Here is a 57,671-nt window from a genome sequence, read left to right on the forward strand (position 1 = left end):
ACCTTGTGGAAGAGTAGGTCGTCGCCAGGTTACATGGCTAAATAGCTCAGTCGGTAGAGCAGAGGACTGAAAATCCTCGTGTCCCTGGTTCGATTCCGGGTTTAGCCACCAGTTATGGCGCTATAGCCAAGCGGTAAGGTCAAGGTCTGCAAAACCTTTATTCCCCGGTTCAAATCCGGGTGGCGCCTCCAAAGTACTTTGTATAATATATACAAAGTACTTTTTTTGTTGTGCGTCCAGTATGGGTGCAATTCACTATCACGCATTGATAGTTCCAAGTGTTGTAAGAGCGTGGAAGTTAAAGTATTTAGGATTTACATTTTATCAAAAAAGGTTAAATAGGAATAAGAGTACATCAAAACTCTGTTAAGAAACTAAAATTAAGCTTAAAGAAATAATGCTATGAGTATGAAGCTTTGTACAATGAAAATAAGACAAGTAATAGTTGGATGGATAAATTATAAAATTCAATTATTCGAACTATACTTAGTTCATGTTCTTACAAATACAAATAACGAATAAATATACACAACATTTAATTAAAATCAGTATTGTAGAGATAAACTTAGAAATACATATGTTGATGCATATAGATTGATATAAACATGGTATATGGACCTATATTACGACATACAGAGGATAGTGACCTTAGTACAAGTAGATTAATATATGAAATGCTAGTATAATCACATATGTTGGGTACAAAACTATTTATGTTTAGCGCTTTAAATTATTTTAGGGGGGGTCTGGCTTTCATGTATAAAGAGATGGTTCAAAGAAAAAAGTTTCCAGCTATAGTATTGTTGTTTATTACATTAATTACATTCATATGCCTATCAGACTTATTGCCTAAGTTAAGTATAGGTAGCATAAACATTAAAACGTTTGTAACTATGTTCTTTAATACACTAATGATCGCTCTTTGTTATGTAGAGTTTTCAAAATGTAAGGTTAAGTATAAGTATTCAATTGTTGTTGATCAATTTATTATTCATAAAATAAAAGGTGAAGAAGTTACAATACTGGAAGACATTAAATTAAAAGATATACAATATATTGGGAAATATTGCAACTATAATTCAGACAGTCATATTACTAGTAGTAAAAAATATATATGTTCTACATTTGTTGCAAGTAAATTCTGTTGTGTATATAAAGTAGGAGATAAATTGAAAAAGTTTTATTTTGAACCTAGTGATGGCCTTATGAAGAAAATTAAGTTATTAAAAGAAAAATCAATATTTTTATAATAAATAAATAAATAAATAAATATAAAAGAAGTATAATTGAATTTTAATTATACTTCTTTTTTTTATGGTGAGATAATATTTAATGTTATTTTAATTCAAGTGTTATTTCTTTTAATAGATCTTTTCTCTCAATAATATCAAGGCCTGTTATGGCGAGAGCTTCCGTCGCTTTCATCATATTTATTCTGCAGAACTCTGTTTGAGTCTCTAAAGCAAATGCAAGGGAGGGGCAACTTATTAAAGGATTTTCTGTAATAGCAATAGAAGGATATATACATGGTGTAGTATGACTTATAGAACCTATTCCCAAACCGTATATAGTATTTTTACAAGAATCTATATCAATAATGCCGCATTCTTTTAAGTTGTGTGTAAATATTCTTGATAAACATTTGTTAGATAAAAGTTCTTGTGAAGGTAATTCAAATAATGTTATTTCTTGAGTTATATTCATTGTTTGGGACATTGACTTAATAAAATCTACAATTGTTTTTTGGAGCATTCTAGCATAAGTTAGGCTGGTAGCTCTTAAATAAAATTTAACATCTGAATTAGAAAATGAATTAATTTTAGTGGATGCATTATTTATAGAAATATTGTCAATAGAGCAGTTGTTGTTTAGTCCTTTCAGTAACTGACTTATTGTATTAAGAATAAATAAATAGGCGTCCAAAGATGTAAAATTATTTAAATATAAGTTATTATTACTATCATTTTCGTGAAATTTAATTTTGATTGGGATTGAAGCCATTGAGGTACCACTTTCTGAATTTTTAACATCACAATGAGGTGCAATGATAACATCCATATCTTCAAAACACTTTTCTTTTGTCAGAGTTAACTCCGATCCATTAGAGTACTCTCCTGGGCATCCTAGCACTATCACGCTTCCACCGCTTTTGGATATTATTTTTGATAAGCCGAGTGCTGCACCAATAGAAATACTAGCATTTATATTATTGCCGAATATATGACCTATATTTTCTGTAGATGTGTATTTGCATACATAACATACCTTAGGATGTCCATTTCCATATTGTGCATAAAAAGAAGTAGGAATATCACAATAGTTTTCTTCTACTTCGAAGTCATGAGCTTTTAACATATTTACTATGTAAGAACAAGCCTTATATTCATTATAATTAGTTTCTGGATTAATATAAAGATAGTTTGATAAATTATATATATCTTCTTTTATACTACTTATATAACTTATAATTTCTTGTTTCATAGACTGTTCTCCTCTCAGCATTAACATAATTATTAATATAATTAGTATAACCAAAGTTACATAAATATATTGATAAAAAAATAAAATTGTATAAGGTCAAATAATAATTTTATATAGCTAGTTTTGGCATAAAATGTAGATAAATATATTTCAAATAATTATGTGGACAAAATAAGAAACCATAGTAAGTTGAATAAGATATATTATAAGAGGCTATACTTTAGTTAGTTTTAAATTATCAAGTTTGAGGGGGAAATTATGAAAAAAGAAAAGTGTATTATATGTAGAAAGCCTCTAAATGATGGTATAATAATAAATGGAATGGGAATTTGCAATAATTGTGAAGGAAGAATAATAGCATCAAAAGCTAATACGGATTTCTATGAATATTACAAGAACTGTATAAGAAAGACATTAGTACGGTTTATACCAAGAGGAGTGACTAAAGATTGTCAAGATTACCACTTGTAGATGGAGTGTTAACATATATAAAAGAAAAAAATGTTTCCTTTTGTACACCAGGGCATAAAGGTGGGCTTGGTTTTTTAAAAACAAGACAAGGTAGAGAGCTTTATGAAAATTTTATTAAAGGAGATATTACAGAGGTCGATGGATTAGATAATCTTCATAATGCAGAAGGAATAATAAAAGAATCTCAAAAATTATTGAGTAATTACTATGGAAGTATAAAATCTTATTTTTTAGTGAATGGTAGCACTAGTGGGAATTTAGCTATGATTTTTTCATCTTTTAATGAAGGTGATAAAATTATTGTAGAGAGAAATTGTCATCGTTCAATATTTAATGCCATTATTATGAGAAAGCTAAGGCCAGTGTATATTAAAAATAAAATTCATTCAAAGTATGATGCTCCATTTCCTTTAGATAAGGAGCATTTTCTTTATTTAATGAATGAAAATAAAGATGTTAAAGGAATTGTTGTTACTTATCCTAGTTATTATGGTATATGTTTTGATTTACCATATGTTATTAAAGTAGCTAAAAAATATAATATCAAGGTACTAGTAGATGCTGCTCATGGTGCTCATTTTGGTGCTTGTAAGTTATTACCTAAAAATCCTTTGACGATGGGTGCGAATATGGTGGTTATGAGTTCTCATAAAACGCTACCTAGCCTAACACAAACAGCTTTTTTACATGTAGGACAAGGGATAGATATTAGTAAGGTAGATTTCTATGTAAGTGCTTTTTTAAGTACTAGTCCATCTTATATGCTTTTGTGCTCTATGGATTATGCAAGGTATTATATTCAAGAGTATGGTGAAGTTGACTATGGGGAGTTAATTAAATTATGTTTATTATATAGAGACAAAATTAATGGATTAGGGAAGTTTTATATTTTAGGTCAGCAAGATTTATGTGATGCAACATCAAATTATCCTGAAGAGGATATTAGCTATACTATGGATCTAACAAGATATATATTAAATGTACCTAAAGGTTATAGTGGACATAAGTTATTAGAGTACCTAAGAGAAAACAAAATTCAAGCTGAAATGAGTGACAGCAGAAATGTAATTTTAATATTTTCACCTTTTAATGAACGGGAAGATTTTCATAAATTATATATAGCTCTAAAAAACTGTGATATGAGCGTTTTAAAGGATGTATACGTGAATTTGATAGATTATGGTATGCCAATATCAGTTATGTTTCCATATGAAGTAATGGGTAGAGAAAAGACTATCTTAGAACTGAAAAATGCAAAGAATAAAATAAGTGCAGTAGCAATAGTCCCATATCCGCCAGGTATACCTATTGTAATGCCTGGAGAAAGACTAAGCAAGGAAACCATAGATGTAATAGAATATTACTTAGAGTGCGATGTAACAGTGCTTGGAATTAATGGTGGAAAAGTAGCAACGGTAGAAAAATAGATAGTATTAATGCTTTATACTAATATATACATATTGTGGAGGGGATTACATGGAAAGAGGTCGGCTAATAGCATTAGAAGGCCCAGATGGTTCAGGAAAAACTACTCAAATACAATTATTAGAAAATCATCTAAAAGAATTAGGCTATGAGGTAGTAAGAACGAGAGAACCTGGGGGTACAGAAATCAGTGAAAAAATCAGAGAAATAATTTTAGACAATGAGAACTGTAGTATGAGTTATATGTGTGAGGCATTACTTTATGCTGCTTCTCGGGCACAACTAGTTAATGAAGTTATAAAGCCAGCATTAAACCTTGGTAAAATAGTTATATGTGATCGTTTCGTTTATTCGTCAATGGTGTACCAAGGAATTGGTCGCGGTCTGGGGATGGAAAGAGTAAAGAAAATTAATGAAGCAGCACTCGATGGACTTGAAGCTGATTTAGTATTTATGATTACCATTCCATATGAGGAAGGATTAAAAAGAAAGAAAATGCAAAAGACTTTAGATCGGTTAGAAAACAGTGGTAATGAGTTTCATAAAAAAGTTTTTGAAGGTTACTTAGATATTTGTAGAAAATATGATAAAATAGAAGTAATAGATGGTAATAGAAACATTGATGAAGTTCATAAAGATATAATTAACACCATAAAAAAAATAAAGTTATAGAAAGGATGGGATTATATGAAATTAGTTATTGCAATAGTTCAAGATGATGATGCAAATGATTTAATTGAGGTAATAACAGATAGAGGTTTTAGAGTTACGAAACTAGCTACTACAGGAGGATTTCTAAAATCAGGAAACACAACATTATTAATAGGTGTAGATAAAGAAAAGGTAGATGAAGTACTAGCCATAATTGAAGAAGTATGTAAAGAGAGAAAGCAGATAATATCATCACCATCACCTGTAGCTGGATCTACTGGCGTATATATGCCATTTCCTATTGAAGTAGATGTAGGTGGGGCAAATGTATTTGTAGTTGATGTAGATAAGTATATAAAGGTATAACTAAGTAGAAGCAAGTATATATAAACCTATACTTGCTTCTATTCATGGAGGACTAAAATGAGTTTTGAGAGCATTATAGGTCACAATAGTATAAAGAATCAAATAAGTAAATCTATAAATTTAGATAAGTTATCACATGCCCATCTATTAGTTGGAGAAGATGGTATAGGAAAAAGCATATTAGCTAGGGAAATAGGATTAAAGATTTTGGGGGAAACTCAAGACAGGCAATATGTTGATTTAGTGGAATGGCGAATAGAGAAGAATAAAAGCACAATAGGTGTAAATTCTATAAGAGCTTTAATTGAAGAAATTAATAAAAAACCCTTTGAGGGGGATAAAAAGGTTGTCATTATTTACAATGCCCATAAAATGACGGTTCAGGCTCAAAATGCTTTTTTAAAAACAATAGAGGAGCCACCTAAAAATGTTACGATACTTTTATTATGTGAAAATATTGAAGTTATATTAGATACAATAAAATCAAGATGTCAAATACATAAACTGAAGAGTTTAAATGTAGATGAAATGGAAGAATACTTAAAAATAAATTATCATGATTTACCTAAAGATGAAATAAAAGTTATTATAGCTTTTAGTAATGGGATCCCGGGAAAAGCTGAAAAATTTATTCTCGATAGTAATTTCAAGGAAATTCGCGATATTACATTGGAAATATTATTAAAGCTTAATAAAGAAAAAACTGAAGAAATAATTAAATATGAAAAAAAATTATCTAATCAAAAAGAAAAATTTGAAGAAATATTAACTGCATTTCTTTCATACATTAGGGATACTATAATATATAAAGAAATTGAAGAAGAAAATTTAATTATTAATATAGATAAATTGATATATATAAAAGAACTAGCTAATATATTTTCATTTAACAAATTAAATGGTATTATAAATATAATAAACGATACAAGAGAAAATTTAGATAGGAACGTTAACCCAGGGTTAGTGTTTGAAGTTATGCTATTTAAAATGCAGGAGGTTTAATATGGTTACAGTAATAGGAGTACGCTTTAAAAAAGCTGGTAAAATATATTATTTCAGTCCTAATGATATAGACATCCAAAAGGAAGATAAAGTTATCGTTGAGACAGTAAGAGGTATAGAATTTGGAGAATGTGTTATTGGTAGAAAAGAAATAAAAGAAGAGGATATAGTATCTCCACTTAAATGTGTTATTAGGAAAGCTACAGATGGAGATGCAGAAAAAGACTCAGAAAATAAAAGAAAAGAAAAAGAAGCATACGAGGTATGCTTAGACAAGATACATAAACATGAACTTGATATGAAACTCATAGATGTAGAATATACTTTTGATAATAATAAAGTTATATTTTACTTTACAGCAGATGGACGTGTGGATTTTCGTGAACTTGTAAAAGATTTAGCAGCAGTATTTAGAACTAGAATAGAGCTTAGACAAATAGGTGTTAGGGATGAAGCGAAGATGGTAGGCGGGCTTGGACCATGTGGCAGACCTATGTGTTGCTCAACTTTTTTGGGGGAATTTGCACCAGTCTCTATAAAAATGGCAAAAGAGCAAAATTTATCACTGAATCCTACAAAAATATCAGGTATTTGTGGAAGACTTATGTGTTGTTTAAATTATGAACAAGATACTTATGAAAAAATAAGAAAAACTTTACCGACTGTAGGGTCAATAGTTGAAACACCTTATGGAAGAGCAGAAGTTATTGGCAATAGTGTTGTAAAAGAAGCTGTTAAAATTAAGATGAAACTTAATGGCAGTGATGAAGAAATAGTAGAGATTAAAATAGAAGACTTAACATTAATTACTGGAAGATATGAAGATGCTGTTAGTGTAGAAGATGTTAAGTTAGAATTAGCTGAGAATGCCGAAGAATCATATATAATTAAAGAGCTATTAAAGGATAACTAGGGGGATAAAGATGAAATCAGTAATAAAAGTATGCAATATGAATACTTCGGAGGACATCGGTAATATTAATTTAGCAATATCAAATAACCAAGGAGTTATTGCTTGCAAGATAAATATTGAAAGCAAAGAAATAGAAATTATATATGATGATTATTTCATTCTATTGGATAATTTAATTGAATCTTTAGAAGAGGCCGGCTACGCAGTCATATAAAAAAGGCAGAGAAAATTTCTCTGCCTTTTTTATTTTATATTAACAAATAAGGTATAAATAGTTTCAGTTGAATACGCATTTTAAAATAGGAGATAATAATTACGAAGGGAGGAGTTAAATATGAAGAAAATTGCAGTGCAAATGGGATTAAAACCAATTAAAGATTACTTATCCGAAGAGGGATATACAGTAAAAGAGTTTGACAATAGAAAAAAGAATGCTGGTAATTTTTTAAATAAGTACGATGCAGTTGTAGTTACAGGTGAAAATCAAAACATTATGGGAGCAACTGAAACTATATCATGTGTTCCAATTATTGATGCAACTGGTATGACAGGTGAAGAAGTTAAAATACAAATAGAAAAAAAGTAAAAGATTACAAAGATTAAATATTTATATGAAGAGGTTGTTAGCTTATATGCAAAAGCTAACAACCTCATTTTTATTAGAAAAATTCATAGAAGTTTTAAATAAGCTAAAAAGTTCTAGAAAAATATCCTAAAATAATAGAACTTCGCATTGTGTGTATGAGATTTCTTTTTTATGTCGATAATTCAAATATAAATCATTCATAAAAAAATACGAAAGGGGTTTTAAATATGAATATGAAAAAAGGAATAATTAGCATATCTACGATTGTTGTAGTGATTTTAGGTGTGTTTTTTGCAGTAAGGTATATTGGAGGACGAGAAAATGTTTCAAATAATAAATTTCCGAGTGATAGTATAGCACAAAGTAATAATACGATACTTGAGAATAATAATGAAACATCAACAAATACTCAAGCTAAAAGTGCTAATGAAATGGATGCCACTTATACAAATGACAAAACCAACGTTGGGATATATACTGTTAAAGTAGATGATACTGTGTTTAGTATAGTAAAAAAACATATGCCTAGTCACGATGAAGGCCAAGTTGTAGAATATATTAAAAACAGAAATAATATGAATAATTCTTATAAGATTGCAGTAGGTCAGAAAATAGTAATTCCTTATGAGACATCAATTAAAACATCAACGACAGTATCTACCAGAGTTAGTACTAATAGTTATAGTGTTAAAAAACAAGATACATTGTATTCTATTGCTAAAAACAAGATGCCTTCATACAATGTAAAACAAGCAATAAAGATGCTAAAAGAATCAAATAAAATTACAAATGAAAATTCAATAAAAGATGGAACAGTTCTAAATATTCCCAAATAATAGGCATAGAAAAAAGTGTACTTTTGAGAAAATCAAAATTACACTTTTTTTATAATAAAGGTAAAAAGAATCGTTAAGGTTGACTAATTAATAATATAATAAACGTTATTAAATTTTAAGTATTTTCATTGCGCTACTTTCAGCATATATAAAATCACCATCCAAAGTAAGTAGAAAATCTATATTATTGTGTTGAGCTGTAGCTATGTGGAAAGCATCATTCACGGATAATAAGCTATCGCACATAAAATTTTTAACTAATAGTATACATTCTTCAGAAATATTAAGATATTTTATATTTATAATTTTTTCTAGCTCTGAGATAATTTCTACGGATTTAATGTAATAGATACTTAATAAATTTCTTTTCATAGAATTCTTAGAAATATTATCAAAATATCTTTTATAAGGAATGTGAATAAGTCTGTCTTTTTTCTTTTCCTTTAATATCTTTGTATCATGGCGGCTAAAACTATTTGTTATAGACCTAATGTTATCTAATGAGTTATAGGGACTCTCATTGCTTATTTTACATTGAATGTCACTAATGAATAGTTTGTAAAGTATTTTATTTAAAACTTCTGCTGATATAATACTTGTCGTGTAAAACTCACAACTTCCTTCAGATAGTTGCTTTAAACAGGATAAACAATCGCTATGCTTAATGTCGTCATCGTATATTAAGCTGAGCAAGAAAGATGCATCTAATAACACAGAGTTTTTATTGAAAACTATATTTTTAAACGGATATAATATTAATTGCATTTTTAACCTCATTAAAATCGATTATTATATAATATAATGTATATTCAACAATGGTTACTAATAGTAGTTTTATAATAAATTACATTTACTCTTGATTTAGCAATAATAATTGAGGTATACTTCTTTTATTGTACATATACAGTAAATAAAATTTTATAGAAAGGAGATGCATAATGGATTTTTTAAGAAAAGATGAAACTTTAGATGACCTTCAACTAAAGGGAATTCATGTTATTCAAAAAAAACATGCTTTCCGATTTGGTGTAGATGCAGTACTGCTTGCTAATTTTGCTAAAGTAAGAAAAAATGCTAAAGTCGTTGATTTATGCACTGGTACAGGCATAATTCCTTTTGTCTTAGCAGGTAAAACATATGCGAGTAATTTAATTGGTATAGAAATTCAAGAAGAATTTGTTGAGATGGCAAATCGCTCCGCACAGTATAATGAGTTAGAACATAAAATTAAATTTATAAGTGGAGACTTAAAGGATATAGAACTTATTAAAAGTATTCCCAAAGTAGATGTTGTTACGGTTAATCCACCATATAAACTTTATAATTCAGGATTAGTAAATTTAAATAATATGAATGCTATAGCAAGGCATGAAATATGTTGTACATTAGAAGATGTAATAATTGCATCTAGAATTCTGCTTCGTGATAGTGGAAGGATGTACATGGTACATAGACCTGATAGGTTAGTTGATATTTTATACACCATGAGAAAGCATAGAATTGAGCCTAAACGCATAAGGATGGTGCATCCTAGCGTAAATAAGGCACCTAACATTGTACTTATTGAAGGACAAAGAGATGGAGGGACCGATTTAAAATGGGAGCCTCCTCTTTATATTCATACAGATGATGGGGGTTATACTAAAGAAATTATTAATATGTATAATTCAGATACAATAGTAGAATAAGATAATTAACTAAACTTTACAGTAAAGGATGATAACAATGGCAGGTAAATTATATTTAGTTCCAACTCCTATAGGTAATTTAAAGGATATTACACTCAGGGCATTAGAAGTGCTTCATAATGTAGATATTATAGCAGCTGAAGATACAAGGCAAAGCTTAAAACTCTTAAATCATTTTAATATAAAAAAACCACTTATAAGTTACCATCAACATAATGAACAAGGAAGAAGCGAAAACATTATTGAACAGGTAAAGGAAGGTAAAAACATTGCTATAATTAGTGATGCAGGTTCACCAGGAATATCAGACCCGGGAAGTGTAATAGTCTTAAAGTGCATTGAACAGATGATAGAATTTGAGGTGTTACCTGGAGCTACTGCAGTTATTACAGCTCTTGTATATTCAGGCCTTGACACTACCAAATTTATTTTTAGAGGTTTTCTACCTAGGGAGAATAAAGATAGAAAGCCTATTATTGATGATTTAATGAATAGGAGTGAAACTCTAATTTTCTATGAGGCTCCTCATAGACTTTTAAGTACTTTAGAATTTTTATATGAAAACTTAGGGAATAGAAAAATTTCAATGTGTAGAGAACTTACAAAACTTTATGAGGAAATAATTAGGCTAAATTTAGAAGAAGCTATAGAGTATTATAAAAGTAATTCACCAAGAGGGGAATACGTGTTAGTAGTTGAAGGAAAGAGCAAGGAAGCTATAGAGAATGAAGAAAGAGCTAAATGGGATTCGCTAACTATAGAAGAGCATATACAAAAGTTTATGAATGAAGGATTAAGTAAAAAAGATGCAATGAAAAAAGTCGCAAAGGATAGAGATATGCCTAAATCAGAAGTATATAAGCACTCATTAAAACTTTAACCTATGTTTTTATCTAGCTTTTATATAAAATAGTGGTATAATACAATGGTTGATTTAAAAATGTTCATTAAAAACGATTAAATTGTATAAATACATATATTTTTATTATAGGGGGAATTAGTTTGCGAAAAAGCATAATATCATTAATAGTAACAATTGGACTGGCGGCTACTATAAGTATGCCAGTATTAGCAGAGCCATTATCGGACAAGCTTAGTAGTCAAAAGAGTCAGCTTGAACAGCAAAAGAGTTCATACAATAAGGCACAAAGCAATATTGAGACCATAGAAAGTTCTATTGAACAATTAGATTCGGATATAGAAAAAATGTATGCAGAAGTGGATAAAACGAAAACTGATATAGCTTCAAAAGAGAAACAGATATTGAAAACAACCAAAAGTGTACAAGTTGCAGAAGAAAATGTTAAAAAAGAAGAAGACTTATTTAATAAGAGAATGCGAAGCATGTATATGAATGGTGTAGACAGCTATGTCGAGGTTTTATTGGATTCTAAGGGTATAGAAGACCTTATTTCAAGAGTTGAGAACGTTAAAGAAATTGTTGAATATGATAACAAAATGATTAAGGAATTAAATAATAAAAAAAGTGTAATTCAAAAACAGAAGGTTGCGCTTGAAGCTGAAAGAGCTAAGTTGGTTTTATTGAAAACAAATAATGAAAGAAAATTAAACAAACTTAAAGAAAAGAAGCAAGAACAAAACATATTAATATCGAAAGCCAAAAAAGAAGAAGAATCATATTCTGGTAAGATAAATGATGGGCAAGCTACAGTTGATGCTACTATGAAGCAAATACAGAAAATAAGAGATAGTGTACCTAAGTATACTCCATCTAGAGGAGAGACATCAGCAGCATCATCACTTAGCTCTAATGCAATTGTTGCTTATGCTAGTAATTTTTTAGGAACACCATATGTTTGGGGTGCCGCTGGTCCTCAATTTTTTGACTGTTCTGGATTTATGCAATATATATATGCTCATTTCGGAGTTTCATTGAGTAGAACGACATTTACACAGATAAATGAAGGATCATATGTATCTAGAGATAAGTTACAAGCAGGGGACTTAATATTCTTTGGTACACAATCAAACCCTCATCATGTGGGAATGTATATAGGTAATAACTCATATATTCACGCTCCTCGTACTGGAGATGTAATTAAGATATCAGCATTGACAAGACCAGATTACCTTACTGCAAGAAGAATTAAGTAATATAGAATTTAAACAGGCTATCTTAATAGTCTGTTTTTTTTTATAATTTATGGTGCAGTTATTTTGATAAAGGGTTATAGTTAGGTAGTAGTTATTTTAAAAATCGAACAAAAAATTCTTTAATACGCGAAATGTAAACGAATCCACAAGCCGGGTTTAATATAACACTAGCATGTCAATAAAAGATACAAACTAAAAATTACTTATTGACTATAATAATTAGTCTAAATACTAAATAGCAGAAAAAAATAAAAATTGAAAGTAGTTTATTAATTTAATACTGTTTATTCCACACAAAATTAACATGTTATACACAGGTCATAGGAGTGTGTGTGGATAAAAAGAATGTCAAAATTACTTTTAATATGTAAATCCCATTAAACAAGGCTTTCAATATAAACTATGTTGTCCACAGCTTCTGTTGATTAAATGTCAAAAACTGTGGATAACTTAATTATTTTGTTTATAATTTACCTAATTGCAATATTAACTGTGAATTAAATCAAATTGTAAAAGAGAAATTTGTAATAAAGTAAGGTATATTGCTTTCTTAAATATTTATATATACGTTAATAATTTTAAAAATCTAAAAAAATTAAAATGTTTAAGAAATATGTAAAATAACTTGTAATAGGTTATACATACCTTATAATAGAAGTACATACCTTATAATAGAAGTACATACCTTATAATAGAAGTACACACCTTATAATAGAAGTACACATAATTTTTATATAAAAGACTAGAAAAACGCTTTAAGGAAGACATTAAATTTTTGGAAGGTGATAAATGATGCATAAGTCTAAATTTACTCTAGAAGATATAAATTCATTATCAAAAGCAGTATCAGAAAACAGCATAGTTACATATGAAGAATTACCTCAGTATGATTTATTTTTATCTCAAGTTATAGATTATTTAAATGATAAATTTGATGCTGATAATTACACTAATAATATAGTACAGAATTACATAAAAAGTGGAGTTATATCAAAACCAGAAGATAGGAAAAAAAGGGGATATACAAAACTACATCTTGTCCAATTAGTATTACTTAGTTATATGAGACCGATACTTACAGCTGAAGAAATAAGAAAAGTATTTACACTAGCATTTAATGATATGAATGATAGAAGTGATGACATTATTTCCTGGGAAAGCGCATATGAAATATTTTCTGATATGCAAAAGGAAAGCCTTAATCAAGTTGGAAAAAATCAGTTTTGCGATAAAGCAAGATTGCAAAAGATAATTGATACTTTAGATTTAAAGGCGAGTGATGAGGAAAGAATATCAGTATTTCTGGTTGTAATGACATTAGTATCACAAGCTAGCGCTATAAAAAAATTAGTGCAAAAAATTGTAGCGGATTATAATCATTAAAGATTATAGTGAAAAAAGATCCCTTAAAATGAGGTCTTTTATTTTTTTATAAAATTTATTTATTCGTTAAATACATATATTTTATACAATCAAAACTCAGTTTTTTTTAATAGTTTATTAAGTTTACAAAGAATTTTAATAAATTAGTACAAAATGGGAAGAATATATATGCAAATATTATGAAATTGCAATGGTTGACAAGAATTGTATAAGAGGATAATATAAAAATATTGATGATTTTATATTATCGTGAAAATTGGAAGATAATGCGCTGGAGGGTTTATTGATGAAAATAGTATTAGCATTAGGTGGGAATGCACTTCAATCAGATCCTAAAGACAAAAGTTGTGAGTCACAACTTAAGACTTGTAAGGAAACAGCTAAATCTATAGTTGATCTTATAGAAGAGGGGCATACAATATCTGTAGTTCATGGGAATGGACCTCAAGTGGGTCAGATTGTTGCAGCAGTGGAAGCGGCTCAAAAATTCGATAAGGTGAATGTATTGTTCCCTTTTGATGTATGTGGAGCTTTTTCACAAGGATACATTGGATATCATCTTCAGAATGCCATAGGAGAGGAATTAAGAAATAGAAATATAGATAAGACTGTAGTAACCATAGTGACTCAAGTAGTAGTTGATAAAGATGATGAAGGTTTTAAAAATCCGACCAAACCAATAGGATCTTTCTATTTAAAAGAGGAAGCTGAAAAGTTAGAAAAAGAACATGGTTATATAATGAAAGAAGATTCTGGTAGAGGATATAGAAGAGTTGTTGCATCTCCGAAGCCTATTGATGTTATTGAAAGGGATATAATAAAACAACTAGTGAATACAGGTAACCTCGTTATATCATGTGGAGGTGGAGGCATACCTGTTATTCGAGAAGGCACAATGGTTAAGGGTGTTTCCGCAGTTATAGATAAAGATTTTGCTGCAGAGATTCTCGCAGAAATATTAGATGCTGACGTTCTTCTAATACTAACGGGAGTGGATAGAGTATGTGTAAACTTTAATAAGCAAAATCAAAAAGAACTTGTGCAAATTACTATTGATGAAGCCAATAAATATATTGATGAAGGTCAATTTGCTCCAGGCAGTATGCTGCCAAAGATTGAGGCTTGTAAAAAATTTATAATAAACAATAAAGATAAAACAGCTATCATAGTATCGTTGTCAAAAGTTAGAGAAGCATTAATGGGTACATCGGGCACAAAAATTGTATACTAAGTTGGAGGGTAAGAGGAAATGGATAAGAAAAAAATTAATATTTATTCGGAAATCGGCAATTTAAAGACTGTTCTTATACATAGGCCTGGAGAAGAGATTGAAAACCTTATACCTGAATATCTTGAAAGACTTTTATTTGATGACATTCCGTTTCTAAAGGTTGCAAGACAAGAACATGATAATTTCGCTAAAATATTGCAGGAAAATGGTGTTGAAACGTTGTACCTTGAAGATTTAGCTGTAGAGGCAGTAAAGGAGCCTAATGTTAAGGAGTTATTTCTAAATGAAGTTATAGAGGAATGCGGAATAAACGAGACTAAGATAATAAACTCATTAAAAGAGTATTTATGCTCTATGTCAGAAAAAAAAATGATTGATAAGGTTATGGCAGGGATAAGGAAAAAAGAAGTAAAAATTAAAGAATATTATGATGAGTATCCATTTATAATGGATCCGATGCCTAATTTATATTTCACACGTGATCCTTTTTCTTGTATTGGTAGTGGCATAAGTTTAAATTCTATGAAGACCAAAACTAGGAGAAGAGAAACAATATTTGGGAAGTATATATTTAATTATCATCCAGAGTTAAAAGATCCTGATATTCAATTATGGTACGATCGAAATGATGTCTATAATATTGAAGGTGGAGATGAATTAATTTTATCAAAACAAGTTATTGCAATTGGTCATAGTGAGAGAACTGATAAAGAAGCGGTTATAAATATGGCTAAAAACATATTTGGAAACGGAGAAAATTTTAGAACAGTTTTAATATTTGATATTCCAAAAACTAGAGCATTTATGCATCTAGATACCGTATTTACAATGATAGATCATGATAAATTTACTGTTCATCCAGGGATAGAAGGTACATTAAGGGTTACTGCATTAAGTTATGATTATAAGAACAAGGAATTGATAACAAAAGAAGAAGTAGGTAGTTTAGAAAAAATACTTTCTAAATATCTAAAAAAAGATATCACGTTAATACGGTGTGGTGGAGGAGACAAGGTTATAGCAGGAAGAGAACAGTGGAATGATGGATCAAATACTTTAGCTATATCCCCTGGCAAAGTAATAACTTATGAGAGAAATTACGTTACTAATGAGATTTTAGATAAAAATAACATAACGGTGCTTCAGATTCCATCTGGTGAACTATCAAGAGGTAGAGGCGGACCAAGATGTATGTCTATGCCTTTTTATAGGGAAGATTTATTAGAATAGTAGAAATACATTGAAATTTTGGTTATTATGGTACATTATTATAGTTAATATGACAAATAAACAATAGAGAGGGGAATTTATTATGTTTAACTTAAGAAACAGAAATTTTCTAACATTGATGGATTTTTCACCAAAGGAAATTAATTATTTTCTCGATTTAGCTAGAGATTTAAAAAGAGCTAAATATACGGGTACAGAAAAGCAATCATTAAAAGGCAAAAACATAGTACTATTATTTGAAAAAGATTCGACTAGAACAAGATGCGCATTTGAAGTTGGAGCACTCGATCAAGGAGCACATGTTACATATCTTGGACCAACAGGAAGTCAAATGGGTAAAAAAGAATCAATTGCAGATACTGCGAGAGTCCTAGGAAGAATGTATGATGGCATTGAATATAGAGGGTATGGTCAAGAAGTAGTAGAAGAACTAGCAAAATTTGCCGGAGTGCCGGTATGGAATGGGTTAACGACGGAGGACCACCCTACTCAGATACTTGCTGATTTTTTAACAATAAAAGAACATTTTTCAAAACCATTAAATGAAATTAAATTTGTATATGCAGGTGACGGAAGAAATAATATGGCGAATGCTCTTATGATAGGAGCTGCTAAGATGGGAATGGACTTTAGAATAATTGCCCCGAATTCTTTATTTCCTGAAGAGTCATTAATTAATAAATGCAGAGAAGTAGCTAAGGACACAGGAGCAAGTATTACGATTACTGACAAAGTAGCTGAGGGAGTAAAAGACGCAGATGTTATATACACTGATGTTTGGGTGTCAATGGGAGAACCTGATGAAGTTTGGGCTCAAAGGATTAATTTGTTAAAACCATACCAAGTTAATAAAGAAATGATGAATTTAACCGGCAACACAAACACCAAATTTATGCATTGCTTGCCAGCATTCCATAATTTAAAAACTAAAGTTGGTAGGGATATAAATGAAAAATTTGGAATGAACGGTGTTGAGGTTACAGATGAAGTATTTGAAAGTGCTGCATCAATAGTGTTTGATGAAGCCGAAAATAGAATGCATACTATTAAAGCAGTTATGGTGGCAACATTAGGAAATTAATATTAACTTAAATAAACTTATAATAGAAATATTATAAGTTTATTTAAGTATTAAGACTAAATATCATAAATAAATTTAAATTAATAATATTTTAAGCATAAATATTGCTGCACAATAATATTTATTATTTTATAGTTAATAAATATTAAAGGGGTAGATATATATGCTAAATATAATTCCAAAGTTTATTTATGATCTCTGTGGGGAAAAGGTAGAAGTTATGAATTATACAAAAGTTTTTTTTCAAAATAAGAATGAAGAGGGTTATGTACTTCATGTAGAGCAACATGATAAAATTACATCTATAAATGAGTTCGATTTAGAGAAAAGAGAAGATAAATATTATTGTACAAGGAAATTATTTAGTTAACTAAAATTTTAAACATAGTTTTATCTGTTAAAATAATCATGCAGGCTTTTAATTAATAAAGCTTGTATGATTTTTTACATTTACCACGTATAAAATCTTCTTATATTAGTAGATACAAATTAAATAGGTTTAATAGAGGCTTACATGAAGATAGTTATAATGTGGCATAATTACTCTCTAGAGTATATTATAACGATTACTAGCGGCGTTAGATACGTTAACACTTATGTCAAAGATAACTTATACATAAATAAGTTATCTTTGACATAAGTTATAATTATTTATGTATAAGTACAACATTTTATTTCAAAAGACATATGGCATTAGAAGAGATTCCTTCTTGGCGACCAGTAAAACCAAGGTCTTCCTCTGTAGTAGCTTTAACATTAACGCTGCTGATAGGTAATTGTAATGCAGTTGCAATATTTATTACCATATTGGGTATATGAGGAGCCATTTTAGGTCTTTGTGCAATTATTGTAGCATCTATATTTTCAATTGTGTAGTTATTAGATTTTATTAAACTACCTACATGTTCAAGCAGAATAATGCTTGAGATACCTTTAAATCTGATATCACTATCAGGAAAATGTTCTCCAATATCCCCGAGAGCAGCAGCACCTAGAAGAGCATCTATAATAGCGTGAAGCAGAACATCTGCATCTGAATGACCTAGTAACCCAGTCTCGTGAGGTATGGTTACTCCACCAAGTATTAAACTTCTACCCTTAACTAATTTATGCACATCGTATCCCATTCCAATTCTCAAGTAAATTACCTCTTTTCATTTCATTTATAATTATTTTTAATATATTTCACATATTTAACTCAGTATTTATTTTCATGTGCCTAATATACCATTTTCAAATAAGGTAATCAAGATATTCTGTGATAGTAATTAAAAATAATACATTAGAGCAACTAGATATTAGTATAAAATTACATAATAAGTTATTAACATGTTATCAACAAAACTGTGGATAATGTGCATAACTTAATAATTTTATTTTGAAATATTTTAATAAAAATACATATATTTGAATAAAATTCTTCGATAAAAATAAAATTATAACTAATAATTAGTAATTAGCATCAACTCCACAAGTTATACACAGATTAATTGTGGATAATGTGTATAAGTATCAAATAAAATATAATTATTTACAAAAAAATACAAAAAAAGAATGCCGTTGTGGACTACAAAATAATAATGTGTACAATCTGTGAGTCTAAATGAAAAATAGTAAAATATTTCAAATAATAAGTGAATTTATAAAAATAATAACTTTGTAATATAATTTTATGTAAAATACTAGGAATGTCTATACCACTATAATTAAAAAAAAATCAGATAATTCATGAGTAGCTTAAGGGAATAAAATGTGGCTATAACTGGAAAAGACATCTAAAGAATAAAAAGGAAATGGTTATATGCACCATGATAGTATATACAGGATGAAATTAAAAATAGTTCTAAATTAGGCAATAATGATAACAAGGCGTCTGAAACAGTATATGAAGCAATAATTGGACTTTAAGATAAAAACGAGTAAAATTTAAAAAGATTGAGAAAAATAAAGAAAAAATTACAGGCAGAATATAAGCTTGTCATTAAAATAATTCATGGTTAAATATAATAATTATTATTAACTAAGATTAACAAGTTATCCACAATTTCTGTGTGTACAATGTTGATAACTTTCAAAAAAGCAAAAAAACACACATATGTGTGCTTTTTTAACGGCAAATTATCATGTAAAATATAGATAGAATCTTATGAAAATATAAATTTTGTTATTTTGAAGCGTTTTCAGTTTTAATGGAATTACTAATTAGATTATTAATACCTAATAATTCACTTTGTTCTAGGTATCTCCATTTACCAACAGGCAGATTATCTAGAGAGATATTCATAATTCTAAGCCTCTCAAGTCTTACAACAGAATATTCTAGGGTTTCACACATTCTTCTTATTTGCCTGTTAAGTCCCTGTGTTAATGTTATTCTGAAAACATATTTACTTTCTTTTTTAACAAAACACTTATTAGTTATAGTTTCTAGTATTGCTATACCATTCGCCATACTATTTATAAAATTTGTGGATATAGGTCTATCTACTGTAACAATATACTCTTTTTCATGTTGATTTCCTGAACGTAAAATCTTATTTACAATATCACCATCGTTTGTTAAAAATATAAGACCTTGAGAAGGTTTATCAAGACGGCCTATTGGAAAAATTCTTTTTGGATAGTTTATGAAATCTATAATATTGCCATTGACCTTATGTTCTGTGGTGCAGGTTATACCAATTGGTTTATTAAAAGCTATATAAACCAATTCTTCCTTGTTTTTTAATGGTTTACCACTTATTTCAATATGATCATTTGTAGAAACCTGAGTGCCAAGTTCTGGTATTTTACCATTTACAGTGACATTACCTTGACTAATTATTTTATCAGCCTCTCGTCTAGAACAAAAACCTGTCTCGCTTATAAATTTATTTAATCTAATCTTCGTTTCATTATTTTCGGAGTGCTTAATAATATTTTTCTCTTTCTTATTAGATATTACTTTCATTTCACACCATCCTTCGGGTTTATAAAGTAAAATTAAGCTAGGTAATTCACGTTATCTTATAAATTTAAGTAGGGCTAAAAATACCCTTAATTAATTACAGCTTGTCCATTGTTATTTAGAAGAACTTTAAAATTATGCGTCCCAGCATATCTATTAAACTCAGTTAAGTTAATAGGGGTTTTATGTTTATTTCCAGAAACAAATATAGAAAGCTCAAAACCATCATCAGCATGTGCTTTAGTTAAGTATTTTTGCTTAATAGATTCATCTAGAATTAGATGCAATGCTTCATCCAAAGACTTATGCTCTAAGGATACAAGTTGTTTCATTTTATAGCCTCCAGAGCTAATGCCTTCAACCTTGGTAATTTTATTTGAACCATTTACATCCATTTTTAGAGAACAATTCATGTCCACTATAACGGAATAATTGTATCGATTATCCAAATATAATTGTATCACCAAAAATAACATTAATATAATACAAGCAACTGCTAATAAATATTTCCATACGACAGTTTTTTTATATTCCTCACCTGCATAGAGTTCGCCGATTACAGGTTCAGCTGTGTGTTTTTCTAGAGTAACAAATTCATTGTTTGCGGTTATGATATATACTTTATCTTCTTCAATGTTAATTACTTTGCCAGCTTTTCGCATAAGCGCACCCCTTTCATATGACACTAGGTAGTTACAATAAATGAATAACAATATATGACACAAAGTAAAATATTTGTATTAAAATAAAATAATTAAGAATATACAAAGTATAGCACTAAATTTCAATTATTATTATATCATATGGGAAGTATCTTTATAATTTAAGTAATTAATAATAAAGATGAATACTGCTTAATCAACATAAAAAATCTGCATATTGAGGATATAATAAAGCATTTATAAGTGCAGCATATAAATGCTATTATGAAAATACTCCTTCATTATAAGATAGGTGAAAGTAATCTTGAAATAGATTCTTTAAATTTTACACTTAAATTTCTATGAATATATTTTTCAAGAGTTAATTCTGTACAAAACTTCAAATCATCAGCAAAATAATGGTCTAGGTCAGTAGTTATTTTTTTATCATATATAAAGGCATTAATTTCAAAGTTTAAAGTAAAACTTCGAATATCTAAATTAGCTGTACCTACAGAGCTTATCGACTTATCTATAGAAAGAAACTTACTGTGAAGAAAGCCTTTAGTGTAGGTGTAACATTTGACACCAGATTCGAGTAGTTCTCCCATATAGGATGTTGATGCCCAATATACAAATGGGTGATCTGGTTTACTTGGTATAATTATACGTACATCTACTCCAGACAAAGATGCTATTTTTAAAGCTTCTAATATACTATCATCTGGGATAAAATAGGGAGTTTCTATATATATGTTTTTTTCAGCTTTACTGATCATTTTTAAGTACCCATTTTTAATAGAGTTCCAAGTTGAGTCAGGACCACTTGAAACTATTTGAAGACCTGTTCTACCAACAGGAGTTCTGTGAGGAAAATACTTATTATCAAAAGTAGAATCTTCCTTTGCAGCAAATCTCCAATCCATTAAAAAATGTAATTGCAACGCATCGATTGCGTCTCCTTGTATGAATAAATGTGTATCTCGCCAAAATCCAAATTTTTTAGAGTGTCCTAAATATTCATCTCCAATATTAAAACCACCTATAAAGGCAAAGTGTCCATCGATAGTGCATATTTTACGATGATTTCTGAAATTTACACGAAGATTTATATAAGGAAGAAAGGGAGGGAAGAAGCAAGCAACTTTTCCGCCAGATTCAATTAAAGGCTTGAAAAAAGAATTGTGCACCTTAAGGCAACCCATACCATCATAGAGTAATTTTACCTCAACTCCTTCTTTAGCTTTATCACATAGAATTTTAAGAATAGCCCCTCCTAAAGTATCATTTTGGAATATATAGTATTCCATGTGTATATACACTTTTGCATTTTTAAGAGATTCTTTAAGTTGATCAAATTTTGCTTTACCATCAGTAAATATTGTTACGTGGTTATTATTAGTGTAAAAGGAATTATCACTGCAAAGGTTAAGTTTCATCATGTCAGAATACTTACTTAAAAAAGGATTAGTTTTAATTAAGTCATCATCATTTAGAAATTCTTTCTGCTTATTAATAATTGAGGTAAGATTTTCTCTTTCTTCTTTTTTTAAAGAAAACATTCTTTTTCTTTTTAAATTTTGACCAAGAAACAAATATAGAATAAATCCTATGCTAGGCAAAAATAGTAATACCATAAGCCAAGTCCAGGTACTGGCAGGATTTTTTCGTTCAATAAAAACAACTGCTAAGGCAAAGAGGATATTAATAAAAAATAACAAATTAAATAAACGTAATAATAATTCACTTGCAAACATATGAGCCTCCATAAAATTCATTTTGTCTTATTGATTTAACTTATATTTATAGTATACATATAAATGCATATAAAAAAACAATGAAAATCATTAAAATACAAATATTTAATTTATTAGGAAATGGTTTAGTATAAAATAAATATATTTCACTATTATAATTTATAATTTATAATATTAAAGGAATAGTAACTTCTATGGTATAATAGTATTGCATTATTGAAATCAATTTATGGGGAGAAGTATGTTTGCATTAAATTTATTATTATATTGGTAATATGTATGGCTTTTTTTATTTGCGCTTGGAGATTATATTATAATGTTTTTTAAAATGAAAATGGAATCGGGGATAAGGTTATTGGTTTAGTCCATAGAACAGTTAATGAGGCAATAAACAGATCCTTGGTGCTTATAAAAAAGATAGAGCATGTGATGAATGAAATTCAGAGAAGCGAAAGCCTGTTTAATTCGAATGTTCAAAATATGTCCTTATATGATAAACAAAGCATAAGATAAATGGTATAGTTACGTAGGATGTTATAATGAATTAAATCGAATTAGAGAAAAATATAAAAATAAGCTTATATTAAAACATACGTTAGATCCACATTCTAAATATAAGAATGTTTTATTAGTTTACGCTTCAACCATAGCAATACGTAAAAATGCTGTACTGATTGCAAAAGAGGATAAATTAAAGGCCTTATTTACAGCTTTTGAATATTTAGGAAAGGCATATGATTACAATTTTGATGTTATGACAGATAATGCATTGTTTTGTAGTGAACTAATTTACAAATCATATTTATGTTCAAAAAATAAAAAGGGGCTTACGTTTAAATTAGAACCAAAAGCAGGCAGGTTACTACTTTCACCTAATAGTATTGTTAAAAAATTTGATGCAGAATATGGTAGTGAAAATGCAGAATTTGATTTTGTATTATTTTATGATAGTAGTGAAAAAGAAAAAAAGGACATAAGGAAAAGTGCAATTGATTTAAAAACAACTTGGAAGTTATCTAAGTGGATGATCATAAAGCGAAGGATTATCTTTAAAAGAGAAGCAAAACATTCTATAGTGAAACTCAATTTAGTAATATCAAAGTTGAAAATCATTTTGAATATTGTGTTTTAAGAATATAGATATATGTATATGTATATAATAGAAGTTGGAATTAAAAAATATAGTTAAAATATTAAAGTATTAAAATATTAAAATAGAAAGTAGGATAAATAATAAATATGAGAAATATAAAAATTGTAATAGAATATGATGGTACTAGGTATAAAGGATGGCAAAGACTTGGAGATAGTGATAATACAATTCAGCATAAAATAGAGTCTGTTTTAAGTAAGATGGCGGGAGAAAATATCGAAATCACTGGTTCTGGAAGAACAGATGCAGGAGTACATGCGTCAAACCAAGTAGCAAATTTTAGAACTGAATGTACAATGCCAACACATAAAATGCGTAGTTATTGTTATGAATATTTACCTGAAGATATTGTAGTGAAGACTGTCGAAGAAGTAGACCTTAATTTTCATGCGAGATATAATGCTAAGGTTAAAAAATATGTATATAATATTTGCAATAATAAAGCACACGATGTATTTACTAGGAAATATGACTATCATGTAGCTTTACCTCTTAATATTGAAAAAATGAGAAAAGCGTCAGAAATTTTAATAGGAGAACATGATTTCCAAAGTTTCACAACACTTAAAACAAAGAAAAAATCTACTATAAGAAATATTTACACAATAAACATTGTAAATAATGATGGAAATATAGAAATTAGTATTCAAGGAAACGGATTTATGAAGAATATGGTAAGATTAATAGTTGGAACACTTGTTGAAGTGGGACTTGGAGAAAGAGATGCAAATGAATTAAGTGATATTTTAGATAAGAAAGAAAGAAAATATGCTGGACATATTGCGCCAGCCAAAGGTTTGTTTTTAGAAGAGGTTAATTACTAAAAGATACAAATAGTTTATGATTTAATTATATATAAGTAAAAGAGACATATAGTATTAACTTATATGTCTCTTTTACTTTTTGCATTTTTTATATGTAGATTTACAATATACCTTCATTTTTTAATATATCTTCAATCTCGTCAACTTTTTTAGAGAGAATATAAAAACGATCTTTTAATATATCTTTAATAAGGGGAGTTTCCTTTATAGTTTTCTCTAAGGAGTCTATAGTGTCTAGTGCATCATCAATTCCCTTTTGTGCTAATTTAAGATTATCTTGTTTCATTATTAAATCTCCTTTAAATTATGTTATTTTTTTAATATAGTTAAGAAATCTTTAAAAGGTTAATCCTATTTATTCTTATGAATTTTATTTTTAACATCTTTTAAAATAGAATCTAAACCTTTAAATCGTAAATCAGGAAAGGCTTTTAAAAGTCTTGAATATTCAGGACTTTTTTTAATAAATAAAGAATCATATTTAATTTTTAATTCTTTAATCATATTTTCAATGTCGGATTTTTTCTTACTCATTTTAATTTCAGCACCTTCTATCAACTGATCTAATTTAATTTTAATTTCGGGTATATTTTTAGTATTCCCTAAATTAATTTTAAAATCTGATAGTTTATCAATTAATTCCATATATGCTAAATTTATTTGGTTTAAAAGCGACTTTAATCTACAAATTGTAATTACAGTAATTGTAAAATCAAGGATGAAATATAGGAGCGTAATATAAAAGAATAATAGACCAGGCCTAGAGGGAATCGATTTAACTACATAAAAAATATAGGGATGAATTACTTTCAAAATCAATATTGAGATAACTCCCCATAGTATAGAAAATAGCAAACATATTCTACCATGAACATTGTATAGCTCATCACTGTAGTCCCACCAAGTACTATTAAATACTTTTTCTAAAACATACCCTGTTAGGTACTCAATAGTGGAAGTTAAAAATATAGAACCAAAAAAAAGAAATATGTAATTAGTTTCAATAGGTTTTAGCAAAATAATAATAGATAAGGTGCAAAAACCATAAATAGGGCAAAAGGGACCGTATAGGAAACCGCGATTAATGAATTCTTTTTTTATAATTGTTGCATATACCGTTTCAAGACACCAACCCATAAAGGAATAAATAATAAAGTAATAAAAAAGTGTATATGCATTAGAATTTAGTAAAGCTATATTAATCATATATTATCTCCCTTTTTTATGGTTTAGTATAATGAACAACAAAATGATAACACATAAATTGTTTTTTTTATAGTGAATGGAATCAATAAGTTATTAATATATGCAATTATATAGAATTTGTCACATATATATTAAAAATGGGATGATAATTTAATTTTAAGTTTTAGGGGGAAAAAATATGATAAATATCATTTGGTTTTTAATTTTATCATTAGGTATAGTTATTGGAATTGTTACAGGAAAAGGAGAAGTTGTGTCAAAAGCAGTTGTTTCATCAACAACGGGTGCTGTTGAATTAATAATGGGGCTTGTTGGAATGATGTGTCTTTGGTGTGGAATAATGAAAATTGCTGAAGAAAGTGGATTAACTGATAAATTAGCAAAAATGCTAAAGCCAATTTTAAAAATTATATTTAGACAAGCTGGAAGAAATCAGAAGGCAATGTCCAGTATTACCATGAATTTAACAGCTAATATGATGGGGCTGTCTAATGCGGCCACGCCTTTTGGCATAAAAGCTATGGAAGACATGCAGAAGATGAATAATGAAAAAGATACAGCTAGTAATGACATGGCTTTATTCTTAGTGTTAAATGCTGCATGCATTCAATTTTTGCCCACAACAGTAATATCTATTAGGGCTGCGTATAGTTCCCAAAATCCTGCGATTATTATAGTACCTGCTATAATCGCGACAGGTACGGCATCAGTCTTAGGCATAGTTTTTTGTAGGATTTTACAAAAATATTTCTAATGAGAAAGTGTATCAATATAAATATCTGAATTTTAATGGGGGTAGGTGGGGTAGGGTGATTGTAGGTAATTTAATATCATATATTTTAAAGGGGATAATTCCGATTATTATTGTGCTCGTAGTCTTATATGGAGTTATAAGGAAGGTAAAAGTATATGAGTGTTTTGTTGAAGGATCAAAAGACGGAATTTCTATTTGTTTGAGGATTTTTCCATATCTATTGGCTATGATTATAGCTGTTAATGTATTTAGAGCTTCTGGAGCTTTAGATTTCTTTATACGGCTTGTAAAACCCGTGGTTAAATTTATTGGATTACCTCCAGAAGTTGTTCCTTTAGTTTTAATAAAACCGCTTTCTGGAAGTGGAGCTTTAGGAGTATTTACTGATATAATAAAGCAATATGGACCAGACAGTTATATAGGAAGAGTTGCATCTATAATAATGGGTTCAACAGAAACCATCTTCTATACCTTGACAATATATTTTGGAGCAGTGAAGATAAAAAATATTAGGCATACATTGGTTGCAGCAATACTTGCAGATATTACAGCAGTTATAATGGCTGTTAATTTGGCAAAGTTTTTTTTCTAGTTGAATTAAATAATACAAATAATATCTTATACTATTTATTGGATACAAAATGCATGGAGAGGTTAGAGAGAATGGAGTAATAATTTATAGAAAATACTTAGTTTAAGTATATTTACATGATTTTAGGATAAAATTATTGACATAGTGATTTGTTTGCAATACAATTATTATTGAATAAATGCAATGATGAGAAGAGTAATAACACTAAATGCTAAAAGAGAGCTGAAGAGGGTGAAAATCAGTAGCATGCTAGTTTATGAATATGGCCTTTAAGCAGATTATCTTAATAAAGATGTTAAAAGCTTATTTGAAAATAGACTTTTTAATTTATTAATTGGGATAATACGGGTGCAACCGTTATATTGACAGGTGATGATAGTCACCCAGTGAGATCTTTATAGTGATGTAGAGATGAATTAGAGTGGTAAAACGTTAAATACGTCTCTAAACAGAATCTTTTTTCTGTTTAGAGACTTTTTTATTTTCCAGGAAATAATAGTTATTAAATTACTATAAGTTAAGGTGAAATATAATTTGGATAAATATTGTAAACCATAAATAATTTAAACATGAGAGGCAGGAAAAAACTATGACTAAAAAAACTTTTTACATTACTACACCAATCTATTACCCATCAGCAAATTTACACATTGGTAATACATATACTACAGTAGCGGCTGATGCAATTGCTAGATTCAAGAGACTTACAGGTTATGATGTAATGTTTTTAACAGGGTCGGATGAGCATGGTCAAAAGATCCAAAGAATAGCACAGGAAAAAGGAGTTACTCCAAAAGAATATGTAGATGAAATAGTAGCAGGTATACAAAAATTGTGGGAAATAATGGATATAAGTTATGATAAGTTTATAAGAACTACTGATGAATATCATAAAAAGGCTGTTCAAAAATTATTTAAGCAATTATATGATCAAGGAGACATATACAAGAGCGCATATGAAGGCTGGTACTGCACTCCATGTGAATCTTTTTGGACAGAAACTCAGGCAGTAGATGGAAAATGTCCTGATTGTGGAAGACCTGTAGAAAAAGCAAAGGAAGAAGCATACTTTTTCAAGATGTCAAAATATGCTGACAGACTTATAGAATACATAGAGACTCATCCGGATTTTATTCAACCAGAATCAAGAAAAAATGAAATGTTAAATAACTTCTTAAGACCAGGCCTTCAGGATTTATGTGTTTCAAGAACAACCTTTAACTGGGGAATACCAGTGGAATTCGATCCAGGACACGTTATATATGTATGGATAGATGCTTTATCTAACTATATAACGGCCCTTGGATATAATGGAGAAGATAAATCTTTATATGAAAAATACTGGCCCGCGGATGTACATTTAATAGGGAAAGATATATTAAGATTTCATACGATTTATTGGCCAATTATGTTAATGGCATTAAATCTACCTCTTCCTAAACAAGTATTTGGTCACGGATGGCTTCTTGTAGATGGTGGGGTAAGGATGGCTAAATCTAGAGGTAATGTGGTAGACCCAGTAATACTCGTTAATCATTTCGGAGTGGATGCAGTAAGATATTATTTACTTCATGAAATTCCATTTGGTTCTGATGGAATATTTACTAGTGAAATATTCATAAGGAAAACAAATTCAGATTTAGCTAATGATCTAGGAAACTTATTATCAAGAACAGTAACAATGATAGAAAAATATTTTGATGGAGTTATACCGAAGCCTGCAGAAAAAGCTGATGTTGATAATGAACTTATACAACTGGCACTTTCAGTTCCAGCTGCGGTTGAGAAAGCTATAGATGAACTTAAAATTTCAGAAGCGCTAGATCATGTTTGGACATTAATTAGAAGAACTAACAAATATATAGATGAAACAACACCATGGATACTTGGAAAAGATGAATCGCAAAAAGGAAGATTAGGTACAGTATTGTACAATTTAGTAGAATCGTTAAGAATAATATCAGTATTAATATCAGCCTTTTTACCAACTACAAGCAAGAAAATAAATGCACAAATAAATGCAGAAGTTACAACCTGGGATAGTTTAGCATCTTTTGATGGAACAAGTGCCGGAACAAAAGTTAATAAAAGCGATATAATGTTTCCAAGAATAGATGTAGAAGCTAAAATAAAAGAGCTTGATAAACTTGTAGAAGACCAAAGAAAATTAACACGAAAACCCACTATAGAACCAGTGAAACAAGAAATTACCATAGAAGATTTTGACAAGATAGATATGAGAGTGGTCAAAGTATTAGAATGCGAGACGATGAAAAAATCTAAAAAGCTCCTTAAATTAAAAGTTGATTTAGGTGGAGAAGTAAGACAAGTAATTTCAGGAATAGCTCAGAACTACAAACCAGAAGATCTAATTGGAAAGTATGTGGTATTAGTAGCTAATTTAAAGCCTGTTACATTAAGAGGGGAATTATCACAAGGAATGATAATTGCAGCGGCTACAGAAGACGATAGCAAGCTATTTGCAATATCAGTGCCAGGCGAATTGCCTACCGGAAGTATAGTAAGATAATTTAACATTAATAACTGTAGATTCTAATATATTATTACAACTACTACAGATAATTACAAGGGGGAATCAATATGAAATTTGTTATAGGTTCCTTAATTGGGGCCATTATCGGATATATAACCAATTGGTTAGCTATAAAAATGTTGTTTAGACCACGCAAGGAGATAAGAATTTTTAATCACAAAGTACCATTTACACCAGGCCTTATCCCTAAGGAAAAGTCAAGAATTGCTAAAAATGTAGGCGAATCTGTAGGTCAACATATTTTGACAAAGGAAACAATTATGAAGTCTCTATGTAGCGAGAATATGAATCAACAATTAGATTCTTGGGTAAAAGGTAAAGTAGGCGCTATGAAAAATAGCGAAAGTACAGTAGGAAAAGAGATAAAAGTATTACTAGGTGATGAATATAATAATTTTATAGGAAATACTACTAATAATAATATTTCTAAATTACTCCTAGGATACATGAATGAAGAGGATGTTAAGCAAGATATTTCTAAATATGTATATTCACAGATAATGTTAGAATTGAATGTTAAACCACAAACAATTTGTGAAAGCGAGTTATATAATTCAATAAAAGACAAAGTGTTAAATGCGGCTATAAAGTATAAGGATTCTGAAGATTTTTATAATGAAATTCAAAAAGTATTAAAAGAAAATATAGCTAAGTTAGTAATTTTAGACAAAAAATTTGATGAAGTTATACCTAAAGGGATAACTAATAATGTAAAAGTATATGTTTATGGTAAAAGATACAATATATCTATGGGAATAAAGAAATTATTGAAAGAAGAAAAAAATAGTCAGAAGTTAAGACAAATTGTAGATGAAACAATAAGTAATAAATTAAGTCCTATGATTGCTATGTTTATGAATGCGGATAGTATTTTTGAAAAAGTTGTAGTAGGTATAGATGAGTACTTAGATGATGAAAAAAATCATAATGATATCGCTTTGGCTGTGAATGAGATAATAGATAAGTTGCTCGAAAATTCAATTAATAATGTAATATCTGATTTACCTAAAGAAGGAATTGATGACAGTATACAGCCATTAATTAACTTATTTACAGCTGAAATTGTAGATGAAAAGCTTATTAGGGATACATTTAATTCTATTGAATCTAATTTATGTAATTACATATCCGTTGAAGAATTACTAGGGAAAACAGGTGTGGATTACAAAAATATTATAGAAAAACTTATAAAAAACAGAATAAATACTATGTTAGGAAGCAATTCTGTAGAGGTGAAAATCACAGAATTGGTACCTGTAGTCATTAATAAGTTGCTTGATATAGAGATGAAATCAATATTTAATGGAGATATGGATAAAATATCTAAGTCGACATCTAAGGTTGTTCGTGATATTTACAATAAATTTATAGAAAATAAAGCAGCTGATGTAATTGAAGTGTTAGATGTGTCTAAAATTGTTGAAGATAAAATCAATGAGTTTGATGTAGCATTTGGAGAAGAAATTATTTTACAGATTGCAAGCAAAGAGTTAACTGCTATAACTTGGCTAGGGGCACTTCTTGGTGCAATTATGGGGTTATTATCTCCTATATTGGGTTCACTCTAGACAGTATACATTAAGGAGCAAAAGTCACTTTCTTAGGAAAGTGACTTTTGCTTTTTAGTTCAATATATGCCGTAAAATTTTGCAAATAGGTTAATATTAGTGTTATAATATCAAACAGATATTTGGAGCGAATTTTAGGATTTATTAATTAATAAAAAAGGTGGTGAAAACTGTTATTAAACTTTTGATTTTATGAGTTTGATACAGTATATATTATGATATTTGATTCACATGCACATTATGATGATGAGGCTTTTAATGAAGATAGAGAAAAGGTAATAAATGGGCTAAAAGATAAACAGGTAATAGGTGTTTTAAACTGTGGTTCAACGCTAGAAGGTGCGAGAATGTCAGTAGAATTATCAAGCAAATATGATTTTATATATTCAGCAGTTGGTGTGCATCCTGAATATGCAGATATTGTTAATCAGGAAACTATTGATGAATTAAAGAGTTTAGCTAATAATCTAAAAGTTAGAGCTATAGGAGAAATAGGACTTGATTATTATCACGAAGAAAACCCACATAGAGATACTCAGATGGCTGCATTCAGACTTCAGATGGAGCTCGCACAAGAACTCAAATTACCAGTGGTTATCCATGATAGGGACGCTCATAAAGATACTTTGGATATATTAAAGGAATTCCCCCAGGTAATAGGGACTGTTCATTGTTTCTCAGGAAGTGTTGAATTTGCAAGGGAATGCTTAAAGTTAGGATACTATATAGGATTTACTGGAGTTATAACTTTTAAGAATGCAAAGAAAACATCAGAGGTTGCAAAGGTTGTACCGATGGACAGGATATTAGTAGAAACAGATTGTCCATATATGGCCCCAGAGCCTAATAGAGGGAAAAGGAATCAATCAGATTACATTAAGTACATAATAGAAAAAATAGCAGAAGTTAAGTGTAAAACTATAGAAGAAATTGAAGATGCAACAACATTTAATATAAAACATTTGCTAAAAATTAACAAATAGTGTAAGATAATTAAAGATTCAGTTTATGTAATAATATTACATAACAAAGCTTGTACTTAAAACTAAATAGTCAACATATAATTTTAATGGTAAATATTAATTTTACCAGTTTACCCTCAAAACTGGGTTAGTTAATCTATTTCTAAATTATAATATAATATTATGATTTTATGCACAATGATGCATTAACAGTCAAAATTAAGAGTAGTGGGTGTAGATTTGACATATTTATTGCTTCACGTTATAATACCCAAGTGCTCTTGACCAAGGGAGGGAATAAGTATAATGAAAAATGTAAAGAAGAATTTGAAGAACTATTTTTCAAATGGTCCCAAGACAATTTTTGTGGTAATGCTTTTATTAACGTGCATTACAGTGACTATTTTTAACATGCAAAAAGCTATATCTGTTATTGTTGATGGCAAATCTATTGAAGTCACAACTTTAAAAAGTAATGTTACTCAAATATTAAAGAGTAATAATATAGCACTCGGGGCTAAAGATCAAATAACAGTGAGTTTAGACAGTAAAGTAAAAGACGGAGATAAAATATATATAAAAAAAGCTGTAAATGTTAAAGTAACAGTTGATGGGAAGACACGCAATATTCAAACTGCTGAAAAAACAGTGGAAGCTATGCTTAAAGCAGAAAAAATTGTATTAAGTGATAAAGACAAGATCACCCCATCAAAAAGTGATTCACTAAAATCAGGTCTCGCAGTAAATATTACAAGAGTAAATACTGAGAATCGCAAAGAAACTAAAACGGTTGATTTTGCAACTGAAACTAAGAGCAGTGGTGAACTTAAAAAAGGTGTCAAAAAAGTTATTCAAAAAGGCAAGGTAGGGCAGAAGGTTATAACTTCAGCAGTTGTCTTTGAAAATGGCAAAGAGGTATCAAAAAAATTACTTAGTGAGAACCTTAATTCAAAGCCTGTTAAAGAAATCATAGCCTTAGGAACTGCTAATGTATATACACCATCTCGTGGTGGCGATATTAAGTATACTAAGAAAATGAAGGTTAGGGCAACAGCATATACTGCTGATTTAAATTGTACTGGTAAAGGTCCAAATGACCCTGGGTTAGGTATAACTTCCACTGGAAACAAGGCAAAAAGAAATCCAGGTGGTTATAGTACGATAGCTGTAGATCCAAGCGTCATTCCTTTGGGAACTAAGCTTTGGGTCGAGGGGTATGGATATGCCATTGCAGATGACATAGGTGGAGCTATAAAGGGTAATGTAATAGATCTCTATTATGATTCTAGTGAAGAAAGCTATGATTGGGGATCACGAAACGTAAATATTTATTTAATGAACTAGGAGCTTAAGCTCCTTTTTTTTGTTTTGTAGTTCACTATTAATAAGTAAAATGGTATTATAGATGCAGGAATGCAATGAAATACTAAGGAATATAATCCTTTTTTATGATTATGTAATAAAGGCGAATGCATTAGTTAAGTAAAACACTGAGATAATACTTAGAGAGTGTTATTTTTTGTAATGAAAAATTAGGAGGATAAGATGATTAAAGAAGTTATAGTAGTTGAGGGAAGAGATGACATAACAGCAGTTAAAAGAGCCGTAGAAGCTGAACTAATTTCTGTTGGTGGCTTTGGAATCAACGAAAAGGTAATTAATAAGATAAGAGAAGCACAAAAGAGAAAAGGTGTAATAATCTTTACCGATCCAGATTTTGCTGGAGAAAAAATAAGAAAAATTATAACTAAACGCGTAGCTAATGTAAAACATGCATATATATCTCAAAAGGAAGGTACTAAGGATGGAAATATAGGCGTTGAAAATGCATCACCAGAAACAATATTAAGGGCGCTTGAAGCTGCAAAATATGAAGTTCAAGAGATAAGAAAAGAGTTTGATGTGCAAGATATGATATTTTTTAAGTTAACAGCTGATAGTAGAGCAAAGGAAAGGCGAGATGCACTAGGAAATGAATTAGGTATAGGATATGGTAATTCGGCACAATTTATAACTAGGCTAAATAATTATGGAATTATAAAAGAAGAATTTATTAAAGCTATAGAAAAAATAAACAAGGAGATGAATTATGGCAGATTTGACGATTAGTGAAGTTAGCAAGAAATATGAATTTAGGTTTAAAAAGGGTTTAGGCCAAAATTTCTTAATAGATGACTCTGTGCTGGATGATGTTGTAGATGGTGCCGAAGTTAATGAAGAAGATTTTATAATTGAAATAGGACCAGGCTTTGGAACATTAACTAGAGCACTTTTAAGGAGAGCAAAAAGAGTTTGTGCTATAGAACTAGATGATAAACTTTTGCCAATCTTGGAAGATGAGCTTAAAGAGTTTGATAATTTTGAACTTATACATAATGATGCTTTAAAAGTAGATTTCAATGAATTAATTGGGGATGAAAAGTCCGTAAAATTGGTTGCTAATTTACCATATTATTTAACGACTCCAATAATTGTTAACTTACTTACTGGGGGTTATAATTTTAAATCTTTAACTATAATGATACAAAAAGAAGTTGCCCAGAGGATAGATTCAGAGCCGAATTGCAAGGCTTATGGAGCGTTTTCAATACTAGTTCAGTACTATTGTGACACGAAAATACTACGGCTCGTGCCACCAACAGCGTTTTTGCCGGAGCCTAAGGTAGAATCTATGGTTATAAGATTGGATAGATTAAAGGAGCCTAAAGTTAAGGTAAAAGATGAAGACTTATTCTTTTCTATAGTAAGAAAATCGTTTAATATGAGAAGAAAGATTTTATGGAATTCGATAAAAGACATAGGAATTGACAAAGAAAATTTACTGAAATGTTTTGAAAGAGCAAACATTGATCCTAAAAGAAGAGGAGAGACTTTATCACTCCAGGAATTCGCTAATCTATCGGATGAAATAGGAAATGTAAAATAAATTTTCAGATGTTGTTCATTTTTTATTAGATACTTCATATATTATAATGAATAAGTTTTATATGGAGGCTAAAGAAGGTGACACCTAAAAAAAATTATAGTAGGTACTTTATTATATTACAAGAAGATGAAAAAGGCTATTCACTAAACTCAGATAAAATTCCTTCTGGTTATGCAAAGCTAGAAATGAAAAACAACAAATGTAAAATTTCTTATTACGTGCAAAACCTAAGGAAAGAGAAACAACCCTATTACATGGTTTTGATATGTGGTAAAAAAGATGTAAACAAAATCATAAAAGTTGGAAAGATGAACATAGACGATCACGGTAGGGTAGACACTTTTTATGAGTATGATATGGACAATATAGCAGATACTGATATTTCTGCTGAAAAAATTATTGGTGCTGGAATTGTAAAATTTCTTGATACCAATGTAATTTCAATAATGAGTGGATTTTCAACAACAGACAAACCCAATGATTGGAAAAACTATAAATTAGCCGATTGTAATAAGGAAAAGAAAGAAACAAGAACAGAGGACGTAGTCAATGAATTCGATGAATATGAACAAAGCATTGAAATAATTAAAGAAAAAGGTAATAAAGTAGCTAAGCAACTAGAAGTGAGAGAGAATCCAGAAGAAGAAACAGAAAAGAAGCAAAACGTTAAAGATGAAAGTGTTAAAACTTTAGAAAAACAAAAGAATGTAGATGATAAAGGTTACAAAGAATTAGATACAAAACAAAGAGGTAATGCTGAAAATGTTGAGAACTTAGATAACCAAAAAAATGCAGATAAAGAATTGGGCAATAAAGCGGACATAAAGGTGGACACCGAGCAAAGAGTTGAAGATGAAAGTGTTAAAACTTTAGAAAAACAAAAGAATGTAGATGATAAAGGTTACAAAGAATTAGATACAAAACAAAGAGTTGAAGCTGATAGTACTAAATTTTCAGATCAATTAGAGGAAGAGATAGAAGTTAAAGGGCAAGAAGATAGTGATGAAAGTAGAGATAAGAAGAAAGCGCATCACAAAGAACAAAAAGAATGTAAGTCTAAAGAGGAAAAAGAGTATGATTATAATAAAAAGCAAAAGAAAAACTGCAAAGGGGAATATCCTAAAGGCGATATGGGAAATTTCTTTAAAGGAGTAGCTAAAGATTTTGAAGAAGTACCTGATTTCTCAAGTGAAATTAAGTGGTGTACTTGGTATAAAGTACCTGTCCATGATTTAGACAATATGTATGATTTAAGTGACTATAACAAATATACAATAGCCTATTACCCTATGATTTGTTATTATCCATACATTAGAAATTATAGGTCCTTTATGCTAGGATATAAATGTGACTCAAGTGGAAAAATGAAATATATCGTTTATGGAATACCTGGAACAAAATCTAAGGCTCATCAACCTTATGGAGGCAAAACTGGTTTTGTAACTTGGATTTCGGATAAAGATAATGACGAAATGGGACATTGGTTGATGTTCTACGATTTTAAAAATTCTACAATTGTTGTACCTGTAAAAAAATAGTTTTAGTGAAATAAAATGTGTGGCTATATAATTTAGCCACACATTTTTTAATATTTTCAAACTATATATCATATAGTATATTAATATTAATATATGGAGGGGTACATTGAAGGTTATAGTTATAAATAAAAAAAAAGTTGGAATTATAGTAATAATCCTTGGACTTATGATTACGCTTTTGGGAATATCGAAACAATTTGATGATAAATTAAAAACTACCATCCTTGTAGAAAATAATATTAATTTGTTAGACAGTTATGTGGCTTCAAATGGAAAAATAACTTATAAATTACCAGCCGGATGGACAACCAAAGAAAAAACATTCTCTGGTGATGAAATTATGTATCACAATGATTTTCAATCAGCAGATGCAATAATTCATGGATTTGTAGAAGTGTTAAATGCTAAAGAAGACTTAAAAGTATTTTTAGACAATAGCAAAAACATATCACAACAACAAAATGAAATCAAAAATTATAAAATTGACCATTTTGTTATAAATGGGAAAAAAACATATTTAGTTCAATATTTAATTAATACAAGTAGTGATAATTGGTACAGGGCGTATGAATATTTTATTGATGATGGAAAACAGTTTTATAGATTTTCATTTTTTACAAGGGAAGTTAATTTTAAAGAGACTTACGGAGCTATTTTTGAAAGTATAGTTGAAACTTTAAAAGTTCATTAAATTAGTTTAGTTAAATTAATTGTGTTTGCTTAAAACATTTTAAAGTATTATAATTTGTTTAATGTAATAGCAACAAAAAAGTCTATTGCTATCTTGTGAGTGGGAGAATCGTTTTCTAGGGAGTTTTTAACTAAGAGAAGCATTATGCTTCTCTTAGTGTTTTGTTGTGCTAGGCAGCTCAAATAGAACGTATAAGAGGCAAGTAATATTATTGATAGGAGGATGAAAATGAAACCGATATTATTTGAGTTTTATTTTGTGAAAGTTTATGGTTATGGATTAATGATAACTTTAGGAATCATTGCAGCAATTTTTCTATTATCCTATAGAAGTAAGAAAATGAAATATAATGAGGACGATATATGGGACATGTCTATATTAGTAATTATTTTTGGGTTAATAGGCGGGAAAGTACTGTACATAGTAACAGACATTAAGTACATAATAGAGCAACCCTCAGTATTAAAAAATATTGGTAATGGATTTGTAATTTATGGAGCTATTTTAGGGGGGATAATAGCAGTGTATTTATATTGTAAGAAAAAGAGGTGGAATACACTTAGTGTGTGTGATTTATTAGTTCCAAGCTTACCTTTGGCGCAAGGCTTTGGTAGGATAGGGTGTTTTTTAGCAGGATGCTGTTATGGTAGGGTTACAACACTACCAATAGGAGTTGAATTTAGTAGGTCACCTTTTGCACCTGCAAATGTGCATGTATTTCCAACACAAATTTTCTCTTCAGTATTTGATTTTATGTTAGCATTTTTTTTACTTTGGTATAGTAGAAAAGAAAGAAAGAAAGGAAGAGTATTTTCTCTTTATCTTATTATATATAGTATAGGAAGATTTTTAATTGAATTTTTAAGAGGTGACCCTAGAGGTAGTGTATCTATATTTTCTACATCTCAATTTATTAGTTTATTTATAGTTGTTATTGGAATTGCATTATTTAACATTGAAAGAATAAAAGCGAATTTGCGTAAATAACATTTGATAATTAATGTAGCAGTTGATAATTGTTACATTGGAAAGTATCGAGGAGGATAACAAATGCTGAAAAATAAAAACAAGCTTATTTTAGCTTCTTTTATGATAATAGCCACATTTATGTTTACAGGATGTAAAAGCATTGATGAGATAAAAGTAAAGCTCGGAGTTAAAAATAACAATTTTGAGTATATTAAACAGGGCAGAATAAAGAAGATAATAATACAAAGCACTAGAGATAAAAGCTTTAGATTTGTTGTTACCGATGAAATAGCTATAAAAGAGTTGTATGATATTTTATCAACTTCAAAGGAAGTTAAAAAAAAATCAACACTAGATCCAGACTATATATTTGAAATGTATGAGGGTGTAAATAAAATTTATAAGTTTAACTATGTAGCTGGCCTTGATAAAAGAGATGGCGCTAATTTATACAGTGCTGATAAAAGTTATATTGTGTCTAAACGGATTGACAATGATATTATAAAGAACTTTTGGAACATTAGAAAACCTATAGATTTCAAAACTGTTTATTATGATTCAATTTCAAAGGTATTAGATAAATATATAAAGGGGGATATTAAAAATAAGAAGATACTACTCAATATTAGTGAAGATACTGAAGTATCTAAATTTATACTATCAACTGATTTGGATTCATTTAAAAATCGGTTGATAAAGGATTATAATACAACATTAACAAAAGATAAAAACGCAGCCTATGATGTGTTGGTAAGTGTTAAAACACAGGGATATAAGGCGACTATATACAAGTCAGTTATTTCTATTAAGACTTCATTAAATGCGAAGGAAAAGATATATTACGTGGTAGGGAAATATGATAAAGGGTTATGGAATATTGATTTATTTGAAGATGTGAAACCCACTGGATTTTAAATAGTTTAATCAAATAATAAAAGGCTGTATTTGCAAAATAAATACAGCCCTTTATTATTTGATTATGCTTAAAAAAGATCTAACATTTTGTTGTTAAGCATATTAGTAAGATTTCCAACATTTAAATCAACAGTATCTCCTGTTTTTGAATTTCTAGGTAAACGGCCTATACTTACGTCTATTGTAGTTCCATCTGAAAAATTTATAAAAGCATCTGTATTGTTCATATCTATTATTTTTCCAAACATTATAATAACATCCTTTCATAATAATAAAAACTACCTTTAATTTAGTTTTAACAAAGAGTACTATTATATTCATGAAAGTAATAATATTTATATGGATTATATTAAACAAAACTAAGAAAATAGTGTTAATAAGATACAATATAAAAAAAACCTATCACAAAGTGATAGGTTTTTTATCTATAATTAATTTATATTATAGATGAATTTTAATTTGAATTATAATCTAGTAACGTTTGAAGCTTGAGGGCCTCTAGCGCCAGTAGTTATTTCAAATTGAACTTGTTGTCCTTCTTCTAAAGATTTATATCCGTCTCCTTGAATAGCTGAGAAATGTACGAATACATCCTCTTCTCCTTCAACTGATAAGAAACCAAACCCTTTTTCTGAATTAAACCATTTAACTGTACCTGTTTTCATATAACTTTCCTCCTGAATAAAAAAATTTGCAACATTTGTAACATAACTATTATGATACTACACTTTAGTAGATTTTTAAATAGTTTTTTTAAAAAAAATAATATTTTTAACTATATTTATATTATTTCATCATTAAAACACACCTAAACTTAATTTATCTCATTATATTATAGCTTATTTATAATATTTGTAGTTTAGCTACTTTTAGGAACTATTTTTACCTACGATAATATATTATATCTAATATTTTTAATAGTGTTTGATTTAAGCTGCAAATATAGTTTGGCTTTAAATATTTATTTTATACTACTTTAGTTCATAAACTCAGATTACTTTCTAATAGTGTAGAATAACAAAAGCATAAAATATTACACATTTGAGGAGCACCGTTTAAAAAGTAGTATTATGATCTCTAAATATAATTCAACATTTTAACAGATAGAGATTCTTTTATTTCATCATCAATAATTAAAGTATTACTATCTATTTTTGAGGCGTTTTTCATATACATAAGAAATGTTTCTACTCCGTCTAAGGGAAGAGAGACCTTAGAGGTTTTGTAGTGCATTGGGAAAACTATTTTAGGATTTATTTTTTTAGTGACTTCTGATGCTTCTTTTCCATCAATTGTATAATTGCCACCTACTGGGACAAACAATATATCTACAGTTCCAATAGCTTCAATATCATCATTTGTAAGTGAGTGACCTAAGTCTCCTAAATGACACAAGGCATACCCGTCCATTCTATAAGTGAATATTATGTTATCACCACGCTTTGCACCCTTATCTTTGTCATGATAAGAAGGTAAGCCTTTTATGTATATATCGTCTAAATTAAAGATACCAATCTTATCTATGATCTTACAGCTATCTTTTAGCTCCTTAGTATAATTATGATCAAAATGCTTATGACTTATAGTGGCAATGTCTGGATTGCCTTTGTAAACTTCATATCCTACAGTGGTATCAAATGGATCTGTTAAGAGCTTTCTGCCCTTAGAATCTTCCAAAAGAAAGCTTGAATGCCCTAGCCAAGTTATTTGCATGTAAATTCTCCTTTAATTAAAAATTTATAAAAAATCACCTCAATAGTATTTTTACAATTGAGGTGATTTATTCATAATTTACAATATATAATTTTGTTTTTTATTAAATATCCAACAAATTCTTTTTATAGTTAGAATAATAAAGCCTAAGCTCTTCAATTTGTTGGTCTAACTGTATTTGTAATGTTGAAAGTTCTTCGTAGTTTTCAATGCTAGACGCTTCTTTTATCTTAGTAAATAGGCTAGTCTTAGAATAAGTATCTTTCATAAGAGAATGTCTAAGATCATTAATTTTCTGCCAATTTGCTAAATCTAAATCTAAAGCCTTTTCAGCAGTATGAATCATTTTAAATTTTCGAATTTCTTCTGCATAATTGTTTAATAATCTATTGTTTATTTCAGTAACCCATCTAGATGTTATTGCCATTCTAAAGCTGTTTATTATGCTAGTAGTAAATACACCGCCAGCCTTAAGAATCTCAAGTTTTTCAGGATTTTCGTCTAATGAACGAACATTTTCATAAACAGTTTTAGGTGCTTTTCCAAAATATTCTGCGCGCTGCTCTTCTGTATAGAATTCAAATACATCTTCTTCACTTCTGTAAGCTCTATCTTTTTCTAAATAATCGCTATCATCTCCTGGTGCTTTAGACAATTCTTTCAAAAGTTCATCTTCTGATTTATTGTTTTTAATAGCATATACAATTCCGTCTAGCATCCCCATGTATAAAGTAGATATAGCTAGGTACGTATTAGTATGTGGACATGGAGCTCTAAGCTCAAATCTTGTAGCAAGTGGGCTTCCAATATCTCTTATTAATGCAAGTAGTATAGATCTATTTCTAGATGGAACATCCACACTGTGTCCAAGTGAAGTTACTACACAAATAGGAGCTTCAAAACCAACTTTTAATCTTCTTAAAGAATCGTTTGTTGAAGAAACAAATGGATTCATTACTTCATAATTTTTAAGTATGCCCATTGCTGAAGCATAACCTAATGTGCTTAAGAAATGTTTTTTATTTGAATTAAATAAGTTAACTCGCTTGCCATCTTTTAATTTTACAGCGAGGCCTACATGAGTATGTTCACCACTACCAGCTACATCATGAACAGGTTTAGCTAAAAAGTTAACATCTAAACCGTTAAGTCTGAATGTTTCTTTTACTAAATTTCTGATGAATAGCTCATTATCCGCACATTGAAGAGCACTTGAGAATTTCCAATCTATTTCAAGTTGTTCCATAATATGTGTTAGAGAACCAGCTTCACCTATTTGAGCTTTTACACCACCGACTTCTTTATGACCCATTTCAGGTTCAAAACCATACTCTTCCATTAAAAGAAGTGTTTGCTCGAGAGCTGTTCGAACATTTCCTTTAGTTTTACTCCAATATTGTTCTTTTAGTACTTGAGAAGTAGATAGTTCTTCTATATCAGCCTTATCATTAGGTGTTTTTACCCAAAATTCTAATTCGGTAGCTGAAGTAAGGTTCAATTCCTCAATATCATTATATTCAAAATCGAAAGAATTTAAAGATGATGGATTTTCTTTAAATAAATTAAGAACAGTTGTTTTAAAAGTTTCAACGGATCTTTTTAATACAGATCTTGAATCCACTGGAATATTATCATGTAATAATACACATGGAATTTTTAAAGTACCTATAGGTAATTCTGTTTCAGGGTCTATGTTTTCATAATTGTAATCAATGTACCAATTACAGTCAACATCTGCTAACATATCTAATTTAGCATTGTTTAGAGTTGCAATACCTGGTAATACTACAGATGAACCATCAGTTTGAATAGCACCTTTCGAGAAACCACTAATATCATCTAAAAATATTTGCATTGGAATTCGCTCGTCAGTGTCATTTCCAGATAAGTCAATACCTACAAGGGAAACGAATTTCACCTCAGAGTGTGCAAGTAGAACTTCTTTAATGTCTTTTTCGGAATGTTTTTCTTTAGGAATTACATAAATTAATTTTTTCAAAATAATATTCCTCCTTTAAGATATATATTTAAATTGCTAAAAAGCCACTGAGTGACTTAATTGACCTCTTTAGATGTAGAATAATTTTTTGGTTAAGTATTGGATTTGATTACTTGATACTCTCTTTAATAATTGAAGAAAGTTTTCAGCTATTAGCATAACTAAATTATAGTTATAAATAAAATGATTTTATTACAAAAATGAAACTGTGTCAATACAAAACATCATGATTTTTAATTAATTGCAAAATAATGATAGGAATTTGCAAGTTAAAATAAACACTGATTCATTTATTAATACTTATTTCGATTAATTTTGTATTTTTGAATGCTAACAAAGTTTGATTTTAACTAATATTATATCACATATATCTATTAAAAGGTGCTAAATAAATAATCAAGGTGGTTATTGCAGGTTTAATTTGATAGTATTCACCAAAGATTAAGAAATTAATCCTACATTATATAATTTAAAATTAATTATAAATTATATAATGTAGGATAAATTAAAAAGAAATTGACAATAAAAAACCATTATAATATAATGGTAAGAAGTCATATCGATTTATAATATATTTATATTAATTATTGATTATGACTAATAAAATGCATTGAATAGGAAAAGTATTTAAGCAAGTAACTTACAGAGAGTGGGGAAAGATGAGAACCCATAGTGAAGGTTTAGAGAAAATCACCTAGGAGCTGAGAGCTGAAAGATTAGTAAGCGTATCCGTATTTCTGCGTTAAAGAATAAAGTATAACTGTACTTGAATCTACATTTATTATATAGGTGGTATAACGAATTTAACTTCGCCCTATTTAGGGTGGAGTTTTTTTATATTTAAAAAGATAATTAAATTAATATCCAATAAATTTTAATTATCTTTCAAGAAAGTTCCTTGCATCTAATAGTTACTACTAATTGAAATAGGGAAAGGAGTTTTATTATGTACAAGAAAAATGATACTTCGAAAAGCTTTATGGATATAGAGAAAGATATACTAAAGCTTTGGAAAGAAAAAGATATTATCCAAAAGAATTTTGATTTAAACAAGGGAGGAGAATCCTTTACATTTTACGATGGTCCACCTACAGCCAATGGGAAGCCACATATAGGTCACGTTTTAACAAGGGTTATGAAGGATTTAATTCCGAGATATAAGGTAATGAAGGGATATAATGTCCCTAGAAAAGCAGGTTGGGATACTCATGGGTTGCCAGTAGAGCTTGAAATAGAAAAGAAACTTGGAATTACTGGAAAACCTGGTATAGAAGCTTATGGAGTAGAAAAGTTTGTTAAAGAATGTAAGAGTAGTGTTTTTAGTTACGTTAATATGTGGAGAGAAATGTCTGAGAGAGTAGGATACTGGATAGATATGGATAACCCATATGTAACTTATCATAATGATTATATTGAATCCGTTTGGTGGGCACTAAAACAAATGTGGGATAAGGACCTATTATATAAGGGTCATAAAGTAATGCCTTATTGTCCGAGATGCGGGACTTCATTATCTTCTCATGAAGTAGCTCAAGGATATAAGGATGTAAAAGAAATGTCAGCATACGTAAAATTCAAAGTAAAAGGTGAAGATAAATTCTTACTAGTTTGGACTACAACTCCTTGGACACTTCCAAGCAACGTAGCACTAGCAGTGAATAAAAAATATGATTATGTTGAAGTAATTCAGGAAAATGAGAACTTAATACTATCGAGAGACTTATTAAGTAAATTAGAAGGTGAATATGAGCTGGTACGTGAATTTAAAGGTGAAGCTCTTTTAGGACTTGAATATGAACAAATGTTTGACTTCTACACTCCAGAAGATAAAGCCTTCTATATAGTTCATGGAGATTTTGTAACTCTTTCCGATGGTACAGGGATAGTTCATATTGCACCAGCTTATGGTGAAGACGATAACTTGCTTGGGAAAAAATACAATTTACCGCTTATTAACTTAGTTGACGTAGAAGGAAAGTTCGTAGAATGTGTTACTCCTTGGAAGGGTATTTTTGTAAAAGACGCTGATGCTAAGATATTAGAATATTTAAAAGAAAACAATGTCTTATATAAAGCAGAGAAATTTACGCATTCATACCCACACTGTTGGAGATGTGATACACCACTTTTATATTATCCAAGAGAAAGCTGGTTTGTAAGAATGTCTTCAATGAGAGACAAACTTATAGAAAATAACAATAAGGTTAATTGGATGCCAGATAACGTAAGATCAGGAAGAATGGGAAAATTCCTTGAAGGAGTTATAGATTGGAGTATAAGCAGAACAAGGTATTGGGGTACTCCACTACCAATATGGGAATGCGAATGCGGACATCGCGAAATGATAGGAAGTATAGCAGAGCTTAATGAAAAGGGAATAGATGTGCCAGAAGGTATTGAGCTTCATAAACCATATATCGATAAGGTACATTTAAAATGTCCGAAATGTGGCAAATCAATGACTAGGGTAGAGGAAGTTATAGATTGTTGGTTTGATTCAGGATCAATGCCATTTGCTCAACACCATTATCCTTTTGAAAATAAAGAATTATTTGAAGCAAACTTTCCAGCGCAGTTTATCTCAGAAGCGGTAGATCAAACAAGAGGATGGTTCTATACATTACTTGCAATATCTACTACTGTGTTTGATACAAATCCATTTGAAAACTGTATAGTACTCGGTCACGTTTTAGATAAAAATGGACTTAAGATGTCTAAGCATAAAGGGAATGTGTTAAGTCCGTTTACAGTGCTTGAAAATCAAGGAGCAGATGCTTTAAGATGGTATTTTTATACTGCAAGCGCACCATGGTTACCATCAAGATTTTATGAGGGTGCAGTTATTGAAGCACAAAGAAAATTCATAGGAACGCTTTGGAATGTATATTCATTTTACGTTCTATATGCTGAAATTGATAACTTTGACCCAACTAAATATGAAGACTTTGAGCCTGAAAATATTATGGACAAATGGATGATGTCAAAACTTAACTCATTAGTTAAAGATATAGATGAGCATTTAACAAACTATAGAATAACTCAAGGAGCTCTTGAACTTGAAGATTTTGTTGATGAGCTTTCTAACTGGTATGTAAGACGTAATAGATCAAGATACTGGGTAGAATCCCTTACAGATGATAAGATAGGCGCTTATATGACGCTATACAAAGTTATCACAACTTTTGCTAAAATATCTGCACCATTTATACCATTTATAACAGAAGAATTATATCAAAACCTAGTAGTTGCTTTTGACAAAAGTGCACCAGAAAGCATTCACTTATGTGCTTGGCCTGAGTATAGAGAAGATCAAGTAGATAAAGCATTAGAAGAAGAAATGGATATGGCATATAGAACAGTTAAACTAGGAAGAAGTGCAAGAAATGCTGCTAATATAAAGAACAGACAGCCACTTTCTAAGATGCTAGTTAGTTCTAAATCTCTTCCAGAATATTATGGGCATATAGTAAAACAGGAACTTAATATTAAGGAAGTAGAGCTAGGAGCTGATCTTTCTAAGTATGTTAAATTTGAAATAAAACCAAATTTGCCAGTGCTTGGTAAACCATATGGTAGATTAATACCAGGAATAAAAAAAGCTATAGGAGCTATGAACCAAATGGAACTTGCTCAAACTATAAATAATGGCGGAGTAGTTACTATAGATGTAAATGGAACAGAAATAGAACTTAACAGTGAAAAACTACTTGTTACAATGCAAGGGCTTGAAGGTTATGCATTTGCTGGAGAAGGTGAAATGGGAGTAGTATTAATTACTCACATAACGCAGGAGCTTAAAGAAGAAGGTAACGTACGTGAAATCTTAAGCAAAATTCAAAACTTGAGAAAAGAAAGTGGATTTGAAGTTGCTGATAAGATTAGAACATATGTATCTGGAAACGAAATGCTTCAAAGTGTAATAGCGAAATTTGAGGATCAGATTAAAAGAGATACTTTATCCGTAGAAATTGTATATAACGAAGAAAGAGAATATACGAGCGTTAGAATAAACGGTGAAGACTTACAATTAGATTTAGTAAAATTATAAAAAATAATAATTTTGGAAGTATGTGATATTAGTCACATACTTTTTTTTATTACTTTGTGGGCTCGATAGTTCTTGCATTAATGTTTGTAGGAGCAGGCCTTGCAAAAGGTAGCACAGCAACATTTATTTTAAAAGCTTCACAAGTGAAATTGGCAGCACCAAGTATGGAATTATTTTTTAAAGGATTACTTTGTAACATGCTAGTATGTTTAGCCGTATGGAAGTATATGATACATATTACAATAAAGCTATTAAAGATAAGCAGAGCAACATTATATAGACACATAAAAGATATGAAATATAAGAAAGTAGTTAAACTAACGAACTTTAGCTATATTAATGGGTACAACAATCTATATAAATTATATACGAACTTTTGCTTAACTTAATACGAACTATCATATATAATAGAGGTATGTATAAAAAGAAACGTAACAAATTATGTAAAATAAAATAGCAATAATTTTAGTTGTTGAAGCCAACTTTAGATTATAAAATGAGGTCATAAGGAGAGTTTAAGATGTCACAAATAACGCTTAAACAGTTAAAAGATATTCCTTTGTTTGAATGCATTGAGGATAAAACTTTAAATTTAATAAGAGTGAGTGTTATCATAAAAAAACTTAAAAAATCACAAATATTATTTGCTGAAAGGCAGAGCATGAGTGTTATATACATAGTCCTTGAAGGAAAGGTAACCATGTACAGGTTATCGGAAAGGGGCCAAAAAAGAGTTGTTTATATCTTAAACAAAGGTGAAATCATAAATGAGGTAAATTTAGATGAATGCACGTCATCTATAAATTGTGAAGGATTCGAAGAAAGTGAAATTATAAGCATAGCAACTGAAGACTTACTTAAAATTATGAAGCAGGATTTTAAACTCACAGAAGTAATGCTTTGCTCTATGAGTAAAAAAATAAGAAGGTTATACAGACAAATTAAGAATACAGTGCCTACTAGAATGGACAAAAGGGTGGCGGCGAAGCTCTGGAAACTCTCAAAGGACTATGGAGTAGAGATACAAGAAGGTATTCTAATTGATGTTAAGATAAGCATAACTTATTTGGCGGATATGCTAGGCAGCTCTCGCGAAACAGTTTCAAGGGCAGTAAAAGAACTTGAAATAATGGGCATGGTTAAAATTGAAAATAGAAAATTCATAGTGAATAGGGAAAAATTAAATGAGTATTTTAAAAGTGTGTGATGAATGTCACATACTTTTTTTTTTATTCCAATTACAATGAATGCAAGTAGTTGTAGATTTACTATTTATAGTGAATTAATTCACAAAGTTAATCTGTTAACAAAGTTGATTTATTAACAATGATCCATAATTAAATAAAAATTATTACAATGGAGGTGGTTACATTTATGGGCTTTAAGTTAAAAATAGAAAAGTTTGATGAGTATCTTTACGAACTGAGAGATAAATATAAGATATATGCACCAGTAATTATTAAGGGAAAAGGAACTTTTGCGAACACGGATACGATTAGATATGAAGAAATAAACAGTATAAAACAAGTAGAGTTTGATATGAAATCAACTTTTTCACCTAAGGAAATAATACTTCCGATTACTCAAACGTTATTTTACTTTACTGAAAACGAATGCATGGAGCCGAAACAAGAGGAAAAGAAGATAATGATTTTTTTAAGAAGTTGTGATATTCATGCAATGAAAAGGCTAGATGAGGTTTATTTAAAAAACGGGAACGAAGATTGTTATTACAAGGATTTAAGGGACAAAGTTAAATTTGTGCTTATGGGTTGTAATGAAAGTTTTGAAAATTGTTTTTGTGTTAGCATGGGATCAAATAAAACAGAGGATTATGACATGTACACTAAAATTGAAGATGATGAGGTTTTTGTGGATTGTAAATCCGAGGAACTGATGAATTATTTTAATAAGGATAAAGAGTGCACACTAGTGGTTGAACCAGAATATGTATCCAGTAATGTAATAAAGGTTACCATCCCTGAAAACTTAGATCAAAGAGTATTTAAATCTAAAATGTGGGATGAATATTCTCAGAGGTGCATTGCCTGTGGAAGGTGTAATTTTGTCTGCGGTACATGTAGTTGTTTTACTATGCAAGATATTTTTTATAAAGAAAATAAGAATGCAGGAGAAAGAAGACGTGTTTGGTCAGCTTGTCATGTAGACGGTTTTAGTGATATGGCTGGTGGGCATGGTTTTAGGAAAGACAAAAAAGATAGGATGAGATTTAAAATTATGCATAAGGTTTATGATTTTAAAAAGAGAGTTGGATATCATATGTGTATAGGTTGTGGTAGATGTGATGATATATGCCCTGAATATATATCTTTCTCTAGTTGTGTTAACAAACTAAATAAAGTTATGGAGGAGGTGGATTAAATGAAGAATATATATATGCCTTTTAAATCTAAGATACTTAATATAAGTAAGCATACAGAAACTGATTATACATTTAGAATGGAATTTATAGGCAATGTAAAGCCAGGACAATTCTTCGAAGTATCCATACCAAAATTTGGAGAGTCTCCTATATCTGTTAGTGAGATAGGGGGGGGTTATGTAGACCTTACAATAAGACGTGTAGGTACTGTTACAGATGTTATCCATAGCTTTTTTGTAGGAGGAACATTATTTTTAAGAGGACCATACGGAAATGGTTTCGATGTTAACATTTATAAAGATAAAGAAATTATTGTAGCGGCGGGTGGAACTGGCCTTGCACCTGTAAAGGGAATAGTAGATTATTTTGCAAAACATTCCAATGAATGCAAAAGGTTTAATTTAATGGCAGGATTTAAGTCGCCTGAGGATATTTTGTTTAAAGAAAATTTTAAAAATTGGGAAAAGAGTATTGGTGTAACTTTAACTGTTGATAGTGCTACGAGTGGCTACGAAGGAACTGTAGGACTTATAACAAAATATATTGAAGATATCCCAGTAGATAACATGGATGAGGTACAAGTTATTGTGGTAGGTCCTCCTATGATGCTTAAGTTTACAGTAGCTGGATTTATAAAAAAAGGGGTAAAAGAGAAAAACATATGGGTATCTTACGAACGCAAAATGTGTTGCGGAGTTGGAAAATGTGGACACTGCAAAATTGATGATACGTATATATGTTTAGAGGGACCTGTTTTTAACTATTTGGATGCAGTTCATCTAGTAGATTAGGGGGGAGGATATTATGGATATAAATACTAAATCACTTAAAAAAAATGCTTTTAGAATAACTAAAAAAAGAGGGAAAACCGCAATTAGAATAAGAGTTCCTGGGGGTCATATTGAAGCTAAACACTTAGCAGTACTGCAAGAGGTAGCGGAAACCTATGGAGATGGAAATATTCACATATCTATAAGACAAGGTTTTGAAATACCCAACATCGATATAGATAAAATACCAGAAGTAAATAAGATGATTCAGCCAGTTATAGATGGTCTTGAAATAAATCAAATTTCTCCAAACACTGGCTACTCAGCTGCAGGTACTAGAAATGTATCGGCATGTATTGGCTCAAATGTCTGTCCTTTCGCAAACTATAATACTACAGAATTTGCGAAAAAGATTGAAAAAGAGATTTTTCCTAATGATTATCATGTCAAGGTAGCTTTAACAGGGTGCCCTAATGATTGTATTAAAGCTAGAATGCAAGATTTTGGAATAATAGGCATGACTGAGCCTCAATATGAAGCATATAGATGTATAGGATGTAAAGCTTGCTTAAATAACTGTAAATTAAGAGCTGCAGATGCACTTAAAGTGGAAAATTTTAAAATAGTAAGGGATCATGACAAATGTATTGGCTGTGGAGAATGCATCGGTAAATGCCCAACATCAGCCTGGAGTAGAAGCTGTGAGAAATATTATAAACTCGTAATAATGGGAAGAACAGGCAAAAAAAGCCCTAGACTTGCACAAGACTTTATAACTTGGGTGGACGAGGAAAGTATAGTAAAAATAATAAAAAACACATATTCATACATTGAAAAATATATGAATAGTGATGCACCAGGAGGAAAAGAGCATATAGGGTATATTGTGGATAGAACAGGATATCCAGTGTTTAAGGAATGGGTTTTAAAAGACGTAACACTTTGCGAAAAAGCTAAGGTTAAAGAATATATTAATTGGTAATAATAAAAAGTATGCAGTAAATATAAACTGCATGCTTTTTATTCGATAGGTTATATATTAATGAGCACTTGAAATTTAAAGGTTTTATCGATATAATGATAAGATAAGAAAATAGTAGGAGTTGAGAAAAATGGCTGCTTCAATAAAAGATGTCGCAAGAGAAGCGGGAGTCTCTATTGCCACAGTATCTAGAGTTTTAAATGATATAGATGTGGTAAATGAAGACACTAAGAAAAAGGTAAAAGATGCAATAAAAAAATTGTCATATAGGCCAAATATAGTTGCTAGAAGCTTAAAAACACAAAAATCTAGCACAATAGGAATAATTATACCGGATATATCAAATGAATTTTATCCTGAAATAGTTAGAGGTTGTGAGGATGTAGCTAATATTTATAATTATAATATTATGCTTTGTAATGCGGATTTAGACGTAGATAAAGAAATGGAATCTTTAAGAATTCTTAAAGAGAAAATGATAGATGGAGTTATATATATGAGTAATTCCATAGAAAATAACGTTATAAGTCTAATAAAAGAACTTGAAATGCCAACAGTTCTTGTAGAAACTACAGATGCTGGTGGTATATTCCCAAGTGTTACCATTGATAATGTAATGGCAGCGGCAGATGCAGTAAAATATTTGATAAATAAGGGCAACAAAAAAATTGCATATGTAGGTACATCTATAGATAAAGTGAATGCATTATCTAAAAGGTACGAAGGATATACCAAAGGACTTTCAGAAATGGGAATAGACATTGATAATGAATTAATATACCTCGGTGGAGTTAAGGCTAGAGATGGATATACAGGGATTAATACAATACTTGATAAAGGCAAAAAGATGGATGCTGTATTCTGTGCTAGTGATGAAATAGCTATGGGAGTAATAAATGCATTAAGAGATAAATCTATTAGAGTTCCGGAAGATATAGATGTTATGGGTTTTGATGATATTTATTCGGCTTCAATATTCTATCCTAAATTAACTACAGTATCTCAACCGATGTACGACATGGGTTCTGTAAGTATGAGAATGCTTATAAAATCTATAAATAATCTAACGGTTGATGAAAAACATTTTGTATTACCTTATAGAATAGTTGAAAGAGATTCCTGTAAATAAATAAAAGCCTTATTAAAACCATATAAGTTTTAATAAGGCTTTTTACATTATCCACTAGTAGTTAAATTAAATGGGGTAATTTTATTGATGCCTAAGTTAACAAGTTGGAAGGAGAAAAGCTTTGAATATTAATAAGAAAGTAGAAAAAATATTTTCATATTTATTAAGTATTAAAAATATGAATCAAAAAACTATAAGAAATGTTAATGAATATGAAAAAGTATATTGGCAAAAAGATCTTGAAAAGATTAGTGGATGTACTTTTAATTGTGATGAAAATAATGATTATTGGTTAAGCATAGATGAGAGAGCTGAGAAGTTATATAGTCAGTTTCAAAAAACATATTTGAGGCTGGAAAAAAATAGCGAAGATTTAGAGATAATTTGGTCGAATGGACTATTAACATGGGAAAAAGAAGATAAAAAGATTGCTCATCCTATTTTTACAACTAAAATGGAGATAAAATTTGATTCGAAAAAAAAGAAATTTATTCTAAAGCCATATAATAATCAAACCAATGTTGAACTAGAATTTTTAAATGAATACTTAGAGGTAAACTTAGATAGTTTACTAAATATTAGGAATAAAGCAAAAGATATGGCAATGGACGTTAGAAATATTGAAATGGCCTCAAAAATATTTGAAGAGATAGCAATTCTTTTAAATGCTCATAAGGATGGTTTTTATACTGGTGGACTAAGTGATGAGTCTGATATAAAATTTCAGGATAATATACAATTCTACAACGCTCCTTGCATCATACTTCGAAAGGTAGACACAAGACTTTGGAACATGGAATTAAATGAAGTGCTAGCACAAATAAGAGCAGGATTCCCTATACCGAAAACCATAGAAGCGTTGGTTTCAGAGGAAGAAATAATACAAGATAATGAGGATATTAAAGAATGGTCAGAGGTAGGAGAAGATGTATTATTTCCTTTGCCTGCAAATGAGGAGCAGATGGAAATAACCAAAAAACTTGCTGAAAACTTTGGAATTGTTGTACAGGGACCGCCAGGTACTGGCAAAAGCCATTCTATAGCTAATTTAATATGTCATCTTTTGGCACATGGTAAAAGAGTACTGGTGACAAGTCAAACAGATAGAGCATTAAGGGTTTTGTCTAACAAAATACCAGAAGAGGTTAGGGCTTTGTGCATTAGCATATTAGGAAATGACACTAAATCATTAGAAGAATTGGACGAGTCTGTCAGAAAAATAACAGAAAACTTATCCATGGACACCAAAGAATTACGTAGTCAAATTAAACTTTTAAAATATAAACACAATAATTGCCTTGAAATCCAGAAATCTTTATATAAAGAACTAAAATGTATTGAAGATAGAGAAAATGAAAAGGTAGAATATAAGGGTCAAAAGTATTCTCTAATGCATATAGCTAAATGGGTTAAAGATAATGAAAATAGTAATGATTGGATAACAGACAAGATTGATTTTAATAAAGAAAACCCTCTAACAACGTTGGAGTTTAAAAATTTAATTACATTGTCGAGAGAGATTACAAAAGCACAAATCAATGAAATAAATAACATAGAAAAGTACATAAAGATATTGCCAAAGGAAGAAAGTTTATGTGATAAAATAGAAGAATTATTTAAACTAGAACAGATGCAATATGATTATAAGAATAATATCAAAGACTTAAATAATGTTAATTCTATAGACTATGGAAACAGAAGATTACTAAAACTTGTAGATAATGCTATAGAAAAATTTGTATTGATTGAGAATAGCTGGCTGAATAGCGTAATGACTCAATATTACTCAGACATTGATTCACAAGGCTTGTGGCAACAATTAGTACATAAAAGTAGTGAATGCCTAAAAAGCATAAATAAGTGTAAACAAGAATTAAATAATCATAAATTAGAGTTAACAAGTGGTGTTGATATAAACAAATTTAAAAACGATTTTGATGTTGTAGCAAAAATAATTAGTGATAAAGGCAAAGTGGGAATTCTATTTAAATTGCTTCATGGAAGTCTAAAATATATATTTGAAGGTTGTAGAGTTGATTATGAGTTTATAAATGACGAGAAGCAGATAATAGTAGTTAACTTGTATATAAAGTTAAAGCTTTTAGAAAGAGAACTTAAAAATATTTGGAACAATACAGTAAAAGATTATGGTGGAAAAATTATAGACGATTTGGATGTAAGCTACGTAAGTGAGATATCCAGTGATATTAGGGGTATTGAAACAATTATTAATTGGGACAAAGAATTTAGAAATAATATAATTAATTTTTTGCCAGACAAGAATTTAACCAATAGTTTCATGTGGCATAAAAAAGAATCATATGTTTATCTTAAAAATGCATTTGAGAGCTTAAGACTTATAAATAAATATGATAGATCTTGTAGTGAAATAGAAGAAATAAAGAAAACATTCAATAGCGAAGGGTGCTTAGGAAGGTTGCATAAATCTATAGACATAAGAAACATTGATGATGTGCGAGCGATTTATATGGAGATGGACAACCTTATGAAGGAATCTGATAAGGCGCAAGCATTATCAGAGTTAGAAAAGAAATTAGGATTATGTTGCCCAGAATTACTTATTAGCATCATAAATGATGAAGATAAAACCCTGTACAATTTAGAAAGTTTAAATTGGGGAAAAGCATGGCAGTGGAAACAATGGAATGAATTCTTGCTCAAACTGGAGGAGGATGATGTAGAAGCCTTAGAGAAAAATATAGCCCAAGAAAAAATTAAAGAAAAGATTATTATAGGTGAGCTTGTTTCTAAAAGAAGTTGGTTTAATCAGATAGAACGTACTACAGAACCTCAGAAAAGAAGCCTATTTACTTGGATGGAAGCTATAAAAAGGATAGGAAAGGGCACGGGAACTCAAGCAGTAAAGTATAGAAAAATTGCCCAAAAGGAAATGGAGAATTGTAAAGATGTAATCCCTGTATGGATTATGCCAATTAATAGAGTCATGGAAAATTTAAAGCTTACAGATAACCTATTCGATGTGGTAATTGTAGACGAGAGTAGTCAAAGTGATATATCGGCTATAACGGTTTTAATGAGGGCTAAGAAGGCAATTATTGTAGGAGACGAAAAGCAAATAAGTCCAGAGGCCATTGGAAAAGACCATGTTGTAGTAGAAACTTTAATAAATACATATTTAAAAGACATTCCACATGCAGAATGGTTTGATTTAAAAACAAGCTTATACAATACCGCCCTAAGGGTATTCCCAAGTAGATTATTACTAAAGGAACACTTTAGGTGCGTGCCAGAGATAATTGGATTTAGTAACGAATTGTGTTATTCTAATGAAATAATACCTTTAAGGCGTATAGACGCTAAGGAAAAAGTTGGACCATTTATAGTAACATCTAAAGTTACGCTTGGACTCAAGGATGGAACTAAGGCTATAAATGTAGCCGAAGCAGAGAGCATTGTAGAGAAGATATTAGAGTGTTGTAGTAACGAGAGGTATAATGGGATGACTATGGGCGTTATATCGCTTCTAGGCGATACTCAAGCTGAATTAATACTGAGTATGTTAGTAGAAAAGCTTGGCATGGAGGAAATACTGCAAAGAAGACTCATATGTGGAGATGCTTATTCCTTTCAAGGGGATGAGAGGGATGTAATGTTTTTATCTATGGTTATTGCAAATAATGCTAAATTTGCAGCTCTAACCAAAGGATCAGATATAAGAAGATTTAACGTAGCGGCAAGCCGTGCACGGAATCAAATGTGGCTATTCCATTCGGTTGATTTAGAGGATCTTAGCAATAAATGTGTTAGGTACTCCCTATTAAAATATTGCATTCAAGAGAATGAATCAAAGGAAGAGATTGAATCTTCAGAATGTTTATTACTAAATGATTTTGAGGAGCAAATAAGAAGTTGCATAAAGGAAAGTGGATATGTACTTACACCAAAAGTTAAGGTAGGGAAATATACTATAGATTTTGTTGTAGAAACAGATCTACATTTATTGCGTAGTGATCAACTATATAAAAAAATTGCAGTTAAGTGTATCGGAATGAGCGAGGATGAAGATTATAATTGGAAAAAACAATATGAAATGCAAATGTGTCTTGAAAGAGTGGGATGGGAGTTTTATAAAATACGTGCCAGTGAATTCTATAGAAATCCTAGCTTGATTATGGAGAGATTGATACAAAAATTAAATAATTAGGATAGATAAGAAATTTAGATTTATGTAATTTCTCGTTTTGATATTCATTATATAATTATCATATAGTTAACAATAATATAATAATAGTATAATTTTTTAATAAGAGGGTGAGAGGAATGACTAGCAAAGTGGAAAACATGATATGGATGATATGGAAAAATGACGAAGGACAATCATTTAAGATAGGAGAACTAAGTAAGAGAACTGAAAAATATTATTTTAAATATGATATCGATGGCGTGAAAAAGGCAGGGGAATATGGCTTCTCTCCATTGCCTTATTTTCCTAAAGTAGATGCAAAGTATTTTCGAGAAGGACTATTTCGTTCATTTTCAGAGCGTCTGCCATTACACGGAAGAAAAGACATAACTTCTATTTTAAAGGAATATGACATTGAAGAATATGATGACCTTGAATTATTAAAAAGAAGCGGAGGAAAAATGTCTACAGACAGCTTTGAATTTATTTCACCTTTTAACGAGGAAACTAATGAGATAGATCAAGTAAGTAGTACTTTGCATAAAGAAAGCAATGAAATAGATAAAGAAAGTAATATTATAGATGATAAAATTGATGTTTAGATGATATGAATAATTAAAGTAAAAAGTGTGTAGGATGAAAAATATATTTTTCATCCTACACACTTTTTATTTTTGAAAATATAATGATGATAAGAGATAATTATAAAATATTAAAAGTGTTATATTTTATAATATTAAATTTTGGGGCATATTATAAATTCTGTTAAAGAAGCATCTGATTTTTTCTTATCCGCACTAGGAGGTTGCTTATCATTATCTTTCTTTTCGTAATTTCCTATAGAAATGGATAATTATCTAAACTCTCCAAAGTAATTTTCATCAGGCATATTATTAATATGGGAAGGTGGGGATTTAGGAAACATATTCTAATTCTTCCTTTCACAATATATTTTTAAAAAGCTTATGTTAAAATAAAAATACTTTTCACTATATATGGTGGTTAAAAGTCTATTTAATTATGCAA

Annotated in this window: 52 protein-coding genes, 2 tRNA genes, 1 pseudogene and 1 other annotated feature; of the genes and pseudogenes, 43 read left to right on the forward strand and 12 right to left on the reverse strand. The window is 29.7% G+C overall.

Annotated features, from left to right (window positions below; genetic code table 11):
- Positions 1-35 precede the first annotated feature (35 nt).
- The 3 genes from LGK95_RS05950 (at position 36) to LGK95_RS05960 (ending at position 1,250) form a co-directional block, all read left to right on the forward strand.
- Positions 36-111, forward strand: a tRNA-Phe gene (locus LGK95_RS05950).
- Positions 112-116: 5 nt separating this feature from the next.
- Positions 117-191, forward strand: a tRNA-Cys gene (locus tag LGK95_RS05955).
- A 564-nt stretch (positions 192-755) separates the two neighbouring features.
- Positions 756-1,250: a hypothetical protein gene (locus LGK95_RS05960; RefSeq protein WP_226123255.1), complete on the forward strand. Its 495-nt coding sequence runs from the start codon at positions 756-758 to the stop codon at positions 1,248-1,250.
- 85 nt (positions 1,251-1,335) lie between these two features.
- Here the strand turns inward: LGK95_RS05960 and LGK95_RS05965 are convergent, their stop codons facing one another.
- Positions 1,336-2,481, reverse strand: a complete 1,146-nt coding sequence (locus LGK95_RS05965) for a zinc-binding metallopeptidase family protein (RefSeq protein WP_226123256.1) — start codon at positions 2,479-2,481, stop codon at positions 1,336-1,338.
- 258 nt (positions 2,482-2,739) lie between these two features.
- On the opposite strand from LGK95_RS05965, the gene LGK95_RS05970 reads away from it, so the two are divergent.
- From LGK95_RS05970 to LGK95_RS06010, 9 genes are all read left to right on the forward strand, one after another.
- A complete protein-coding gene (locus LGK95_RS05970) occupies positions 2,740-2,952 on the forward strand; it encodes a sigma factor G inhibitor Gin (RefSeq protein WP_226123257.1) in 213 nt (70 codons plus the stop codon).
- Positions 2,931-4,379 (forward strand): aminotransferase class I/II-fold pyridoxal phosphate-dependent enzyme, encoded by a 1,449-nt coding sequence (locus LGK95_RS05975; RefSeq protein ID WP_226123258.1) that lies wholly within the window; start codon positions 2,931-2,933, stop codon positions 4,377-4,379. The genes LGK95_RS05970 and LGK95_RS05975 overlap by 22 nt, the downstream gene beginning before the upstream one ends.
- Positions 4,380-4,428: 49 nt before the next feature.
- Positions 4,429-5,049 carry a dTMP kinase gene (gene tmk / locus LGK95_RS05980; RefSeq protein ID WP_226123259.1) on the forward strand — a complete coding sequence of 207 codons (621 nt, stop codon included), beginning with the start codon at positions 4,429-4,431 and terminating at the stop codon, positions 5,047-5,049.
- Positions 5,050-5,064: 15 nt separating this feature from the next.
- Positions 5,065-5,394 carry a cyclic-di-AMP receptor gene (locus LGK95_RS05985; protein WP_226123260.1) on the forward strand — a complete coding sequence of 110 codons (330 nt, stop codon included), beginning with the start codon at positions 5,065-5,067 and terminating at the stop codon, positions 5,392-5,394.
- A 57-nt stretch (positions 5,395-5,451) separates the two neighbouring features.
- A complete protein-coding gene (locus tag LGK95_RS05990) occupies positions 5,452-6,396 on the forward strand; it encodes a DNA polymerase III subunit delta' (RefSeq protein ID WP_226123262.1) in 945 nt (314 codons plus the stop codon).
- A 1-nt stretch (position 6,397) separates the two neighbouring features.
- Positions 6,398-7,309: a PSP1 domain-containing protein gene (locus tag LGK95_RS05995; protein WP_226123264.1), complete on the forward strand. Its 912-nt coding sequence runs from the start codon at positions 6,398-6,400 to the stop codon at positions 7,307-7,309.
- Between the two features lie 10 nt (positions 7,310-7,319).
- Complete coding sequence (locus tag LGK95_RS06000) at positions 7,320-7,523, forward strand: heavy-metal-associated domain-containing protein (RefSeq protein ID WP_226123266.1); 204 nt, start codon at positions 7,320-7,322, stop codon at positions 7,521-7,523.
- Positions 7,524-7,643: 120 nt separating this feature from the next.
- Positions 7,644-7,895: a YkuS family protein gene (locus LGK95_RS06005; RefSeq protein ID WP_226123268.1), complete on the forward strand. Its 252-nt coding sequence runs from the start codon at positions 7,644-7,646 to the stop codon at positions 7,893-7,895.
- 227 nt (positions 7,896-8,122) lie between these two features.
- Entirely contained in the window at positions 8,123-8,731 is a 609-nt protein-coding gene (locus tag LGK95_RS06010; protein WP_226123270.1) for a muramidase family protein, read from the forward strand.
- A 108-nt stretch (positions 8,732-8,839) separates the two neighbouring features.
- Here the strand turns inward: LGK95_RS06010 and LGK95_RS06015 are convergent, their stop codons facing one another.
- Positions 8,840-9,496 carry a type II toxin-antitoxin system VapC family toxin gene (locus LGK95_RS06015; protein ID WP_226123272.1) on the reverse strand — a complete coding sequence of 219 codons (657 nt, stop codon included), beginning with the start codon at positions 9,494-9,496 and terminating at the stop codon, positions 8,840-8,842.
- A gap of 173 nt (positions 9,497-9,669) precedes the next feature.
- Between LGK95_RS06015 and LGK95_RS06020 the strand changes: the two genes are divergently transcribed.
- The 8 genes from LGK95_RS06020 (at position 9,670) to LGK95_RS06055 (ending at position 17,829) form a co-directional block, all read left to right on the forward strand.
- Positions 9,670-10,419 (forward strand): tRNA1(Val) (adenine(37)-N6)-methyltransferase, encoded by a 750-nt coding sequence (locus tag LGK95_RS06020; protein ID WP_226123273.1) that lies wholly within the window; start codon positions 9,670-9,672, stop codon positions 10,417-10,419.
- A 37-nt stretch (positions 10,420-10,456) separates the two neighbouring features.
- Positions 10,457-11,299, forward strand: coding sequence for a 16S rRNA (cytidine(1402)-2'-O)-methyltransferase (rsmI, locus tag LGK95_RS06025; protein ID WP_226123274.1), 843 nt, complete (start codon positions 10,457-10,459; stop codon positions 11,297-11,299).
- A gap of 122 nt (positions 11,300-11,421) precedes the next feature.
- Positions 11,422-12,534 carry a C40 family peptidase gene (locus LGK95_RS06030; RefSeq protein ID WP_226123275.1) on the forward strand — a complete coding sequence of 371 codons (1,113 nt, stop codon included), beginning with the start codon at positions 11,422-11,424 and terminating at the stop codon, positions 12,532-12,534.
- A gap of 792 nt (positions 12,535-13,326) precedes the next feature.
- Positions 13,327-13,917, forward strand: coding sequence for a DUF1836 domain-containing protein (locus LGK95_RS06035; RefSeq protein WP_226123509.1), 591 nt, complete (start codon positions 13,327-13,329; stop codon positions 13,915-13,917).
- 286 nt (positions 13,918-14,203) lie between these two features.
- The gene (arcC, locus tag LGK95_RS06040; protein WP_226123276.1) at positions 14,204-15,148 is read left to right on the forward strand and encodes a carbamate kinase; all 945 of its coding nucleotides are present in this window, start codon (positions 14,204-14,206) and stop codon (positions 15,146-15,148) included.
- An 18-nt stretch (positions 15,149-15,166) separates the two neighbouring features.
- A complete protein-coding gene (gene arcA, locus LGK95_RS06045) occupies positions 15,167-16,378 on the forward strand; it encodes an arginine deiminase (protein WP_226123277.1) in 1,212 nt (403 codons plus the stop codon).
- Between the two features lie 82 nt (positions 16,379-16,460).
- Positions 16,461-17,459: an ornithine carbamoyltransferase gene (gene argF / locus LGK95_RS06050; RefSeq protein ID WP_264174489.1), complete on the forward strand. Its 999-nt coding sequence runs from the start codon at positions 16,461-16,463 to the stop codon at positions 17,457-17,459.
- Positions 17,460-17,622: 163 nt separating this feature from the next.
- A complete protein-coding gene (locus LGK95_RS06055; RefSeq protein ID WP_226123278.1) occupies positions 17,623-17,829 on the forward strand; it encodes a hypothetical protein in 207 nt (68 codons plus the stop codon).
- A 301-nt stretch (positions 17,830-18,130) separates the two neighbouring features.
- Here the strand turns inward: LGK95_RS06055 and ispF are convergent, their stop codons facing one another.
- The 4 genes from ispF to cls form a co-directional block, all read right to left on the reverse strand.
- Entirely contained in the window at positions 18,131-18,598 is a 468-nt protein-coding gene (ispF, locus tag LGK95_RS06060; RefSeq protein ID WP_226123279.1) for a 2-C-methyl-D-erythritol 2,4-cyclodiphosphate synthase, read from the reverse strand.
- A 1,025-nt stretch (positions 18,599-19,623) separates the two neighbouring features.
- Positions 19,624-20,409: a 23S rRNA pseudouridine(2604) synthase RluF gene (rluF, locus tag LGK95_RS06065; RefSeq protein WP_226123281.1), complete on the reverse strand. Its 786-nt coding sequence runs from the start codon at positions 20,407-20,409 to the stop codon at positions 19,624-19,626.
- Positions 20,410-20,495: 86 nt separating this feature from the next.
- Positions 20,496-21,068: an anti-sigma-I factor RsgI family protein gene (locus LGK95_RS06070; protein ID WP_226123282.1), complete on the reverse strand. Its 573-nt coding sequence runs from the start codon at positions 21,066-21,068 to the stop codon at positions 20,496-20,498.
- Positions 21,069-21,349: 281 nt separating this feature from the next.
- On the reverse strand, positions 21,350-22,804 hold the full coding sequence (gene cls / locus LGK95_RS06075; protein ID WP_226123283.1) for a cardiolipin synthase: 1,455 nt from the start codon (positions 22,802-22,804) through the stop codon (positions 21,350-21,352).
- 652 nt (positions 22,805-23,456) lie between these two features.
- Between cls and LGK95_RS06080 the strand changes: the two genes are divergently transcribed.
- Together LGK95_RS06080 and truA are read left to right on the forward strand one after the other, a co-directional pair.
- On the forward strand, positions 23,457-23,936 hold the full coding sequence (locus LGK95_RS06080) for a YiiX/YebB-like N1pC/P60 family cysteine hydrolase (RefSeq protein ID WP_226123513.1): 480 nt from the start codon (positions 23,457-23,459) through the stop codon (positions 23,934-23,936).
- Between the two features lie 107 nt (positions 23,937-24,043).
- The gene (gene truA, locus LGK95_RS06085) at positions 24,044-24,781 is read left to right on the forward strand and encodes a tRNA pseudouridine(38-40) synthase TruA (protein WP_226123284.1); all 738 of its coding nucleotides are present in this window, start codon (positions 24,044-24,046) and stop codon (positions 24,779-24,781) included.
- 100 nt (positions 24,782-24,881) lie between these two features.
- On the opposite strand, the gene LGK95_RS06090 is transcribed toward truA, so the two are convergent.
- Both LGK95_RS06090 and LGK95_RS06095 read right to left on the reverse strand, forming a co-directional pair.
- On the reverse strand, positions 24,882-25,067 hold the full coding sequence (locus tag LGK95_RS06090; protein ID WP_226123285.1) for a hypothetical protein: 186 nt from the start codon (positions 25,065-25,067) through the stop codon (positions 24,882-24,884).
- A gap of 65 nt (positions 25,068-25,132) precedes the next feature.
- Positions 25,133-25,987, reverse strand: a complete 855-nt coding sequence (locus LGK95_RS06095; RefSeq protein WP_226123286.1) for a putative ABC transporter permease — start codon at positions 25,985-25,987, stop codon at positions 25,133-25,135.
- Between the two features lie 178 nt (positions 25,988-26,165).
- Between LGK95_RS06095 and LGK95_RS06100 the strand changes: the two genes are divergently transcribed.
- The 12 genes from LGK95_RS06100 (at position 26,166) to LGK95_RS06155 (ending at position 39,456) form a co-directional block, all read left to right on the forward strand.
- The gene (locus LGK95_RS06100) at positions 26,166-26,741 is read left to right on the forward strand and encodes a nucleoside recognition domain-containing protein (protein WP_226123287.1); all 576 of its coding nucleotides are present in this window, start codon (positions 26,166-26,168) and stop codon (positions 26,739-26,741) included.
- A gap of 73 nt (positions 26,742-26,814) precedes the next feature.
- Positions 26,815-27,333 (forward strand): spore maturation protein, encoded by a 519-nt coding sequence (locus LGK95_RS06105; RefSeq protein WP_226123514.1) that lies wholly within the window; start codon positions 26,815-26,817, stop codon positions 27,331-27,333.
- 589 nt (positions 27,334-27,922) lie between these two features.
- Positions 27,923-29,863, forward strand: a complete 1,941-nt coding sequence (metG, locus tag LGK95_RS06110; protein WP_226123289.1) for a methionine--tRNA ligase — start codon at positions 27,923-27,925, stop codon at positions 29,861-29,863.
- A 71-nt stretch (positions 29,864-29,934) separates the two neighbouring features.
- Complete coding sequence (locus LGK95_RS06115; protein ID WP_226123291.1) at positions 29,935-31,455, forward strand: DUF445 family protein; 1,521 nt, start codon at positions 29,935-29,937, stop codon at positions 31,453-31,455.
- Between the two features lie 215 nt (positions 31,456-31,670).
- Positions 31,671-32,438: a TatD family hydrolase gene (locus tag LGK95_RS06120; RefSeq protein ID WP_226123293.1), complete on the forward strand. Its 768-nt coding sequence runs from the start codon at positions 31,671-31,673 to the stop codon at positions 32,436-32,438.
- Positions 32,439-32,723: 285 nt separating this feature from the next.
- Positions 32,724-33,761 (forward strand): ubiquitin-like domain-containing protein, encoded by a 1,038-nt coding sequence (locus LGK95_RS06125; RefSeq protein WP_226123295.1) that lies wholly within the window; start codon positions 32,724-32,726, stop codon positions 33,759-33,761.
- 201 nt (positions 33,762-33,962) lie between these two features.
- A complete protein-coding gene (gene rnmV, locus LGK95_RS06130) occupies positions 33,963-34,526 on the forward strand; it encodes a ribonuclease M5 (RefSeq protein WP_226123298.1) in 564 nt (187 codons plus the stop codon).
- Complete coding sequence (gene rsmA, locus LGK95_RS06135; RefSeq protein ID WP_226123300.1) at positions 34,507-35,343, forward strand: 16S rRNA (adenine(1518)-N(6)/adenine(1519)-N(6))-dimethyltransferase RsmA; 837 nt, start codon at positions 34,507-34,509, stop codon at positions 35,341-35,343. The genes rnmV and rsmA overlap by 20 nt, the downstream gene beginning before the upstream one ends.
- Before the next feature lie 77 nt (positions 35,344-35,420).
- Positions 35,421-36,881, forward strand: coding sequence for a DUF7922 domain-containing protein (locus LGK95_RS06140; protein WP_226123301.1), 1,461 nt, complete (start codon positions 35,421-35,423; stop codon positions 36,879-36,881).
- Positions 36,882-36,987: 106 nt separating this feature from the next.
- Positions 36,988-37,572 (forward strand): hypothetical protein, encoded by a 585-nt coding sequence (locus tag LGK95_RS06145; protein WP_226123302.1) that lies wholly within the window; start codon positions 36,988-36,990, stop codon positions 37,570-37,572.
- A 228-nt stretch (positions 37,573-37,800) separates the two neighbouring features.
- Complete coding sequence (locus tag LGK95_RS06150; protein ID WP_226123303.1) at positions 37,801-38,559, forward strand: prolipoprotein diacylglyceryl transferase; 759 nt, start codon at positions 37,801-37,803, stop codon at positions 38,557-38,559.
- A 63-nt stretch (positions 38,560-38,622) separates the two neighbouring features.
- Positions 38,623-39,456 carry a hypothetical protein gene (locus LGK95_RS06155; RefSeq protein WP_226123304.1) on the forward strand — a complete coding sequence of 278 codons (834 nt, stop codon included), beginning with the start codon at positions 38,623-38,625 and terminating at the stop codon, positions 39,454-39,456.
- 68 nt (positions 39,457-39,524) lie between these two features.
- Here LGK95_RS06155 and LGK95_RS06160 read toward each other — a convergent pair whose 3' ends face one another.
- From LGK95_RS06160 to LGK95_RS06175, 4 genes are all read right to left on the reverse strand, one after another.
- Entirely contained in the window at positions 39,525-39,704 is a 180-nt protein-coding gene (locus LGK95_RS06160; RefSeq protein WP_226123305.1) for a hypothetical protein, read from the reverse strand.
- Positions 39,705-39,920: 216 nt separating this feature from the next.
- Positions 39,921-40,121, reverse strand: a complete 201-nt coding sequence (locus tag LGK95_RS06165) for a cold-shock protein (protein WP_071611001.1) — start codon at positions 40,119-40,121, stop codon at positions 39,921-39,923.
- A gap of 412 nt (positions 40,122-40,533) precedes the next feature.
- Positions 40,534-41,169, reverse strand: coding sequence for an MBL fold metallo-hydrolase (locus LGK95_RS06170; RefSeq protein WP_226123306.1), 636 nt, complete (start codon positions 41,167-41,169; stop codon positions 40,534-40,536).
- 103 nt (positions 41,170-41,272) lie between these two features.
- Entirely contained in the window at positions 41,273-43,171 is a 1,899-nt protein-coding gene (locus tag LGK95_RS06175) for a type I glutamate--ammonia ligase (RefSeq protein ID WP_226123515.1), read from the reverse strand.
- A 598-nt stretch (positions 43,172-43,769) separates the two neighbouring features.
- Positions 43,770-43,988 (forward strand) — a binding site (T-box leader).
- 126 nt (positions 43,989-44,114) lie between these two features.
- On the opposite strand from LGK95_RS06175, the gene ileS reads away from it, so the two are divergent.
- The 9 genes and pseudogenes from ileS (at position 44,115) to LGK95_RS06220 (ending at position 57,247) form a co-directional block, all read left to right on the forward strand.
- On the forward strand, positions 44,115-47,216 hold the full coding sequence (ileS, locus tag LGK95_RS06180) for an isoleucine--tRNA ligase (protein WP_226123308.1): 3,102 nt from the start codon (positions 44,115-44,117) through the stop codon (positions 47,214-47,216).
- Between the two features lie 53 nt (positions 47,217-47,269).
- Positions 47,270-47,605 (forward strand): annotated as a pseudogene (locus LGK95_RS06185) (formate/nitrite transporter family protein); the annotation flags it as partial.
- Between the two features lie 131 nt (positions 47,606-47,736).
- Positions 47,737-48,423: a Crp/Fnr family transcriptional regulator gene (locus tag LGK95_RS06190; RefSeq protein ID WP_226123312.1), complete on the forward strand. Its 687-nt coding sequence runs from the start codon at positions 47,737-47,739 to the stop codon at positions 48,421-48,423.
- A 167-nt stretch (positions 48,424-48,590) separates the two neighbouring features.
- Positions 48,591-49,598, forward strand: a complete 1,008-nt coding sequence (gene asrA / locus LGK95_RS06195; protein WP_226123314.1) for an anaerobic sulfite reductase subunit AsrA — start codon at positions 48,591-48,593, stop codon at positions 49,596-49,598.
- Entirely contained in the window at positions 49,599-50,390 is a 792-nt protein-coding gene (gene asrB / locus LGK95_RS06200; RefSeq protein ID WP_226123316.1) for an anaerobic sulfite reductase subunit AsrB, read from the forward strand.
- 13 nt (positions 50,391-50,403) lie between these two features.
- Positions 50,404-51,351 carry a sulfite reductase subunit C gene (gene asrC / locus LGK95_RS06205; protein WP_226123317.1) on the forward strand — a complete coding sequence of 316 codons (948 nt, stop codon included), beginning with the start codon at positions 50,404-50,406 and terminating at the stop codon, positions 51,349-51,351.
- A 130-nt stretch (positions 51,352-51,481) separates the two neighbouring features.
- The gene (locus LGK95_RS06210) at positions 51,482-52,480 is read left to right on the forward strand and encodes a LacI family DNA-binding transcriptional regulator (protein ID WP_226123318.1); all 999 of its coding nucleotides are present in this window, start codon (positions 51,482-51,484) and stop codon (positions 52,478-52,480) included.
- A 121-nt stretch (positions 52,481-52,601) separates the two neighbouring features.
- Entirely contained in the window at positions 52,602-56,666 is a 4,065-nt protein-coding gene (locus LGK95_RS06215; RefSeq protein ID WP_226123319.1) for an AAA domain-containing protein, read from the forward strand.
- Positions 56,667-56,782: 116 nt separating this feature from the next.
- Entirely contained in the window at positions 56,783-57,247 is a 465-nt protein-coding gene (locus LGK95_RS06220) for a hypothetical protein (protein WP_226123320.1), read from the forward strand.
- The last annotated feature ends 424 nt before the right edge of the window (positions 57,248-57,671 follow it).

The sequence above is a fragment of the Clostridium algoriphilum genome (assembly GCF_020443705.1).
Classification (GTDB): Bacteria; Bacillota; Clostridia; order Clostridiales; family Clostridiaceae; genus Clostridium_AD; species Clostridium_AD algoriphilum.

Coding starts and splice junctions, on each gene's coding strand:
- LGK95_RS05965 (WP_226123256.1), bottom strand. CDS start 2,481: ATGAAACAAGAAATTATAAGTTATATAAGTAGTATAAAAGAAGATATA.
- tmk (WP_226123259.1), top strand. CDS start 4,429: ATGGAAAGAGGTCGGCTAATAGCATTAGAAGGCCCAGATGGTTCAGGA.
- LGK95_RS06015 (WP_226123272.1), bottom strand. CDS start 9,496: ATGCAATTAATATTATATCCGTTTAAAAATATAGTTTTCAATAAAAAC.
- truA (WP_226123284.1), top strand. CDS start 24,044: ATGAGAAATATAAAAATTGTAATAGAATATGATGGTACTAGGTATAAA.
- LGK95_RS06010 (WP_226123270.1), top strand. CDS start 8,123: ATGAATATGAAAAAAGGAATAATTAGCATATCTACGATTGTTGTAGTG.
- LGK95_RS06090 (WP_226123285.1), bottom strand. CDS start 25,067: ATGAAACAAGATAATCTTAAATTAGCACAAAAGGGAATTGATGATGCA.
- LGK95_RS06155 (WP_226123304.1), top strand. CDS start 38,623: ATGCTGAAAAATAAAAACAAGCTTATTTTAGCTTCTTTTATGATAATA.
- cls (WP_226123283.1), bottom strand. CDS start 22,804: ATGTTTGCAAGTGAATTATTATTACGTTTATTTAATTTGTTATTTTTT.
- asrA (WP_226123314.1), top strand. CDS start 48,591: ATGGGCTTTAAGTTAAAAATAGAAAAGTTTGATGAGTATCTTTACGAA.
- arcC (WP_226123276.1), top strand. CDS start 14,204: ATGAAAATAGTATTAGCATTAGGTGGGAATGCACTTCAATCAGATCCT.
- asrB (WP_226123316.1), top strand. CDS start 49,599: ATGAAGAATATATATATGCCTTTTAAATCTAAGATACTTAATATAAGT.
- arcA (WP_226123277.1), top strand. CDS start 15,167: ATGGATAAGAAAAAAATTAATATTTATTCGGAAATCGGCAATTTAAAG.
- LGK95_RS06125 (WP_226123295.1), top strand. CDS start 32,724: ATGAAAAATGTAAAGAAGAATTTGAAGAACTATTTTTCAAATGGTCCC.
- LGK95_RS06210 (WP_226123318.1), top strand. CDS start 51,482: ATGGCTGCTTCAATAAAAGATGTCGCAAGAGAAGCGGGAGTCTCTATT.
- LGK95_RS06055 (WP_226123278.1), top strand. CDS start 17,623: ATGCTAAATATAATTCCAAAGTTTATTTATGATCTCTGTGGGGAAAAG.
- rsmA (WP_226123300.1), top strand. CDS start 34,507: ATGGCAGATTTGACGATTAGTGAAGTTAGCAAGAAATATGAATTTAGG.
- LGK95_RS06160 (WP_226123305.1), bottom strand. CDS start 39,704: ATGTTTGGAAAAATAATAGATATGAACAATACAGATGCTTTTATAAAT.
- LGK95_RS06190 (WP_226123312.1), top strand. CDS start 47,737: ATGTCACAAATAACGCTTAAACAGTTAAAAGATATTCCTTTGTTTGAA.
- LGK95_RS05960 (WP_226123255.1), top strand. CDS start 756: ATGTATAAAGAGATGGTTCAAAGAAAAAAGTTTCCAGCTATAGTATTG.
- rluF (WP_226123281.1), bottom strand. CDS start 20,409: ATGAAAGTAATATCTAATAAGAAAGAGAAAAATATTATTAAGCACTCC.
- LGK95_RS06120 (WP_226123293.1), top strand. CDS start 31,671: ATGATATTTGATTCACATGCACATTATGATGATGAGGCTTTTAATGAA.
- LGK95_RS06100 (WP_226123287.1), top strand. CDS start 26,166: ATGATAAATATCATTTGGTTTTTAATTTTATCATTAGGTATAGTTATT.
- LGK95_RS06115 (WP_226123291.1), top strand. CDS start 29,935: ATGAAATTTGTTATAGGTTCCTTAATTGGGGCCATTATCGGATATATA.
- ileS (WP_226123308.1), top strand. CDS start 44,115: ATGTACAAGAAAAATGATACTTCGAAAAGCTTTATGGATATAGAGAAA.
- LGK95_RS06005 (WP_226123268.1), top strand. CDS start 7,644: ATGAAGAAAATTGCAGTGCAAATGGGATTAAAACCAATTAAAGATTAC.
- LGK95_RS06035 (WP_226123509.1), top strand. CDS start 13,327: ATGCATAAGTCTAAATTTACTCTAGAAGATATAAATTCATTATCAAAA.
- LGK95_RS05995 (WP_226123264.1), top strand. CDS start 6,398: ATGGTTACAGTAATAGGAGTACGCTTTAAAAAAGCTGGTAAAATATAT.
- LGK95_RS06070 (WP_226123282.1), bottom strand. CDS start 21,068: ATGCGAAAAGCTGGCAAAGTAATTAACATTGAAGAAGATAAAGTATAT.
- rsmI (WP_226123274.1), top strand. CDS start 10,457: ATGGCAGGTAAATTATATTTAGTTCCAACTCCTATAGGTAATTTAAAG.
- LGK95_RS06020 (WP_226123273.1), top strand. CDS start 9,670: ATGGATTTTTTAAGAAAAGATGAAACTTTAGATGACCTTCAACTAAAG.
- LGK95_RS06095 (WP_226123286.1), bottom strand. CDS start 25,987: ATGATTAATATAGCTTTACTAAATTCTAATGCATATACACTTTTTTAT.
- argF (WP_264174489.1), top strand. CDS start 16,461: ATGTTTAACTTAAGAAACAGAAATTTTCTAACATTGATGGATTTTTCA.
- asrC (WP_226123317.1), top strand. CDS start 50,404: ATGGATATAAATACTAAATCACTTAAAAAAAATGCTTTTAGAATAACT.
- LGK95_RS05990 (WP_226123262.1), top strand. CDS start 5,452: ATGAGTTTTGAGAGCATTATAGGTCACAATAGTATAAAGAATCAAATA.
- LGK95_RS06000 (WP_226123266.1), top strand. CDS start 7,320: ATGAAATCAGTAATAAAAGTATGCAATATGAATACTTCGGAGGACATC.
- LGK95_RS06170 (WP_226123306.1), bottom strand. CDS start 41,169: ATGCAAATAACTTGGCTAGGGCATTCAAGCTTTCTTTTGGAAGATTCT.
- rnmV (WP_226123298.1), top strand. CDS start 33,963: ATGATTAAAGAAGTTATAGTAGTTGAGGGAAGAGATGACATAACAGCA.
- metG (WP_226123289.1), top strand. CDS start 27,923: ATGACTAAAAAAACTTTTTACATTACTACACCAATCTATTACCCATCA.
- LGK95_RS06150 (WP_226123303.1), top strand. CDS start 37,801: ATGAAACCGATATTATTTGAGTTTTATTTTGTGAAAGTTTATGGTTAT.
- LGK95_RS06165 (WP_071611001.1), bottom strand. CDS start 40,121: ATGAAAACAGGTACAGTTAAATGGTTTAATTCAGAAAAAGGGTTTGGT.
- LGK95_RS05985 (WP_226123260.1), top strand. CDS start 5,065: ATGAAATTAGTTATTGCAATAGTTCAAGATGATGATGCAAATGATTTA.
- LGK95_RS05970 (WP_226123257.1), top strand. CDS start 2,740: ATGAAAAAAGAAAAGTGTATTATATGTAGAAAGCCTCTAAATGATGGT.
- LGK95_RS06220 (WP_226123320.1), top strand. CDS start 56,783: ATGACTAGCAAAGTGGAAAACATGATATGGATGATATGGAAAAATGAC.